The sequence below is a fragment of the Bradyrhizobium viridifuturi genome (assembly GCF_001238275.1).
In the GTDB taxonomy this organism is placed as follows: domain Bacteria; phylum Pseudomonadota; class Alphaproteobacteria; order Rhizobiales; family Xanthobacteraceae; genus Bradyrhizobium; species Bradyrhizobium viridifuturi.
Genome location: NZ_LGTB01000037.1, coordinates 1 through 57,671, shown reverse-complemented (window position 1 = coordinate 57,671; position 57,671 = coordinate 1). Strand labels below are relative to the sequence as shown.

Annotated in this window: 47 protein-coding genes and 4 pseudogenes (1 of these 51 running past the window's edge); 13 read left to right on the top strand and 38 right to left on the bottom strand. The window is 65.0% G+C overall.

The window, feature by feature from the left end; all coding sequences use genetic code 11:
• The 4 genes in view from ALC15_RS29370 to ALC15_RS29355 are tightly spaced (at most 13 nt apart) and all read left to right on the top strand, a layout consistent with a single transcriptional unit that may run on beyond the window.
• Positions 1-870, top strand: partial view of a formate dehydrogenase beta subunit gene (locus ALC15_RS29370; protein WP_050630304.1) — the 3' portion only. 687 nt of this gene lie to the left of the window's left edge; only the last 870 of its 1,557 coding nucleotides appear in the window; its start codon lies off the left edge, out of view; it ends in the stop codon at positions 868-870.
• Positions 871-883: 13 nt separating this feature from the next.
• On the top strand, positions 884-3,760 hold the full coding sequence (gene fdhF, locus ALC15_RS29365) for a formate dehydrogenase subunit alpha (RefSeq protein ID WP_050630303.1): 2,877 nt from the start codon (positions 884-886) through the stop codon (positions 3,758-3,760).
• Between the two features lie 2 nt (positions 3,761-3,762).
• Complete coding sequence (fdhD, locus tag ALC15_RS29360) at positions 3,763-4,599, top strand: formate dehydrogenase accessory sulfurtransferase FdhD (RefSeq protein WP_050630302.1); 837 nt, start codon at positions 3,763-3,765, stop codon at positions 4,597-4,599.
• Positions 4,583-4,804: a formate dehydrogenase subunit delta gene (locus ALC15_RS29355; RefSeq protein WP_050630301.1), complete on the top strand. Its 222-nt coding sequence runs from the start codon at positions 4,583-4,585 to the stop codon at positions 4,802-4,804. The genes fdhD and ALC15_RS29355 overlap by 17 nt, the downstream gene beginning before the upstream one ends.
• 222 nt (positions 4,805-5,026) lie before the next feature.
• On the opposite strand, the gene ALC15_RS29350 is transcribed toward ALC15_RS29355, so the two are convergent.
• The 14 genes and pseudogenes from ALC15_RS29350 to ALC15_RS29285 form a co-directional block, all read right to left on the bottom strand.
• Positions 5,027-7,984 carry a bifunctional [glutamine synthetase] adenylyltransferase/[glutamine synthetase]-adenylyl-L-tyrosine phosphorylase gene (locus tag ALC15_RS29350; RefSeq protein WP_050630300.1) on the bottom strand — a complete coding sequence of 986 codons (2,958 nt, stop codon included), beginning with the start codon at positions 7,982-7,984 and terminating at the stop codon, positions 5,027-5,029.
• The gene (locus tag ALC15_RS29345; protein WP_050630299.1) at positions 7,981-9,435 is read right to left on the bottom strand and encodes a sensor histidine kinase; all 1,455 of its coding nucleotides are present in this window, start codon (positions 9,433-9,435) and stop codon (positions 7,981-7,983) included. The genes ALC15_RS29350 and ALC15_RS29345 overlap by 4 nt, the downstream gene beginning before the upstream one ends.
• Entirely contained in the window at positions 9,419-10,099 is a 681-nt protein-coding gene (locus tag ALC15_RS29340) for a response regulator transcription factor (protein WP_029878846.1), read from the bottom strand. Before ALC15_RS29340 ends, ALC15_RS29345 begins: the two co-directional genes overlap by 17 nt.
• 318 nt (positions 10,100-10,417) lie before the next feature.
• Positions 10,418-12,003 (bottom strand): annotated as a pseudogene (locus ALC15_RS29335) (Do family serine endopeptidase).
• Between the two features lie 170 nt (positions 12,004-12,173).
• Entirely contained in the window at positions 12,174-12,680 is a 507-nt protein-coding gene (locus tag ALC15_RS29330) for a cytochrome c-type biogenesis protein (RefSeq protein WP_050630298.1), read from the bottom strand.
• Positions 12,680-14,665 carry a heme lyase CcmF/NrfE family subunit gene (locus ALC15_RS29325; RefSeq protein WP_050630297.1) on the bottom strand — a complete coding sequence of 662 codons (1,986 nt, stop codon included), beginning with the start codon at positions 14,663-14,665 and terminating at the stop codon, positions 12,680-12,682. Before ALC15_RS29325 ends, ALC15_RS29330 begins: the two co-directional genes overlap by 1 nt.
• Positions 14,662-15,170 (bottom strand): annotated as a pseudogene (gene ccmE / locus ALC15_RS29320) (cytochrome c maturation protein CcmE). Before ccmE ends, ALC15_RS29325 begins: the two are co-directional and overlap by 4 nt.
• A 59-nt stretch (positions 15,171-15,229) precedes the next feature.
• Entirely contained in the window at positions 15,230-16,378 is a 1,149-nt protein-coding gene (gene ccmI / locus ALC15_RS29315) for a c-type cytochrome biogenesis protein CcmI (protein ID WP_050630296.1), read from the bottom strand.
• Between the two features lie 354 nt (positions 16,379-16,732).
• Positions 16,733-18,127 carry a serine/threonine-protein kinase gene (locus tag ALC15_RS29310; protein ID WP_050630295.1) on the bottom strand — a complete coding sequence of 465 codons (1,395 nt, stop codon included), beginning with the start codon at positions 18,125-18,127 and terminating at the stop codon, positions 16,733-16,735.
• Between the two features lie 204 nt (positions 18,128-18,331).
• Positions 18,332-18,964, bottom strand: a complete 633-nt coding sequence (locus ALC15_RS29305; protein WP_050630294.1) for a hypothetical protein — start codon at positions 18,962-18,964, stop codon at positions 18,332-18,334.
• Positions 18,965-18,972: 8 nt separating this feature from the next.
• Positions 18,973-21,222: a xanthine dehydrogenase family protein molybdopterin-binding subunit gene (locus tag ALC15_RS29300; RefSeq protein WP_050630293.1), complete on the bottom strand. Its 2,250-nt coding sequence runs from the start codon at positions 21,220-21,222 to the stop codon at positions 18,973-18,975.
• Position 21,223: 1 nt separating this feature from the next.
• Positions 21,224-21,688 (bottom strand): (2Fe-2S)-binding protein, encoded by a 465-nt coding sequence (locus ALC15_RS29295; RefSeq protein ID WP_167350174.1) that lies wholly within the window; start codon positions 21,686-21,688, stop codon positions 21,224-21,226.
• A gap of 155 nt (positions 21,689-21,843) precedes the next feature.
• Positions 21,844-23,220 carry a sensor histidine kinase gene (locus ALC15_RS29290; RefSeq protein ID WP_050630292.1) on the bottom strand — a complete coding sequence of 459 codons (1,377 nt, stop codon included), beginning with the start codon at positions 23,218-23,220 and terminating at the stop codon, positions 21,844-21,846.
• 219 nt (positions 23,221-23,439) lie between these two features.
• Positions 23,440-24,100 (bottom strand): annotated as a pseudogene (locus ALC15_RS29285) (response regulator transcription factor).
• Between the two features lie 371 nt (positions 24,101-24,471).
• Between ALC15_RS29285 and ALC15_RS29280 the strand changes: the two are divergent.
• Complete coding sequence (locus ALC15_RS29280; RefSeq protein ID WP_050630291.1) at positions 24,472-24,861, top strand: hypothetical protein; 390 nt, start codon at positions 24,472-24,474, stop codon at positions 24,859-24,861.
• Here ALC15_RS29280 and ALC15_RS29275 read toward each other — a convergent pair.
• Complete coding sequence (locus tag ALC15_RS29275) at positions 24,858-25,091, bottom strand: hypothetical protein (RefSeq protein WP_244486317.1); 234 nt, start codon at positions 25,089-25,091, stop codon at positions 24,858-24,860. The genes ALC15_RS29280 and ALC15_RS29275 overlap by 4 nt on opposite strands.
• Entirely contained in the window at positions 25,088-26,245 is a 1,158-nt protein-coding gene (locus ALC15_RS29270; RefSeq protein WP_063781890.1) for a hypothetical protein, read from the bottom strand. Before ALC15_RS29270 ends, ALC15_RS29275 begins: the two co-directional genes overlap by 4 nt.
• Before the next feature lie 126 nt (positions 26,246-26,371).
• Between ALC15_RS29270 and ALC15_RS29265 the strand changes: the two genes are divergently transcribed.
• Positions 26,372-27,922, top strand: a complete 1,551-nt coding sequence (locus ALC15_RS29265) for a hypothetical protein (RefSeq protein WP_050630289.1) — start codon at positions 26,372-26,374, stop codon at positions 27,920-27,922.
• Positions 27,923-27,957: 35 nt separating this feature from the next.
• On the top strand, positions 27,958-28,944 hold the full coding sequence (locus tag ALC15_RS29260; RefSeq protein WP_244486316.1) for a UbiA family prenyltransferase: 987 nt from the start codon (positions 27,958-27,960) through the stop codon (positions 28,942-28,944).
• A 10-nt stretch (positions 28,945-28,954) separates the two neighbouring features.
• Here ALC15_RS29260 and galE read toward each other — a convergent pair whose 3' ends face one another.
• From galE to ALC15_RS47690, 6 genes are all read right to left on the bottom strand, one after another.
• Positions 28,955-29,950 carry a UDP-glucose 4-epimerase GalE gene (galE, locus tag ALC15_RS29255; protein WP_050630288.1) on the bottom strand — a complete coding sequence of 332 codons (996 nt, stop codon included), beginning with the start codon at positions 29,948-29,950 and terminating at the stop codon, positions 28,955-28,957.
• Positions 29,951-30,088: 138 nt separating this feature from the next.
• A complete protein-coding gene (locus tag ALC15_RS29250; RefSeq protein WP_050630287.1) occupies positions 30,089-30,346 on the bottom strand; it encodes a hypothetical protein in 258 nt (85 codons plus the stop codon).
• Positions 30,347-30,492: 146 nt separating this feature from the next.
• The gene (locus ALC15_RS29245) at positions 30,493-31,122 is read right to left on the bottom strand and encodes a transglutaminase-like cysteine peptidase (RefSeq protein WP_050630286.1); all 630 of its coding nucleotides are present in this window, start codon (positions 31,120-31,122) and stop codon (positions 30,493-30,495) included.
• Positions 31,123-31,449: 327 nt separating this feature from the next.
• On the bottom strand, positions 31,450-32,112 hold the full coding sequence (locus ALC15_RS29240; RefSeq protein WP_050630285.1) for a ParA family protein: 663 nt from the start codon (positions 32,110-32,112) through the stop codon (positions 31,450-31,452).
• Between the two features lie 15 nt (positions 32,113-32,127).
• Positions 32,128-33,024, bottom strand: a complete 897-nt coding sequence (locus ALC15_RS29235) for a glycosyltransferase (RefSeq protein ID WP_347336328.1) — start codon at positions 33,022-33,024, stop codon at positions 32,128-32,130.
• A complete protein-coding gene (locus ALC15_RS47690) occupies positions 32,955-33,449 on the bottom strand; it encodes a glycosyltransferase family protein (protein WP_347336326.1) in 495 nt (164 codons plus the stop codon). Before ALC15_RS47690 ends, ALC15_RS29235 begins: the two co-directional genes overlap by 70 nt.
• Positions 33,450-33,559: 110 nt before the next feature.
• Here ALC15_RS47690 and ALC15_RS29230 point away from each other — a divergent pair, with 110 nt between their 5' ends.
• On the top strand, positions 33,560-34,483 hold the full coding sequence (locus ALC15_RS29230) for a hypothetical protein (RefSeq protein WP_050630284.1): 924 nt from the start codon (positions 33,560-33,562) through the stop codon (positions 34,481-34,483).
• Here ALC15_RS29230 and ALC15_RS46635 read toward each other — a convergent pair.
• The gene (locus ALC15_RS46635) at positions 34,467-34,904 is read right to left on the bottom strand and encodes a hypothetical protein (protein ID WP_244486322.1); all 438 of its coding nucleotides are present in this window, start codon (positions 34,902-34,904) and stop codon (positions 34,467-34,469) included. The genes ALC15_RS29230 and ALC15_RS46635 overlap by 17 nt on opposite strands.
• Here ALC15_RS46635 and ALC15_RS29225 point away from each other — a divergent pair.
• The gene (locus ALC15_RS29225; protein WP_347336327.1) at positions 34,785-37,070 is read left to right on the top strand and encodes a glycosyltransferase family 2 protein; all 2,286 of its coding nucleotides are present in this window, start codon (positions 34,785-34,787) and stop codon (positions 37,068-37,070) included. The two genes, ALC15_RS46635 and ALC15_RS29225, sit on opposite strands and share 120 nt — an antisense overlap.
• Here the strand turns inward: ALC15_RS29225 and ALC15_RS46630 are convergent.
• From ALC15_RS46630 to ALC15_RS46620, 3 genes are read right to left on the bottom strand one after another with little or no spacing between them, the layout of a single operon-like run.
• Positions 37,011-37,763 (bottom strand): hypothetical protein, encoded by a 753-nt coding sequence (locus ALC15_RS46630; protein WP_244486315.1) that lies wholly within the window; start codon positions 37,761-37,763, stop codon positions 37,011-37,013. The genes ALC15_RS29225 and ALC15_RS46630 overlap by 60 nt on opposite strands.
• Positions 37,721-38,752: a glycosyltransferase family 2 protein gene (locus ALC15_RS46625; RefSeq protein WP_244486314.1), complete on the bottom strand. Its 1,032-nt coding sequence runs from the start codon at positions 38,750-38,752 to the stop codon at positions 37,721-37,723. The genes ALC15_RS46630 and ALC15_RS46625 overlap by 43 nt, the downstream gene beginning before the upstream one ends.
• Positions 38,749-39,348 (bottom strand): hypothetical protein, encoded by a 600-nt coding sequence (locus ALC15_RS46620; protein ID WP_244486313.1) that lies wholly within the window; start codon positions 39,346-39,348, stop codon positions 38,749-38,751. The genes ALC15_RS46625 and ALC15_RS46620 overlap by 4 nt, the downstream gene beginning before the upstream one ends.
• Before the next feature lie 227 nt (positions 39,349-39,575).
• Here ALC15_RS46620 and ALC15_RS29215 point away from each other — a divergent pair, with 227 nt between their 5' ends.
• Positions 39,576-40,883 (top strand): UDP-glucose dehydrogenase family protein, encoded by a 1,308-nt coding sequence (locus tag ALC15_RS29215; protein WP_050630282.1) that lies wholly within the window; start codon positions 39,576-39,578, stop codon positions 40,881-40,883.
• Between the two features lie 115 nt (positions 40,884-40,998).
• Here the strand turns inward: ALC15_RS29215 and rfbD are convergent, their stop codons facing one another.
• Together rfbD and rfbC are read right to left on the bottom strand one after the other, a co-directional pair.
• Entirely contained in the window at positions 40,999-41,910 is a 912-nt protein-coding gene (rfbD, locus tag ALC15_RS29210; RefSeq protein ID WP_050630281.1) for a dTDP-4-dehydrorhamnose reductase, read from the bottom strand.
• Entirely contained in the window at positions 41,910-42,464 is a 555-nt protein-coding gene (gene rfbC, locus ALC15_RS29205; protein WP_050630280.1) for a dTDP-4-dehydrorhamnose 3,5-epimerase, read from the bottom strand. The genes rfbD and rfbC overlap by 1 nt, the downstream gene beginning before the upstream one ends.
• A gap of 109 nt (positions 42,465-42,573) precedes the next feature.
• Here rfbC and rfbA point away from each other — a divergent pair, with 109 nt between their 5' ends.
• From rfbA to ALC15_RS42270, 3 genes are all read left to right on the top strand, one after another.
• On the top strand, positions 42,574-43,485 hold the full coding sequence (rfbA, locus tag ALC15_RS29200) for a glucose-1-phosphate thymidylyltransferase RfbA (RefSeq protein ID WP_050630279.1): 912 nt from the start codon (positions 42,574-42,576) through the stop codon (positions 43,483-43,485).
• Positions 43,475-44,542 carry a dTDP-glucose 4,6-dehydratase gene (gene rfbB / locus ALC15_RS29195; RefSeq protein ID WP_050630278.1) on the top strand — a complete coding sequence of 356 codons (1,068 nt, stop codon included), beginning with the start codon at positions 43,475-43,477 and terminating at the stop codon, positions 44,540-44,542. The genes rfbA and rfbB overlap by 11 nt, the downstream gene beginning before the upstream one ends.
• A gap of 163 nt (positions 44,543-44,705) precedes the next feature.
• A complete protein-coding gene (locus tag ALC15_RS42270; protein WP_244486312.1) occupies positions 44,706-45,383 on the top strand; it encodes a hypothetical protein in 678 nt (225 codons plus the stop codon).
• 21 nt (positions 45,384-45,404) lie between these two features.
• Here the strand turns inward: ALC15_RS42270 and ALC15_RS29180 are convergent, their stop codons facing one another.
• The 10 genes and pseudogenes from ALC15_RS29180 to ALC15_RS46610 all read right to left on the bottom strand — a co-directional run bounded on the left by ALC15_RS29180 (position 45,405) and on the right by ALC15_RS46610 (position 57,575).
• Positions 45,405-46,634 (bottom strand): glycosyltransferase family 92 protein, encoded by a 1,230-nt coding sequence (locus ALC15_RS29180; protein ID WP_244486311.1) that lies wholly within the window; start codon positions 46,632-46,634, stop codon positions 45,405-45,407.
• A gap of 344 nt (positions 46,635-46,978) precedes the next feature.
• Positions 46,979-47,902, bottom strand: coding sequence for a glycosyltransferase family 2 protein (locus ALC15_RS29175; RefSeq protein WP_050630274.1), 924 nt, complete (start codon positions 47,900-47,902; stop codon positions 46,979-46,981).
• 11 nt (positions 47,903-47,913) lie between these two features.
• A complete protein-coding gene (locus tag ALC15_RS29170; RefSeq protein WP_050630273.1) occupies positions 47,914-50,121 on the bottom strand; it encodes a glycosyltransferase WbsX family protein in 2,208 nt (735 codons plus the stop codon).
• Positions 50,118-50,249: a hypothetical protein gene (locus ALC15_RS47325; RefSeq protein ID WP_283806307.1), complete on the bottom strand. Its 132-nt coding sequence runs from the start codon at positions 50,247-50,249 to the stop codon at positions 50,118-50,120. The genes ALC15_RS29170 and ALC15_RS47325 overlap by 4 nt, the downstream gene beginning before the upstream one ends.
• A gap of 202 nt (positions 50,250-50,451) precedes the next feature.
• Positions 50,452-52,488 carry an SEL1-like repeat protein gene (locus ALC15_RS29165; protein WP_050630272.1) on the bottom strand — a complete coding sequence of 679 codons (2,037 nt, stop codon included), beginning with the start codon at positions 52,486-52,488 and terminating at the stop codon, positions 50,452-50,454.
• A pseudogene (locus tag ALC15_RS29160) lies at positions 52,485-53,830 on the bottom strand (HlyD family type I secretion periplasmic adaptor subunit). The gene ALC15_RS29165 and the pseudogene ALC15_RS29160 overlap by 4 nt, the downstream one beginning before the upstream one ends.
• Positions 53,820-56,054, bottom strand: a complete 2,235-nt coding sequence (locus ALC15_RS29155) for a peptidase domain-containing ABC transporter (RefSeq protein ID WP_050630271.1) — start codon at positions 56,052-56,054, stop codon at positions 53,820-53,822. Before ALC15_RS29155 ends, ALC15_RS29160 begins: the two are co-directional and overlap by 11 nt.
• Positions 56,055-56,237: 183 nt before the next feature.
• On the bottom strand, positions 56,238-56,879 hold the full coding sequence (locus tag ALC15_RS29150) for a class I SAM-dependent methyltransferase (RefSeq protein WP_347336325.1): 642 nt from the start codon (positions 56,877-56,879) through the stop codon (positions 56,238-56,240).
• Positions 56,880-57,189: 310 nt separating this feature from the next.
• Positions 57,190-57,432: a hypothetical protein gene (locus ALC15_RS46615; RefSeq protein ID WP_050630270.1), complete on the bottom strand. Its 243-nt coding sequence runs from the start codon at positions 57,430-57,432 to the stop codon at positions 57,190-57,192.
• Positions 57,339-57,575, bottom strand: a complete 237-nt coding sequence (locus ALC15_RS46610; RefSeq protein WP_244486319.1) for a hypothetical protein — start codon at positions 57,573-57,575, stop codon at positions 57,339-57,341. Before ALC15_RS46610 ends, ALC15_RS46615 begins: the two co-directional genes overlap by 94 nt.
• Positions 57,576-57,671 lie beyond the last annotated feature (96 nt).

The following is a 57,671-nucleotide window of genomic DNA, read 5'->3' as shown; positions in this document are numbered from 1 at the left end:
GCGGCGATGAACGCGGCGATCGCCGGCGCACGTCGCGCCGGCCTGCTCGGCAAGCGAATCGGCGGCTCCGCGCACGAGTTCGATCTCGAGGTGCGGGTCGGCGCCGGCGCCTATGTCTGCGGCGAAGAGACCTCGCTCTTGGAGAGCCTCGAGGGCCGCCGCGGCATCGTCCGCGCCAAGCCGCCGCTGCCCGCGCACAAGGGCCTGTTCGGCCGCCCGAGCGTGATCAACAACGTGCTGTCGTTCGCCGCGATCCCCTTCATCCTCGACAACGGCGCCAAGGCCTACGCCGATTTCGGCATGGGCCGCTCGCGCGGCACGATGCCGATCCAGCTCGCCGGCAATATCAAATACGGCGGTCTGTTCGAGACCGCGTTCGGCGTCACGCTCGGCGAGCTCGTCGACGAGATCGGCGGCGGCACCCTCACCGGGCGCGAGGTGCGTGCGGTGCAGGTCGGCGGACCGCTCGGGGCCTATTTCCCGCGCGCGCTGTTCGACACGCCGTTCGACTATGAGGCGTTCGCGGCGCGCGACGGCCTGATCGGCCATGGCGGCGTGGTTGTGTTCGACGACACCGTCGACATGGTCAAGCAGGCACGCTTCGCGATGGAGTTCTGCGCCATCGAATCCTGCGGCAAATGCACGCCGTGCCGGATCGGCTCGACCCGCGGCGTCGAAACCATCAACAAGATCATCAATGGCGAGCGCGTGGCGGAAAATCTCGCGGTGATCGAAGACCTCTGCAACACCATGAAGTTCGGCTCGCTCTGCGCGCTCGGCGGCTTCACGCCCTACCCCGTGATGAGCGCACTGAAACACTTCCGGGAAGACTTTGGTCCCGCACCGGCCCGGCTGCAGGCCGCGGAATAGCAAGGAAATCACGATGTCGCTGATCCAGGAAACCGACTTCGGCACGCCCAAATCCAAATCCGAGACGATGGTCACGCTGACCATCGACGGCAATCAGATCACCGTGCCCGAGGGCACCTCGATCATGCGCGCGGCGATGGAAGCCGGCACCCAGATCCCAAAGCTCTGCGCGACCGACATGGTCGACGCCTTCGGTTCCTGCCGGCTCTGCCTCGTCGAGATCGAGGGCCGCGCCGGCACGCCGGCCTCCTGCACCACACCGGTCATGCCCGGCCTCGTGGTGCACACCCAGAGCGACCGGCTGAAGAAGCTGCGCAAGGGCGTGATGGAGCTCTACATCTCCGACCATCCGCTGGACTGTCTGACCTGCGCCGCGAACGGCGACTGCGAGTTGCAGGACATGGCGGGCGCCGTCGGCCTGCGCGACGTGCGCTACGGCTATGAGGGCGAGAACCATGTGTTCGCCAAATCGCACGGCTGCGAAAACGACAACTGGATGCCGAAGGACGAGTCCAATCCGTACTTCACCTACGATCCCTCGAAGTGCATCGTCTGCTCGCGCTGCGTCCGCGCTTGCGAGGAGGTGCAAGGCACCTTCGCGCTGACGATCTCCGGCCGCGGCTTCGACAGCCGCGTCTCGCCCGGCATGAACGAAAGCTTCCTCGGCTCGGAATGCGTGTCCTGCGGCGCCTGCGTGCAGGCCTGCCCGACCGCGACGCTGACCGAGAAATCCGTGATCGAGATCGGCCAGCCCGAGCATTCGGTCGTCACCACCTGCGCCTATTGCGGCGTCGGCTGCGCCTTCAAGGCCGAAATGCGCGGCGAGGAAGTGGTGCGCATGGTGCCATGGAAGGACGGCAAGGCCAATCGCGGCCATTCCTGCGTCAAGGGCCGCTTCGCCTGGGGCTACACCACCCACAAGGAGCGCATCCTGAAGCCGATGATCCGCGAACGGATCGAGGATCCCTGGCAGGAGGTGTCGTGGGACGAGGCGATGAACTTCGCCGCCGCGAAGTTCAAGGGCATCCAGCAGAAGTACGGCCGCGACGCGGTCGGCGGCATCACCTCATCGCGCTGCACCAACGAAGAGACCTACCTGGTGCAGAAGCTGATCCGCGCCGGCTTCGGCAACAACAATGTCGATACCTGCGCCCGCGTCTGCCACTCGCCGACCGGCTACGGCCTGTCGCAGACCTACGGCACCTCGGCCGGCACCCAGGATTTCGACTCGGTGGAGGACACCGACGTCGTGCTGGTCATCGGCGCCAATCCGGCCTCGGCCCATCCGGTGTTCGCCTCGCGGCTGAAGAAGCGGCTGCGCCAGGGCGCGAAGCTGATCGTGATCGATCCGCGCCGAACCGAGATGGTGGAAGCGCCGCATGTGAAGGCGCTGCATCTGCCGCTGATGCCCGGCACCAACGTCGCGGTGCTGACGGCACTCGCCCATGTCATCGTCACCGAAGGGCTCGCCGACGAGGCCTTCGTGCGCGAACGCTGCGACTGGAGCGAGTTCGAGGACTGGGCCGCCTTCGTTGCCCAAGACAAGCACAGCCCCGAAGCCACCGCGATCATGACCGGCGTCGATCCCAGCGATCTGCGCGAGGCGGCGCGGATCTATGCGACCGGCGGCAACGGCGCGATCTATTACGGGCTCGGCGTCACCGAGCACAGCCAGGGCTCGACCACCGTGATCGCGATCGCAAACCTCGCGATGGCCACCGGCAATATCGGCCGGCCCGGCGTCGGCGTGAACCCGCTGCGCGGCCAGAACAACGTGCAGGGCTCTTGCGACATGGGCTCGTTCCCGCACGAGCTGCCGGGCTACCGCCATATCGCGGGCGATGCGGTGCGCGAACAGTTCGAGGCGATGTGGAACGTCAAGCTCAACAACGAGCCCGGCCTGCGCATCCCCAACATGTTCGATGCCGCGATCGAGGGCTCCTTCATGGGGCTCTACGTGCAGGGGGAGGACATCCTGCAGTCCGACCCGAACACCAAGCACGTGGTGGCGGCGCTGTCGGCGATGGAATGCATCATCGTCCACGACCTGTTCCTGAACGAGACCGCGAACTACGCCCACGTGTTCCTGCCCGGCTCGACCTTCCTCGAGAAAGACGGTACCTTCACCAATGCCGAGCGCCGCATCCAGCGCGTCCGCAAGGTGATGACGCCGCTCAACGGCTATGCCGACTGGGAAGTGACGATCATGCTTGGCAAGGCGATGGGCTTTACGATGAACTACTCTCATCCGTCCGAGATCATGGACGAGATCGCCGCGTTGACGCCGACCTTCGCCGGCGTCTCCTACGCCAAGCTCGACGAGCTCGGCTCGGTGCAGTGGCCGTGCAACGAGAAGGCGCCGGAAGGCACGCCGGTGATGCATATCGGCGGCTTCGTGCGCGGCAGGGGCAAGTTCATCCTCACCGAATATATCGCGACCGACGAACGCACCGGCCCGCGCTATCCGCTGCTGCTCACGACGGGGCGTATCCTCAGCCAGTACAATGTCGGCGCACAGACCCGCCGCACCGAGAACGTGGTGTGGCACGCCGAGGACCGGCTCGAGATCCATCCGCACGACGCCGAGCAGCGCGGCGTGCGCGACGGCGACTGGGTGCGGCTGGCAAGCCGCGCCGGCGAGACCACGCTGCGCGCTGAAATCACCGACCGCGTGGCGCCGGGCGTGGTCTACACCACGTTCCATCATCCGGACACCCAGGCCAACGTCATCACGACCGACTTCTCGGACTGGGCGACCAACTGTCCGGAGTACAAGGTCACCGCCGTGCAGATCTCGCCGTCGAACGGTCCGTCCGACTGGCAGAAGGCCTACGACGAACAGGCACGCAACTCCCGCCGCATCGCGCCTGTCGTGGAAGCCGCGGAGTAGCGATGCGCGAGCCGGTCCACAAGGCGATCCGGAAGGTCTGGCGCGACGGCGTCTTCAGCGACGGCGCGCGCCTGATCCCGGAGGAGACGCCGCTCGCGCTGACCTATAATGGCGGCACCTATGCCGTGATGATGGGCTCGCCCGAGGATCTCGGCGACTTCGCCGTTGGATTCAGCCTGAGCGAAGGCATCGTGCAATCGGCCGAGGAGATCGAGACCCTCGACATCGTCGAGCTCGACGACGGCATCGAGCTGCGGATGTGGCTGAAGCCTGACAAGGCCGAGCGGATCGCCGAGCGGCGCCGCAACATCGCCGGCCCGACCGGCTGCGGCCTGTGTGGCCTCGATTCGATCAGCGAGGCGGTGCGACCGGCCGCGGTGGTGCCGGCGGGCCGCGTGTTCTCGCCGCGCGAAATCATGGCCGCGGTGGCAGCGGTGGCGCCGCTGCAGGAGATCAACCACCAGACCCGCGCCGTGCACGCCGCCGCGTTCTGGACCGCCGCGCGCGGCATCGTCGCACTGCGCGAGGATGTCGGCCGCCACAACGCGGTCGACAAGCTCGCCGGCGCGCTGGCCCGCGACAAGGTGGTCGCGAGCGATGGCATCGTGCTGCTGACCAGCCGCGTCTCGGTCGAGATGGTGCAGAAGACCGCCGCGATCGGCGCGCCTCTGATTGCTGCCGTGTCGGCGCCGACAGCGCTCGCGGTGCGGATGGCGGATGCCGCCGGCATCACGCTCGCCGCGATCGCCCGCGCCGATGGATTTGAGATCTTTACGCATCCGGAACGCGTCACAGGCGCGGTGCCCGGCAAGGAGTCCGCTTATGTCGTCGTCGCCTGACAAACTGGTCTATATGGCGAACCAGATCGGGAAATTCTTCCACAGCCAGGGGCACGACCGCGCCGTGCAGGGCATTTCCGAGCACATCTGGAAGTTCTGGGATCCGCGGATGCGCAAGCAGATCTTCGCCCACCTCGATGCCGGCGGCTCTGGCCTCGAGCCCGACGTCCGCGATGCGCTGCTCAAGCTGAGGCAGCAGGCGTAGCGAATAACGCGCGCGACCTTCCCTCACGTCACCCCCGCGCAAAGGCTGCGCCTTTGCGCTGGAGGAGGCCGCGACGCGGCCGTCTCGAAGGATCGACGGCCCGGCTGGTGGCCGTGCATCCTTCCAGGCTCGCCCAGCGGCGCAATTGCGCCGCAAGGCTCGCACCAGCGACAAAGGCAAAGCCTTTGCGCGGGATGACGGGATTCAGGTCGGGGACTATCGCTAACCCACAATCGTGTTGAACACGCGGCGCACTTCGCTCTGGGTCTCGCGCAGGCGCGCCTCCAGCGCGGAGAAATCCGGCGCATCGCCGGCACGCGCCATGACGCGCCGCAGATCCTCGCCCGCGGTCTCCGGATTGAACTTGCCGGTCACGCACAGCCGCAGGATCTGCGTCAGATCGTGATAAAGCCGCGCCGCCGAGCGCAGGATCTCGGCTTCGGACTGGCCGAGCAGGCCGAGCTTGGCGGCATTGTCGAGCACTTGGAGCGTCGAGACGCTGAGAATCTCCGGCTTCGCTGAAGCGTGCGCGAGCTGGAGATATTGCGCGATGAAATCGATGTCGACGAGCCCGCCGGCGGCGAGCTTGAGGTCCCAGACATCGTCCTCGCCCTTCTCCAGCGCGATGGCGCGCCGCATGTCGGCAACGTCGGCCGCGGTCGACGCCGCATCGCGCGGCCGGGTCAGCACGCCGCGGATGATCGCCTCGATCCTCTGGCGGAATTCCGCCGACGACGAGATCACACGCGCGCGCGTCAGCGCCATGTGCTCCCAGGTCCAGGCCTCGCGCTCCTGATAGTCGGCGAACGCATCGATCCGTGAGGCGACCGGGCCGGCGCGGCCGGACGGGCGCAGCCGCATGTCGACCTCGTAGAGCACGCCGTAATTGGTCCGGGTCGTGAAGGCGCTGATCAGGCGCTGGGTGAAACGGGCAAAGTACTGCGCGCCGTGCAGCGAGCGCTCGCCGTCGGAATCCGGCGCCTCGCTGTCGAAATCGTAGAGCGTGATCAGATCGAGGTCGGAGGACGCCGTCATCTCGCGGCTGCCGAGCCGGCCCATCGCGATGATCGCGGTCTCCTGCCCCTTGATCCGGCCATATTGCGCGGCGAACTGGTCGGTGACGAGGCCGTGCACGGTGTGCACGATGCCCTCGGCGACGTCGGCAAAGGCGGTGCTGGCATGCTGCGCCGACACCGTGCCGGACAGGATCCGCGTGCCGATAAGGAACAGGCTCTCCTGGCCGAACAATCTCAGACGATCGAGGAAATCCTCGTAGGACGACGCATCCTGCAGCGTGGTCGCGAGCCGCGCGGACAGCTCCTTCTTGTCCGGCATCGCGCCGAAGAAGCGCGGATCGACCAGGCCGTCCATGATCTGCGGCTGCCGCGCCAGCATGTCGCCGAGCCGCGGCGCCGCGCCGAGGATCAAGGCGACCAGCGCCACGAAATCGCGGTTCTGGCTCAGCAGCGAGATCAGCCGTCCGCCCCGCTGCAGCGCGCCGAGGAAACGGTCGAATGCCGCCACCGCATCGTCCGGCTCCTCGGCATGGGCGAGGCCGTCGATCAGGCCGGGAATGAATTCGAGGAACGCCGCCCGCGTCGCCTCGACGCGCAGCGCGCGATAGTCGCCCGCGATCCATTGCTGCACGGTGCCGGCCACCGCGACGGGCTTCTTGAAGCCGAGTTGGGCGAGATGTTCGATCAGGCGGCCATCTTCGGGCCCGGCGCCATAGTCGACATCCGGCAGCTTCGCGGTGCCGGTCGGATCGTCGCCCTCGAACAGCTTGCTGTAGTGGTTCTGCACGATCTTGAGCTGACCGAGCAAGTCCTTGGCAAAAGCCTCGCGGTTCTCGTAGCCGAAGAAATGCGCGAAACGCTCGACATCCTCCGGCGCTTCCGGCAGCGAATGGGTTTGCTCGTCGGCGATCATCTGAAGCCGGTGCTCGACCCGGCGCAGGAATTCGTAGGCCGTCGTGAGCTCGTCGCGCGCCTCGAAGGTGATCCAGTTGCTGTTGGCGAGCACGTTGAGCGCCTCCAGCGTCGGCCGCACCCGCAGCTCGGGATGGCGGCCGCCGGCGATCAGCTGCTGGGTCTGGGCGAAGAACTCGATCTCGCGGATGCCGCCGCGGCCGACCTTGACGTTGTGGCCCTCGACCGAGATCTCGCTCTGGCCGCGGTAGGTCTGCATCTGCCGCTTCATGTCGTGGACGTCGGCGAGCGCGGCAAAATCCAGATGCTTGCGCCAGACGAACGGCGCGAGCTCGCCGATCAGCGCCTCGCCGGCCCTGGGATCGCCGGCGCAGGGCCGCGCCTTGATCATCGCGGCGCGCTCCCAGGTCCGTCCCTCGCGCTCGTAATAGTGCAAGGCCGCGTCGGTCGAGATCGCGACCTGGGTCGAGGCGGGGTCCGGGCGCAGCCTGAGATCGACCCGGAACACATAGCCCTCGCCCGAGCGTTGCTGCAGCATCCGCGCCATCGCCTGGGTAACGCGGACGAAGAACGGCTGCGGCTCGATGTCCTCGGCGAGCGAGGTCGCCGTGCGATCGAAGAACACGATCAGGTCGATGTCGCTGGAATAGTTCAGCTCGCCCGCGCCCATCTTGCCCATCGCAAGCACGATCAGGCCCGAGCCGACTTCCGGATGCTCGGGATCGACGGCGGTCATCCGGCCGCGGGCGACTTCCTGCCGGAACAAATATCGAAGCGCCGACTGCACCGAATTCACCGCGATGTCGGTCAGCGCCGCCGTCACCCGCATCACCGGCCAGACGCCGCCGATGTCGCACAGCGCGATCATCAGCGCGGCCTCCGCCTTCATGCGGCGAAGCAGCACCATCACGTCGGCCTCGCTGCCGGCGGCGAGCACGTCGCGCGAGGTGGTCTCGATCAGGCCAGCCAGATGCGACTCCGGGTCGCATGACAGGATCCGGATCAGCCTCCCGGCATCGGCGCGCGCGAGCTCGAACAGATAGGGCGAGAACTCGGCGATGCCGCGCAGGATGTCCCGTGCGAACGGCTGCTCGAGCAAGGCTGCAAGCGCGGCCGATTGCGCCGGCTCGAGCTCGGCGAACCAGTCAGTCAGGCGCTGATCGGCGGATTCGGGCGCGGCGACACGCGGTCCATCCGCGAACCGCGCGGCCAGACAGTGTCGATCCGCGTTTCCCGGCGCGGCGGCATTCATGCCGCCTTCTGTGGCACATCCTGCGTTTGAGCCGCAAGCCTGTCACTGCCGCCCGCCCGCGCCGGCAGCACCAGGGTGGCCACCAGCCCGGGATGGGCATCGCCGAGCCTGAGCTCGCCGCCATGGAGCGTGGCGACCGCCGAAGCCAGGCTGAGGCCGAGACCGGAACCGGGTAAGGTGCGGCTCGCCTCGAGCCGGACGAAGCGCTCCACCGCGTGCTTGCGATCGCCCTCGGGGATGCCCGGACCGTGGTCGGTGACGCTGAGCAGGACTTGGTCGCCCTCGCGCCGCGCCTCGATCAGGATCTCCCGCGCATCCGCCTTCATCGGCTCCACGCCGGCGTCGGGCTTGCCATATTTGATGGCGTTCTCGACCAGGTTGGCGACCGCCTGGCTGATCAATTCGCGGTTGCCGTGAACAGGCGAAGGCGCGGTCTTCACCTGCAGCGTCATGCCGTCGTCCTCGGCCAGCGGCTCGTACAATTCGTGGATACCGTTGGCGACGTCGGCCCCGTCGAAATCGTCCATGTTGCCGCGCGCCTGGCCGGACTCGGCGCGTGCGATCATCAGCAGCGCGTTGAAGGTGCGGATCAGCCCGTCGGATTCCTCGATCGTCCGCTCCAGCGCCGCGCGATAGTCGGCCTCGCTGCCCGACCGCGCCAGCGCCTCCTCGGCGCGGTTGCGCAGCCGCGTCAGCGGTGTCTTGAGGTCGTGGGCGATGTTGTCGGAGACCTCCTTCAGCCCCGTCATCAGCGCCTCGATGCGTTCCAGCATGGCGTTGAGATTTTCCGCGAGGCGGTCGAGCTCGTCGCCGCTGCGGCCGACCGGGAGCCGGCCGGACAGATCGCCCGCCATGATGCGCCTCGTGGTGCCGGTCATGGCGTCGATCCGGTGCAGCACGCGGCGGGCGACGAAGATGCCGCCGCCGATGCCGAGCACGACCACGACGAGGATCGACCATTGCGCGGCCTTGGCGACGATGCCGAACAACCGCCGCCGCTCCTCGAGGTCACGCCCGACCAGGAGGCGGAAGCCGTTGTCCATCTCGGCGACCCGCACCAGCGCGCGGTGATCGGTCTTGTCCTGGTCGTCGATCCGGCGGTAGGCGGTCTCGCTCCAGCCCTGGACGCTCATCACGCCCGGCGCCAGCGAGCCGACATTGCCGGCCAGCGCCTGCCCGTTCGGTGCGGTCAGAAGATAGAGGTTAGCGCCCGGCCGCAGCGCGCGATTGCCCATGGTGGTCAGCAGGCCGTGCAGGCCGCGGCGGTTATAGATGGATGTGATCTCGCCGATCTCGACGTTGACGGTCGTCGTGATCTGCTCGGTGATCAGCCGCCGCGTATTCCAGGCGAAGTAAGCCAGCAGCGAGGCGGCAAACAGCGCGAACAGGAACAGATAGACCAGCGTCAGCCGAAACGCCGTGGTCCGGATCAGTTTACCGAATGCCGTCACGGATCATATACCCCGCGCCGCGGATGGTATGCAGCAGCGGCCGCTCAAAACCCTTGTCGATCTTGGAGCGCAGCCGCGAGATGTGCACGTCGATGACGTTGGTCTGCGGATCGAAATGATAGTCCCAGACATTCTCGAGCAGCATCGTGCGCGTCACCACCTGGCCCGCATGCTTCATCAGATATTCGAGCAGGCGGAATTCGCGCGGCTGCAGGGTCAGCTCATCCTTGCCGCGGGCGACGCGATGCGACAGCCGATCGAGCTCGAGGTCGCCGACCTTGTAGGTGGTTTCCTCGGCCGGCCCGACATTGCGCCGCGACAGCACCTCGACGCGCGCAAGCAGCTCGGCGAAGGAATAGGGTTTCGGCAGGTAGTCGTCGCCGCCAGCGCGCAGGCCCTTGATGCGGTCATCGACCTGGCCGAGCGCCGAGAGGATCAAGACCGGCGTCCGGTTGCCCTTGTCGCGCAGGCTGCCGATCAGCGACAGGCCGTCACGCTTCGGCAGCATGCGATCCACAACCAGCACGTCGTAATCGCCGGTTTCGGCCATCGACAGGCCTTCCTCGCCGTCGGAAGCGAGATCAGCGATGTAGCCGACTTCACGGAATGCCTTGACCAGATAGTCGGCTGACTCGCGGTCGTCTTCGATGATCAGGATGCGCATTTGCGGAGCAGTTGCGGTCACGGGAATGGGCCCTCTGTCAGCATGGCGCGGCCGGCCTGCACATGCAAGACGACCGCGCATATTCCGGAACTCTTGTGGGCGCATGATCTGACCGGAAAACCGGTATCCACTTTTCCGAATCATGCGCGGGAAAAGTGGGCGGTGAAGCTGGGGGACTCCACCGCCCTGAGACCTTCCGACGGAGGGGGGCATATTCCATCGAAAGGCAACATAGGGAGCGAGCAAGGGGCCCGCCCCCCGGAACGCGCCGTCGGCGGGGGCGACTGATGCCGGCGACGCGTTCCAACTCATAGATAGTTATCCCTTGGCCAGCGGCACTGCCACGAAGCGCGACGAACCGCCGCTCTTCACGCGCATGAGAACGCTGTTCTTGTTGTCATTGCGCGCCGCGGTGATCGCATCACGCACCTCACCGGCGGTGCCGACGGACTTACCGGCGACCTCGAGGATCACGTCGCCTTCCTTGAAGCCCCGCTCAGCGGCAGCACTCTTGGGATCGACTTCGGTCACTACCACGCCTTCCTTGCCGGCGCCGCCACGCTGTTGGCGGGAGCTACGGTGAGGCCGAGCTTCGGCACGTCGGTGCCACGGGACGAGTTGCCCTTGTCGCCGTCGTTGTTGGTGTCAGCCTTGGCTTCGAGGCTGTTCGGCAACTGGCCGAGCGTCAGGTTGACGGTCTTGTCCTGCCCCTTGTGCAGCACGTTCAGCTTCACGGCATTGCCGGGCGCGAGGCCGCCGATGGTACGGGCGAGTTCGCGCGCATCCTTCACCGGCTCGCCATTGACGGCGGTGATGACGTCGCCGGACTCGATTCCGGCCTTGGCCGCGGGGCCGTTGGCCTGCGGTTCGGCAACCAGCGCGCCTTCGGCCTTCTTCATGCCGAGGCTGTCGGCGATGTCTGATGTCACCGGCTGAATCTGAACACCGATCCAGCCGCGGCTGACCGAACCCTTGTCCTTCAGCTGGGCGACGACGCTCTTGACGGTCTGGGCCGGGATCGAGAACGCGATGCCGACGCTGCCGCCGGACGGCGAGTAGATCGCGGTGTTGACGCCCATCACCTCGCCGGACACGTCGAACGCCGGGCCACCCGAATTGCCCTTGTTCACGGGCGCATCGATCTGGATGAAGTCGTCATACGGACCATTGCCGATGTCACGGCCGGAGGCCGAGACGATGCCCGCGGTCACGGTGCCGCCGAGGCCGAACGGATTGCCGACCGCCAGCACCCAGTCGCCGATGCGCGGCTTGCTATCGGAGAGCTTGGCAAACTGGAAGTTGGAGCCGCCCTCGACCTTGATCAGCGCGAGGTCGGTGCGCGGATCGGTGCCGATCACCTTGGCGGAATAGGTCTTGCCGTCATCGGTCGTGACTTCGACCTTGTCGGCGCCGTCGACGACGTGGTTGTTGGTCACGGCATAGCCGTCAGCCGAGATGAAGAAGCCGGAGCCCTGGCCCGTCACCACGCCACCGCCACGCGGTCCACCGCGCAGGCCCGGCGGCAAGCCATCCGGGCCGCCGAAGCGGCGGAAGAAGCGCTCCATCGGCGAACCCGGCTGGAACGGCGAATCGTCATTGTTGCCGTCATCCTTCGCGACCTTCTCGCGAATGTTGACCTTGACCGAGATCACCGACGGCTTCACGCGCTCGACGATGTCGGCAAATCCGACCGGCTGCTGGACCTTCTTGACCTCGTTATTGACCTGCGCATGCGCAGGCGTGGTGAACAGGTCGGCCGGGTTGTGAGTCGGGCTGAGGCCATAGGTGGCGGCACCGAGGCCGGCCACGACCGAGGCCATCAGCGCGAGTTTGCGGGCAGAGAACAGCGAGCGCCTCGGCGCCTTGTAGGACGGAAGGGACGAGAGGTCGGGACGGTCGGTCATGTGTTGAAATCTCCAAGGCCAGAATCACCGGTGCGGGGGCGGGCACCTGATGGACCTGAACATGGGGTCATCAGCCTTACGGCGCGCTGGCTGCGGAATTAAACTTTTGTAATCGAGCGAGCTCGCGCTGCGGCAGAATAGCGCAGCCGAATTAAGGGCTTAGAAAGGAACTAAAGCGGCTTGTCCGGCGCGGATTCCGTCGCCAGCAGCCGTTCGAGGCGGGCCTGCTCGTCGGACGTCAATCCGGGGCTGGAATCGTCCCCAGATGCAGTCGGATTGCCCTTGCGCCGGCCAAGGCGCCAGAGCGCAAAACCGCCCAGCAGAAGTGCCAGCGGCGGCGTCAGCCACAGCACCAGCGTGTGCTCGTTGAGGCGCGGCTTGAGCAGCACGAATTCGCCGTAGCGAGCGACCAGGAAATCGATCACCTGGCGGTCACTGTCTCCGGCCGAAATGCGTTCGCGCACCAGCAAACGGAGGTCGCGCGCCAGCGGCGCCTCCGAATCGTCGATCGACTGGTTCTGGCAGACCATGCAGCGCAGCTCTTTGGAGAGCTCGCGCGCCCTCGCCTCCTTGGCCGGGTCCGTCATGATCTCGTCGGGCAGCACCGCCCGGGCGGGCATCGCGCCGAGCGTCAGGCTCAGCGCGAGCACGGCAGCTGCAAGCGCGCGCGACCGCATCACTCGGCCGCCTGCAATGCGCGCGCGGCCGCCTTCGCCGGCTTCGGCGCGCCGACCCGCAAGCGGCGGTCGGAAAGCGACAGCAGGCCGCCGAACGCCATCAGCACCGGTCCCCACCAGATCATCAGCACCAGCGGCTTGTGATAAATGCGCACCGCGATCGCGCCGTCGGCCGAGACATCACCCAACGATATGTAGAGCTGGCTTGCGCCGCGCGTCAGCAGTGCGGCCTCCGTCGTCGAGGCGCCGCGGGTGGTGAAGTTGCGCTTCGACGGCGTCATCACGCTGACCTTCTCACCGTCGCGCGTCACGGTGAATTGCGCGATCATCTCGCGGAAGTTCGGGCCCTGCCGCGGGTTCAGGCCGTCGAGCCGCAGCTCGTAGCCGGCGACGCGGGCGACGTCGTCCGGCTTCATGGAGCCGATATATTCGCTGTTCCAGGTGGTCTCGCAGACGATCCCGATCAGCGCGATGCCGAGACCAGCATGCGCGAAGGCGGTGCCCCAGGTCGCACGCGGCAGGCCACGCGCCCGGCGCAGCGAGAGCGACAACGGAATCCGGAACAGCGCGATGCGTTCGGCGAGGTCGCACAGCGCACCGACGATGACGAAGGCCGCAAGCCCGATCGCGAGCGGCGCCAGCGTCGCGCCGCCATAGGTCCACGCAAGCACCAGGGCCATCGCCACCAGCGCAGCGATGCCGGCGACCATCAGCCGCTGCGCTGCGCCGAGCAGGTCGCCGCGTTTCCAAGCCAGCAGCGGACCGAACGGCACCGCGAGCAACAGCGGCACGAACAGCGGCGCGAAGGTGAAGTTGAAGAACGGCGCGCCGACCGAGATCTTCTCGCCGGTCAGGACCTCGAGCGCCAGCGGATACAGCGTGCCGATGAACACGGTCGCGCAAGCGGTGGTGAGCAGGAGGTTGTTGAGCACCAGCGCGCCTTCGCGCGAGATCGGCGCGAACAGCCCGCCCTGCTTCAGCGCCGGCGCGCGCCAGGCATAGAGCGACAGGCTGCCGCCGATGAAGACGAACAGGATCAGCAGGATGAACACGCCGCGGGTCGGATCGGTCGCGAAGGCGTGAACCGATGTCAGCACGCCGGAGCGGACCAGGAAAGTGCCGAGCAGCGACAGCGAGAAGGTCAGGATCGACAGCAGCACGGTCCAGACCTTCAGCGCGTTGCGCTTCTCCATCACCAGCGCCGAATGCAGCAGCGCGGTGCCGGCCAGCCACGGCATCAGCGAAGCGTTCTCGACCGGATCCCAGAACCACCAGCCGCCCCAGCCGAGCTCGTAATAGGCCCAGTAGGAGCCCATCGCGATGCCGAGCGTGAGGAAGATCCACGCCATCAACGTCCACGGCCGCACCCAGCGCGCCCAGGCGGCGTCGATCCGCCCCTCCAGCAGCGCCGCCACCGCGAACGAGAACGAGATCGAGAAGCCGACATAGCCGAGATAGAGCATCGGCGGATGCACCGCGAGGCCGATGTCCTGCAGCACCGGATTGAGGTCGCGGCCCTCGATCGGCGGGTTGGCGATGCGCAGGAACGGGTTTGAGGTGATCAGGATGAACAAATAGAACGCGCTGGCGACCCAGGCCTGCACCGCCAGCACATGCGCGCGCAGCGACAGCGGCAGGTTGTTGCCGAAGGCCGCGACGAGACCACCGAACAGCGCGAGGATCGACACCCACAGCAGCATCGAGCCTTCATGGTTTCCCCACACGCCGGTGATCTTGTAGAGCAGCGGCTTCAGCGAATGCGAATTCTCATAGACGTTGGCGACCGAGAAATCCGAGGTGACATGCAAGGTCACCAGCGCCGCGAACGATGCCGCGACGAACAGCAATTGGGCGAGCGCGGTCGAGCGCGCGACGTTCATCAGCGCCGCATCGCGCCAGCGTGCGCCGATGATCGGCACGATCGACTGGATCAGCGCGAGCCCAAGCGCGAGCACCAGGGCATAATGTCCACTTTCAGCGATCACCGCATGGCTCCCTGGGTCGGCGCCGCGGAGGCGCTCGGCATTGCACCCGGCTTGTTGTCCGGCTTGGCGCCGTAATCGTCCTTCCAGTGGCCCTGCTTCTTCAGGCGTCGGCGACGTCCTTCGGCATATAGGTCTCGTCATGCTTGGCGAGCACGGTGTCGGCGCGGAACACGCCCGACGCATCGAGCGCGCCTTCGGCAACGACGCCCTGCCCCTCGCGGAACAGGTCCGGCAGGATGCCCTTGTAGGCGACAGGCAGCGTCGCGCTGCCGTCGGCGACGGTGAAATTCACGGCAAGGTTGTCGCCGCGCTGGAGCGAGCCAGGCTGCACCAGACCGCCAAGGCGGAACCGCTTGCCCGGGCCGAGATGCTTTTCGGCGACCATCGACGGCGTCGAGAAGAACACGATGGAATCGCGCAGCGCGTTGAGCACCAGCCCCGCGGCGATCGCGAGCACGACAAGTGCACAGCCGATCAGTGTCAAACGCCGTTGCTTCCTGGTCATGGTCCATCCTTGCGCTCGATGCCGTCCGAAAACCGCCGCGCATTGCTCCGCGTCATGGGTTATCCATCCAGCCCGAGATTCTTCAGTCCTTCATTGAGCTGACGCAACCGGTCGGCATCCTTGGCCACCGCCTGACGGGCATCCGCGAGCGCGCTCATCGCCTTGTCGCGCTCGCCCATCACGAGATAGGCGCGCACCAGCCGCAGCCAACCCTCGACGTCGTCGCCATTGGTCTTCAACCGCGTCGCCAGCCGGTCGACCATGCCCTTGATCATGGCGCCGCGATCGGCCTCGCTCATGTCCTTGGCCGCCGCGACCGCACCGTCAGGCAGCGCGGGTGCGCTAACGCCACCGGGTGCGCCGACGCCCGGGGCGACGTCCGGCACTGTGCCGCCGACCCGCACCAGCGCGGCCTGCACCAGCGGCCGCCACGGCGCATCGGATGGCCCCTTCGCCAGCATCTTCTGCCAGAGCGCAGCCGCATCGGCCTTGCGGCCGTCCTGCTCGGCGGCGAGACCGAGGAAATAGTTCGCCTTGGCATCGTCGCCGTTCAGCGCGACCGCGCGCTCGAACTCCGCCTTGGCGTCCGCGGTGACGACGCCGCCGGCGCTGCCCATCAGCGCCTCGCCGAGATCGGCGCGGCGATCGGCGCTGTCGCCGGCATAGGTGATGGCGTTGCGATAGGCGCGGACCGCATCATCGTAGCGGCCAAGCCGCGACAGCACCGGCGCCAGCACCGTCCAGCCGCGGCCGTCGGTCGGGTTCTTCTCCAGATGGGCCTCGACCTGCGCGACCAGATTGGCGAGCGGCTGGTTGGCATCGGCCACCTTGCTGCGCTCGGCGAGCGGGAAGTCGCCGAGCCGCGGCGAGCCGAGTGCGAGATAGAAGCCCGAAGCGATCACCGGCAGCCCGACCAGGGCCACGAGTGCCGCCGCGCGCCGCAGCCTGAGGCTGCCCTGCACCGGCGTGTTCTGTCCGCTCTGGTCGGCGGCGGCCAGCAGCCGGCGGCTGATCTCGATCCGCGCGGCATCGGCCTCGGCGGCGCCGATGATCCCTGCGGCCATGTCGCGGTCGATTTCGGCGAGCTGGTCGCGGTAGACCACGACCTCGCTGCCGCCAGAGTCCGCCCGCCCGCGCCGGCTGAGCGGCCATAACACGGCAAAGATCGCCGCGACCGTCATCAGCGCGAACACAAACCACAGCGTCATCAAGCGGTTCCCGGATGGAACGGCGGCTTCCGGCAAGCCACCTTAGAATCGCTTTACACCACCGGCGGCGAGCCCGGCAATTGACAATTGCTGGATCGACCGAAGGTCGAAATCAGGTGGTTTTCCGGTGCCGTTCCATCGGTCCAGCAACGGCGTTTTCGGGCCGAGGCACGCGCTGGCAAAAATATCGAAAACAACCCCATGCAAAGGTGCCGGCGGGCGGCTCCCGGCGCTCGAATGCCGACTTGACACGTCGGGCAAATCAGCACCACACTTCCATTATTCCGAAATTTGAGCCGTCTGTCGTTCCGCCATGGTGGGCTCGTCGGCATGCGCGCGAACGACGTGGTACCACTACCCCGCGCGCGTCGACTTCCGCTCGCCGGTCACCGCGTTCTCAGCCGCGCGGTTCATCAGCGAGGCGTAGTCGTGGCCGAACAGCACTTCGCAGAAGCGGATCGCGGCCTTGACCTGCTGCTGGCGGAAGGAACGGACCCGGGCGTCGCCGCCGCGCAGCGACTGCACCAGTCCCTCGGTCGACTGCTCGACATAATGCTGCAGGTCGGAGAAGGTCCGCAGCGTCACCTCGTTGATCGCGAGCTCGCTGGCATAGGTGCGACACACCGCGACGAAATCGATCAGGGCGGCGGCGTCCTCGACCTCGGACTGATCGATCTTGGCGCCGGCCGTGATGTCCTTGTCGGCGCGCTGGCGCAGGATGCGGCGGACCCGGCCCGGCACGCTGTCGATCTCCGATTGCAGCGCGTTGGAGGTGTCGGCGCGAACCGACGTGAGCTGGCGGCCCCAATTGGAATCATTGCGCAGGTCGAGCTCGGTGCGCAGGCCGCGGACGCCGTCATGCAGGGTCTTGAGCTGCTCGCCGACATAATCGAAATGCCCGCGCTTGATGTCGGTGCGCAGGCAGGCCGCGACGAACGACAGGTCATGCAGCGCGATGGTGACGGCGATGCCGTACGGCGTCGCCGCGACCCGCAGCTCGTCGTCGGAAGCCGCCATCTTGATGGCGAGCCGGACGATCTGCCACGGCGCGGCGAGCCGCTGCGCGATCAATGACAGCGCGAACGGCAGCAGCTGCGGCGTCTGCAGCGACGGCAGCTTCAGCGCGTCGGTCGCGGAGGCGATCTGGGAATCGGCGAACACGCGGATCTGGCTCGGCAGCCGGCTGCCCAGGGTTTCCAGCGCTTCGCGGGCCTGCAACACCAGGCCGATCGGCAGCAGGTCCTCGACCACGCTCGGCGGGCCGACCCGCGCCAGCGCGCGCTGGCGGTCTTCCTGGCTCGGCCCCGCGATCTTGATGATGGCTTCCGCAGCCGCCAGCTGGAACTTGCGCGCGGCGACCTCCATCGGACCGCTTTCGGTCGCCGCCGCCAGCGCCGCCTCGAATTCGCGGGCCGCCTCGGGGGCCCCCTCGCGGGCCAGCCACTGCCAGATCGGCAGCAGCGAGGCGCGCCGAAGCTGGCCGGGCCGGGTCGGGAAATTGGTCTCGGCGAGGAACGGTTCGAGCGGCCGGAACAAGAGCCGCGCCGGATCGTCGCTGCGCGGCTCGATCCGCTCGTCCTCCTCGGCCCCGCGCACGATCTTGCGCAGCTGTTCCAGCACCAGATTGGCGACGGTGACGTCGTCGCCGCGTTCGACCGCGCGCTCCAGCTCCCGCATCAGCAGCGCCTGCGATTGCGGCGGAAGCTGCGCGAGATAATCCCTCAGCCGCTCGGTCGATTTCTGGCTCATGCGCCCGGTCGTGAAAGCTTGGTGCCCGGCAAACGCCGCAGCCCGTCCGCCCGCAATGATAGAGGCCGCCGCGTTAAGAAGCCGTTATCTGAAAAATACGACGGATCAATAGCTTAGAGTTCCTGACGCGTCGAAGGCCCAATTGAAATGATTGAGGAAAATCGCAAGCTGCCTCATGCGATCCGCCGCCGTCCGATCTCGGCGTCACTCCGGACATGGCTGTCCGGCGGCGCCCCACATAGCCATGTCCTTGACGTGATCCTCAAACGTCCCCGGCGGGGTCGTACGGCCTTGCCCGGGTGCCCATCCGCGCGGGATGAAGCCGTTGAGCGATGCATCGTGCCTCAAATGCTCCAGCAAGCCGACGGCGTCGCGGCCGCCGTTGCGTTTGGGGTCCCTGAGCTGCGCGCAGATCTCTGCGCCGCTCTTGCCGAACCAGATGAATTCGACGGGCGCGAGCTGCCAGTCGATGCCGGCGCGCGGCGGTGACGGTGCCGGCTCGTTGGCTTGCGTCGACGTCATGTGACAGGTCGAGCAGGTGAGCTTCTCGGCACCAATGCGGCTATCGCCGCCGTGGATGTTCATGCCATGGACCCGAGGCCTGGATTCACCTGCCGGCGTCCAGATCGGGATGGCCTTGGCATCGACGTGACAATTCGCGCATCGCGGATGCGTCACGACGGCCTCGATGCGCTTCCAGGCCTCCAGCCCCTCGGCGCGGCTGACGCTGCCCGCCGGCAGGACGTCCTTGTTGGCTTCGTCCTTGGCTGCAACGAGTCCGGTCAGGACGGCCGTTGCCGAGGCGGCAAGAGCGAGCATCATCAGATATCTCTTCATGGCCCGCCTCAGACGAAATCGATGAACTTGTTGAACGGCATTTCGCGGATGCGCTGTCCGGTCGCCGCGAAGATCGCGTTCGCGAGCGCGGGTGCGGCCGGCGGGACCGGCGGTTCTCCGACCCCCCTCACCTTCGGATCGTTCTCGAGCCCGCGGACTTCGATCACCGGACATTGGTAGATGCGCATAGCTTCGTGGTGATTGTAATTGGTCTGCTGTGCCGCGCCTTTTGCATAAGTGATTTCGCAATTGATGGCATGGCCGAGCCCCCAGACGACGCCGCCCTGCACCTGGTTCTCGAAATTGACGGGATCGACGACCTTGCCGACATCGACGGCGACCCAGACCTTGTCGATCCTGATGCCCCTGTCCGTCTTCGTCACTTCGACGACCTCCGCAACCGGCGTGCCGAACGCCTCGACGAAGGCGACGCCGCGGCCACGGCCGTTTCCGAGCGGTCCCTTCCAATCCGACATCTCCGCGACCGTCTCCAGCACCTTCCGGTAGGTCGGCACATTGCACATCGCGATGCGCGCCTTCATGGGATCGAGGCCCGCGGCGTGGATCAGTTCGTCGATGAAGCTCTCGGTGAAGAAGCCCGCGGTTGACGCACCGACCGATCGCCATGTGGTGCTCGGCGACAATCCCTGCGCCTCGTAGCTTGTGCCCCGGAAATTGGGGATGTCGTAGTAGACGTTCCACAGACCCGCGGCCAGTTGCCCGTCGGGATCCTTCGATGGGATGCCCGAGCGCTCGAGCAATCCCTTGAGCGGAGTCGTCGAGGCCAGTTGCAGATCGACGGCCACGATCTTGCCGTTGTCGACGCTGCCCTTGTGCCTGGCGATGGCAATCTGGCGCGGAATGTCCTGGAGGAAATCCTCTTCGCGCGAGAACACGAGCTTGATCGGCGTACCGCGCATCTGGTTTGCGATTTCCGCCAGGACGCGAACGTTCTCATATTCGAGACGGTGCCCGAAGCTTCCACCCGTCCATTGATTGTGGAAGGTGACCTGTTCCGGCTTCAGGCCGATCGCCGCCGCCGCGATATTCTGCACGAATTGCGGGCTCTGATGGCCGACCCAGATCTCCATGCCCTTGTCGGTTACCAGTCCCATTCCGTTGAGAGGCTCAAGCGGCTGATGCGCCAGATAGGGCGCGCGATATTCGGCTTCGACGCGCGTGCCAACCTTCAACCCGGCCTCGATATCGCCGATCTTGCGCCACTCCTTGCCGAGGAATTCGGGCTTGAACGACGTTTCCAGCACCTTCCAGTGATCAGCCTGCTCGGCCGGATACACTGACGGCGCCCACTCGCAATCGATCGCGGCGACCGCCTTCATCGCGTACCAGCTGTTGGTGGCAACCACCGCAACGCCATTCTTGATTTCGAGGATCTTCTTGACCCCCGGCATCGTGCGGGCCTTGGTCGCGTCATATGACTTCAGCGGCTGCCCCTTGCTGGGGTTCAGCTTGACGGAGGCGTAGAGCATGCCGTCCATTTTCATATCGATGCCGAACTTCAATTCGCCCATCACCTTCGGGCGAATATCGAGACGCGTCATCGGCTTGCCCAGCAACCGCCATTGTGACGGATCGCGCGGCTTCGCATCGAGCACGGGCGCTATCTTGGCGGCATCTGCCGCGAGTTCGAGATAGGCAATCTTCTTCCCGTCCGGGAGGATCACATGGCCGGATTGCGTGCGGAGGTCGGCGACAGCAACTCCCGCACGCTTGGCCGCGACGGCCTTCAGCGTCTCGCGTGCGACCGCGCCGGCGACCCGCAGCTTCTGGTAGGTGTCCGGAATCGTGCTCGAGCCGCCGGTCATCTGCAGACCGGTCTTTCTGAGATATTCGAGCGAGGCGGCGCGCGCTTCTTCGGCGGCCGGGCTTTGGTCCGCGGCCACGAACGGCGCGAATTCATCCGCAAAACCAGTGTTGAAGTAGGCGGGACTGGGGCCGGCGAACCTGATCTCGAACTGCCCGGGATCCAGATCCATCTCTTCGGCGATCAGGATCGGCTGCACCGAGCCGACGCCCTGGCCGATGTCGGCATGCTGCGCAATGAGCGTGATTTTCTCCGGGCTGATTTCGACCCAGGGGTTGAAGGTGACGGAATTCGGCCCGAGGCTGGCGCTCAACGGATTGTCACTTGCCGTCGCGGCCTGCACAGCATCGCCGTACAAGCCGAAGGCGATGCCGCCTGCTACCGCTGCGGAGCCAAAAACGAATGCGCGGCGCGAATAGGTCTGAGGTGCCATCTCACTTCTCCGCCATCTTCTTCGCGGCCGCCGCGTGGATAGCCGCCCGAATGCGCGGATAGGTGCCGCAACGACAGAGATTGCCGGACATCACCTCGTTGATGTCTTCGTCGGTCGGCTGCGCGATCAGATCGAGCAGCGAGATGGCCTGCATGATCTGGCCGGTCTGACAGTAACCGCATTGCGGGACCTGATGTTCGATCCAGGCCTGCAGAACCGGATGCTGGTCCCGCTTTTCCAACCCTTCGAGGGTGACGACCGATTTGCCGGCAATCTCGCCGATATGCGCCTGGCAGGATCGGACCGCCATTCCATCGATCTGCACGGTGCAGGCGCCGCATTGCGCAACTCCGCAGCCATATTTGGGGCTTGTGATTCCGAGTTCGTCGCGCAGCACCCACAGCAAAGGCATCTCGGGGACAACGTCGACTTGGTGCTTGGTCCCATTGACCGTGAGCTCAATCATGGAGTCCTCGCAGGTCTTGGCCTGACTTACGGTCAGGCGATGGCGAAACGGTAACCGACGCTTGTTACACTGCCAAGTACACTGATTAGGCAGGTGTGTGCGGTGACGTTGCGGCCAGCAACGCCATCGGCTCGCTGCTGCGCGGGCACCAACGACTAGACCGCCGGCAACACCAGCTCGGCCCGCAGGCCGCCGATCGGCGCATCGCTCAGGATGAGCTTGCCGCCATAGAGGCCGGCGAGATCGGTCACGATCGACAGGCCGAGCCCCGAGCCGGGCTTCGACTCATCGAGCCGCTGGCCGCGGCGGGACACCTGGGCGCGCTCCGCTTCCGACAGGCCGCGTCCATCGTCGTCGACCACGATGCGCAGCCTGGGACCGGCGCCCGATGCTTCCGGCGGGACCACGGAGACCTCGATGAACACCTGCGAAGCCGCCCATTTGCAGGCGTTGTCGACGAGATTGCCGACCATCTCCTCCAGGTCCTGCCGCTCGCCGCGAAACCGCGCCGCCGGGTCGGCCTTCGCCTCGATCGAGAGGTCGCGGTCGCGATGGATCTTCTCCATGGTCCGGCGCAGCGCCTCGATGGCCGGCGCGACGTCGGTGATGGTCGAGACGATGGTGGCACGGGCGGCAATCCGGGCGCGCTCGAGATGGTGCGCGACCTGGTCACGCATCACATCGGCCTGCTCCAGCACCTTGCTGGCAAAGGGATCGGCGGCATGCGCGGCCGCCTCGTTCACGATCACCGACAGCGGCGTCTTGATCGCATGGGCGAGATTGCCGACATGGGTGCGCGAGCGCTCGACGATCTCCCGGTTGGCATCGATCAGCGCATTGGTCTCGCGCGCCAGCGGCGCGATCTCGACCGGGAACCGGCCCTCCAGCCGTTCGGCGCGGCCGGAGCGGATATCGGCGATCGCATCCGAGATGCGCTTGAGCGGCGCCAGGCCGTAACGCACCTGGAAGATCGTGGTCAGCAGCAGCACGATGCCCAGGGCCGCGAAGGTGCCGAACAGATAATAGTCGAAGCTGCGGGTCTCATCGAAGATCTCGGTGGCGTCGCCGGCGACGCTGACCAGGAACTTGCCGTCGGCGCCGAGATCGACCGGCCGCTCCACCACCCGCAGGCTCTGGCCCTCCGGTCCATCGACATAGCCGAGGCGGACGCCGGCGGCGGTCAGCTCGGCGCCGTGCTCCTCGAGCTTGGGCAGCTTCTTGTCCCACAGCGAGCGCGAGGCGCGGGTCTCACCCTTTTCGGTGTCGGTGCGGGTGATCTGCCAGTACCAGCCCGACAGCGGCAGGTCGAACAGCGGCTCGCCGAGCGACTGGAACTGGCGGTCGGCCGGCTCGTCCGGCGTCGCCACCTCGGCGATCAGGGTGCGCAGATAGAGATTGAGCCTTCGGTCGAAGGCGCGCTCGGTCGCGTCGCGATAGACCGACGACAGGATGACGCCCGTGATCGCCAGGATCACCACCACCCAGGCGGTCGCCGAGACGAACAGGCGGGTCGCGAGCGAACTGCCCCCCATCAGGGCACGCGCTCGAACAGCGTGTCAGTGGCAACAGACATCAGGGATTCAGACATCAGCGAATCCAGTCCTCCCGGCGCGGATCATGACAATGCCCGTGTACGCCGATCAAGCACTCCAAGAGCATGATCCGATTGTAAAGGATATGCCCTCATCCTTTTGTTTGATCGCGTTTTCTTCGCGCGAGCGACCGCGGTATCCACGTCGCTCGAAAACGCTTTAAGTCGGCGCCGACAGCATGTAGCCGAGGCCGCGAACCGTCTGGATGATATCGACTTCCAGCTTCTTGCGGATGCGGCCGACGAACACCTCGATGGTGTTGGAGTCGCGGTCGAAGTCCTGGTCGTAGAGGTGCTCGACCAGCTCAGTGCGCGAGACCACCCGCCCGGTGTGATGCATCAGATAGTCGAGCAGGTTGTACTCGTGCGAGGTCAGCTTGATCGGGTTGCCGTTGACGGTGACGCGCTTGGTGCGGGTGTTGAGCGCCACCGGCCCGCAGATCAGCTCGACCTGGGCATGCCCGGTCGCCCGTCGCAGCAACGCACGGATCCGCGCCAGCACCTCTTCGAGGTGGAAGGGCTTGGCGACATAATCGTCGGCGCCGGCGTCGAAGCCTGAACCTTGTCGCTCCAGCGGTCGCGCGCGGTGAGGATCAGCACCGGCATCACCCGCTTGTTCCGCCGCCAGGCTCGAGCACCGAGATACCGTCCATCTTGGGCAGGCCGATATCCAGCACGACGGCGTCATAGGGCTCGCTGTCGCCGAGGAAATGCCCCTCCTCGCCGTCGAACGCGCGATCGACCACATAGCCGGCGTCCGTCAGCGCGGTGGTGAGCTGGCGGTTCAGATCCGGGTCATCCTCAACGACGAGCAGACGCACTTTGGCCTCCGAGAGTGAGCATTGCGATAGTTCGGCATCAAATGAGGCTTCGCGCCGTGAACGGCCTATGAATGGATCCGCGCCGCAAAGCTAATTTTTTCGTCAGGTGCACCATCCCGGGAACCCGCGCAAGCGCCCCCGGTTCCATTGATCCGATGCGGATGGAATCGCGGCGGGTTTCAGTTTATGGTATTTAGATACCAAGTACTTGGATGCGCACCGGCTCACCCAATATCGTGTTGCCAACGTGCCGGCGCCGTGCGCCAAGTCACCGACGGCAGCGGGTTAACCTTCGGCGGGCATTTAATTGTCGCTGATATCGGCGATGCGCTAAGCCAGCCCGGCTAGGTGCAGGGATCGGGAATACTTTTTTGCTTGTTTCGAAGATCAGGACGTTTGCTGTGGTCGCCGGCTGGCTAGCGCTGGCCTTCATCGCATTTGTCACACTGTCGCCAATCCAGGACCGTCCGTCATTCCTGCATCCGCAGGCCGAGCGCTTCGCCGCCTATGCCGTGATGGGACTGGCCTTTGTGCTGGGCTACCCGCGGCGCACCGCACTGATTGTGCTGTTTGTCGTGTTCAGCGCCTTCACGCTGGAAGCGATGCAATTGCTGACGCCGGACCGCCACGGCCGGCTGCTCGACGCGGTCGTGAAGGTCGCGGGAGGTTTTGCCGGCATCGGCGCGGGTCACTTCATCCTGCTGGTGCTGCGCAGCCAGTTCGGCCGGCTGAGGTCCCGGGCGGAGCATTCGCCGAGCTAATCGCGCTTCGGCGCTTCCGCTGACATCGTGCCCTCCTGCGCCATGCATTGCTGAAAGAAATGCAGCCGGTCGCCGTTCATCGGCACGGCGCCCGGCCGCTTGTACGGATAGACCATATAGGCCGCGCGCAGGCACCGTTTCGCCGTCTCCGCATCGGGCGCGGCGATCGCGGCATTCGACGACAGCAACAGCGCCAGCACCGCGCTGAGCCGAATGCGCGCACAGCTCACGGCTTCTCGCATTCCGAGTAGAACACGCCGTTCGCGGCCGCCAGCCGCTGCAGGCAATGCCGCTTGTCGGTCACCGCGCCCTCGACCGTGAAATCGTAGGCCTGGGCCTTCAGGATCAGCGCGTAGCGTCCCGGCGACAGCGGCGCGTCGTCGCGCGGCTGAATCTCGAACATCTGCGGATCCTCGCTGAGCGGCGCGGCGCGGAACGGGATCGAGATGTTGCGGATCACCCAGGTGTCGTCGCCCGGCGAGACCACCGGCTTGCCGGTCGCATCGAACGTGGTCTGCTGGGTCACGCGCGCGATCAGGCGCACGTCGATCGGATCGGAGGCACCGCCAGCGCCGTCGCGCCGGAACACGATGAAGCGCAGATGCCCGTCTGGCAGCGAGGTCTCGCTCGGCCTGGTGATGGCAGCCGAAATCGCAATGCGCGGATCCGGCGCGCGCCCTTGGATCAATTGCAGCTCGTACAGCTTGCCGCCGCTCTCGGCGTAGACGCCGTAAGCCGTCGGCAGCGGCCGGTTCGGCACCGCCGGGGCGGGCATGGCCGGCGGCGCGGGCACGGCGGCAATCACCGCCGGCCTCTGGGGTTGCGCCGGCGACGGTGCGAACGACCCCGCGATGATCGCGCGCGCCGCGGCCAAAGACACGCCGTGTTGCTGCAGCAGGACGACGGCCGCGATCAATGCGAAGAAACCCAGCATCACAACATAACGCAGCGGCGCCGACGACGACCATCGCGGATGGCGCGACAGCCCGGCCGGCGCTGCCTGCTCGAGCGTCGTGACGAAGGCCTCCTCGGCATCAGTCCGCTGCGGCCCCTCGATTCGGCGCGCTGCGCCCGCCGCCTCCAGGAACGCGGGCAGCGGCCGCGCCGGCGGCACCGAAAACCTTTCGAGCACATTGTTCGCGGTGTGCGCCTCGACGCCTTCGATCGCCGCTTCCAGCGCCTGCATCAGGCGCACCTTTTCGCCTGGATCCTCATGCGCGAGCTGCCGCAGCTTCTGCCGCGCCAGCTCGTAGACCGCGCTGCGCAGCTGCTGCGGGTCGGAACTGACGGAGTCGATGGTCCGCGCCAGCACCAGCGCGAACTCCACCTCGGGGTGCGCAGGGCTGATGTCCCTGACCGTCCTCTGGGCCGGCGTCGACGTCATAAATGTTAGTCTGGTTCGCCCTTAATGTTACAACATTCTAGGCGGCTTTTAATGTTAACACAAATGGCGAAACACGTGGATCGCGCCGCGGTTTGACCATACCGATCCGAGCAGCAGCAGGTTTCCTTGAGCCGTTTTCTGCACATCCTGGACGACCGGTTCTTCGCGCCGAAGCGGGACCGCCCGTCCTGGCCGGATCTCCTGCTGTTCGCGGGATGGATCGCGCTGGTCGGCTTCCAGGTCGCCCGTCACGTGATGTGGCGCGACGAAGTCCGCGCGCTCACCATCGCGCTGAACGGCGACGACCTGATCGCCATGCTGAAGGGCCTGCATGGCGAGGGCCACCCTGCCCTCTGGTACCTGCTGCTGCGCGGCGCGCATGCGATGTTCGGCCGGGTCGAAGTGCTGCCCGGCGTCGCCTTCGTGGTCGGGCTCCTCACGGTCGCGCTGCTGATCTTCCGCTCGCCGTTCCCACGGCCGTTGGTGCTGCTGCTGGTCACGAGCCATGCGCTGCTGTTCGAATATGTCGTGATGGCGCGGAACTACGGCATCTCGGCGCTGTTCCTGTTCGCGATCGCGGCCTGTTATCCGGCGCACCGTGGTCGCGGCGTCCTGCTCGGCGTGCTGCTGTTCCTGCTCGCCAACACCAATGTCGTCGGCGCGATCATGGTCGGCGCGTTCCTGCTGTTCTGGCTGCTCGACCTGCTCGAGACCCATGGCTGGCGCTGGTCGCCCCAACTCAGCAATTTCGCGATCAACGCGATCGTCGCGACGATCGGCGTCGTGATCTGCGCGGCGACGATGCTGCCGACCTATAATGACGCGGCGGCCCGCGACTGGTCGCAGGATTCACCGCTGACGGCTGCGATGCTTTCCCTGGTGAATCCCGGTGCGACATCGCTGGGCGCGCTGTTCGCCAATCTGCTGCCGGGGATCGCAGGCTCGGTGCTGCTGTTCGCCGCAACGCTCGGGCTGCTGCCGCGGCGTCCGGCCTTTCTGGCCGCCATCGCCGCCTTGCTGCTGAGCTCGCTGTTCTTCGCCGTCGCCGCCAACGGTGCCTACCGCCACGCCGCGGTCTGGCTCTGCTTCCTGATCACGCTTTACTGGATCGGCTGGAACAATGTCGCTACCGCATCCGACGGACTGCTGCCGGCAATCGGACGCATATCGCTCCTGCTGTTGCTCGCCATCCAGACCGCCGCAGGCATGAACGATTTGAGCAACGCGGCAACCGGCGTTGTCGCGAGCCGCAGCGCCGATCTCGGCCGCCTGATCGCCTCGCGCGCCGATCTCGCCAATGCTGCGATCCTCAGCGAGCCGGAATGGCTGGTCGAGGCGCTGCCCTACTATGTCAAGAACCCGCTGTATCTCGCACGCGACCACAAGTTCGGCAGCGTCGTGATCTTCACGCGCAAGGGCCGGATGGACAGTAATCTCGGCGAGACGCTGCGCCTCGCACGCGAGCTCCGCGAGACCTCGGGCGCCCCCGTCCTCATCCTGCTGGCCTACCGGCTCGATGAGATCACGCCCGACCGGATCTATGACGAGGGCAAGAACTGGCGGACGTTCCGCGCCTCGGCCGCTGAGATCAGCGACTTCCGCGCAGCGACCACGCTGATCCACCGCTTCGACCCCGCCAAGACCGACGAGAGCTTCGACGTCTATCTGCTCAGATAGGCGGTCGATCGAGGACACCAGGAAAGGACCGTGCGATGGCGCTGATGGACAGCAAGCTCGAAGCCCGCAAGCCGCCGGCCGCTCGTGTCCGGCAGTACCTCGCTATCCTGCGGCTCGATCACAGCACCAAGCACATCTTCATCGTTCCCGGGATCATCCTCGCCTGGCTGCTGCGCGGCGCGAGGAGCGAGCATCTCGCCGCCGACATCCTGCTTGGCCTCGTCGCCGCGATCTGCATCGCGTCGGCCAACTATGTGATCAACGAATGGTTCGACCGCGATTTCGACCGGCATCACCCGACCAAGTCGCAGCGTTCGGCGGTGCAGAGCGCAATGGACGGCAGGATCATCGGGCTGGAGTGGCTGGGGCTGCTGGCGCTTGGCCTGATCTGCGCGGCTGCCAGCAGCCGCCTGATGCTGCTCGCAAGCAGCATCTTCGCCTTGCAGGGCCTCGTCTACAACGTCCCGCCGCTGCGCAGCAAGGACAAGGCCTATTTCGACGTCATCTCGGAGTCCGTCAACAACCCGCTGCGGCTGTTGATCGGCTGGGCGATGATCGACCCGACCTCGCTGCCGCCGGGTTCGGTGATCCTGTGCTACTGGTTCGGCGGCGCGTTCCTGATGGCGGCCAAGCGGCTGTCCGAATATCGCGAGATTGCCGCGTCCCACGGCAAGGACCTGCTGGCGCGCTACCGCGCGAGCTTCGCCGACTATACCGAGGTGTCGCTGACCGCCTCGTGCCTCAGCTACTCGCTGTTCTCGGTGTTCTTCCTCTCGGTGTTCCTGGTGAAGTACCGCATCGAGTACATCCTCGCGATGCCGCTGGTGGTGATGCTGTTTACCACCTATTTTTCGATGTCGACATCCCCTGGGTCGTCGGCGCAGAAGCCCGAGAAGCTCTATGGCGAGCGCGGCCTGATGCTGATCGTGCTGGCGCTGGTCGCCGTCTTCCTGGTGGCGAGCTTCGTCGACATGCCGTTCCTCGCCCGGCTGGCCGAGCAGCATTACATCACGCTGGACTGAAGCGGATGAGTTAACGCCGGCGCGGATGCGCCTTCTGGTGCCACGCCCAGGCCGAGCGAATGATATGGCTGAGATCGGACCGGCTTGCCTTGAAGCCGAGGCCGCTCTCCGACTTGGAGGGATCGGCGACCAGGATCGGCGGATCGCCGGCCCGCCGCTCGCGCACCACGCTCGGCACCGCTTCGCCGGTCTCGGCGCGGATCGCGTCCAGCACCTCGCGCACCGAATAGCCGGTGCCGGTGCCGAGGTTGAACACGCCGCCGGCGTCGCCCTTCAGCAGTAGCTCGAGCGCCGCGATATGGGCGCTGGCGAGATCGTCGACATGGATATAGTCGCGCACCGCGGTGCCGTCGGGCGTCTCGTAGTCCTCGCCGAAGATCGCGAAATCGGGCACGTGCCCGAGCAGCGCCATCAGCGCGCGTGGAATGAGGTGCGTCTCGGGATCGCGCAGTTCGCCGATGGTGCCGGAGGCATCGGCGCCGCAGGCGTTGAAATAGCGCAGGCAGACCGAGTTGAACTGATAGGCCGCGCGATAATCGGCCAGGATCTGCTCGATCATGAATTTGGAGCGGCCGTAGGGATTGACGGTCGGACCCGCGGCGCTCTCCGGAATGGGATCGCGCCCGGCATTGCCGTAGACGGCGCCGGTCGAGGAGAACACCAGGCGGTCGCAGCCGGCTGCCCGCATGCCGCGCAGCAGGCCGAGCGTGCCGACGACGTTGTTGGTGAAGTATTTCTGCGGATCCGCGACGGACTCGCCGACCGCGCTGAACGCAGCGAAGTGCATCACGGCGAGCGCAGTGTGTTCGCGGATGGTGGCCGCGATCCTGTCGTGATCGGCGACGTCGCCGATGACGAGCGGGCCCCATTGCACGAAGCTGCGGTGGCCGGTGGTCAAATTGTCATAGACGACCGGAACAAAGCCGGCCTCGGCAACGGCCTTGGCGCAATGGGAGCCGATGTATCCCGCGCCGCCCGTGATGAGGATCGAACCCCTGCTCGCCATTGAAGATGCCGTCCCTGCGCAGGCCAATCCCGCGCCTCAACACATGCAAAGACAGATGGGTACGACATTCCGTCCGGCGCGGCAAAACCGCGATGCGAATAGCGTTAAGACCGAACGGATTTGCTTCAGCGGTGACGGTTAACGCGAGCCCAGCGGAACGTTGGTCTGTTGCCCGACCGGCGGCGCGTGTCGTGACCGCGTCCCATGAGGGTAGACCGGTGTTGCCGGCGGGACCGGCCGGGTCGCCTGCGGCCGCGAGGTCGGAACGCCGCCGCCCGGTCCATCGATCGAATAGCGCTGCGCGCCCTGCGTGGTCTGCCCGGTGCCCTGTGCGAGCGCGGGAGCCGCGGCGGCGACGACCAGTGCCGCTGTTGTGACAAGGCCGGCCAGCTTCATGTCGATGCCTCGAGGGATGTGATCGGGATCAACCGGTCAAGCCGGCAATCGTTCCGGATGCGGGCTGTCACATGCATCAAACGAAAGTGGCGCGGCGAAATGTCTCGCCGCGCCACGGTCAATCGATGGGACCTGCTTGAGGAAATTCAGGCGCCGGCCTGCGCGATCGCGGCCCAGTGATCGGGATTCGCCGGGGTCTGCATCCTGACCCAGCGATAGCGCGCCTGTGACCAGGTGCGGATCTGCGCATTCAGATTGTCGAGCACGACGTCGCCGCCCTCAACGCGGACCACCAGCACGAGATGATGCTCCCCCCACGACGTCACCACCTCGCTCAGCAGCAAATTGCGCATCGGCCAGCCACGCGCCAGCAGCTCGTGACGCTTGCTGACGGCGTAATCGTTGCAATCGCCGCGCGCCGGATTGATCAGCCATTCCTCGCCGGCGAGGCCGCGTTCGTTGCGCTGCGGCGCGATGCTGCGATTGACCGAGGCGTTGACCTCGATCAGGTCGGTGATGCGTTGCTTGGTGAGGCGCGTGGCGCCGCCGCGGAATACTGTATGCACGCGCGGCTTCGGCTTGCATTCGTCGGCATAGCGCATGCAGAACATGGTGTAGGCCATCGGCGCCAGCGTCGGCTCGCTGAAGCGGATCTTCTCGACCACACCGCGCAGCGGCAGCAGGAATCCGATCATTCCGGCCTGGGTATCCCGCGCGCTGGTCCCGAGCGCGACGATGGCCACAAGCAAGGCCATCACTCTCTTGACGCTGTACATTCCTCACTCCCCAAAGTGACGGGAAGCATCTACGGGAAATGTCTTGAGCTTCGGCTCAAGCGCGCGGCGGCATTTGCTTCAAATGCCGCGATGCGCGCGGGTAGTCCGTTAACCAAGCAAGGGTCCCGCGCCGGCAAGGTTTCGGCCGCCGAATGATAACGCGCGTGCCGGCCAACGGATCGCAAGCTTGATCGGGTTTTTGAGGCCCTTTCCGGCGATTTCTGCGGGACGCCGCCGTCAGCTAGCGCGGCCGCGGCGGCACCGGGCGGCCGGTTCCCATGCGAGCATGGTTGGCCTGATGTGAAGCAGCCGGCGAATTTTGTTAAGCTAGACCGTCACGCGCTGCCGGGGCGCGATGCCGCACCAGCTCATCACGAGATCGGCGAGCATCTTGATCTCGATGTCCGCGGGCGTGCCGCCGGCGAAATCGGCGACCGATTGTCCGAGCGCGACGGCGCGCACATAGGCCGAGCGGCTTCCGATCGTCGGGCCGATCTCCTCGTCGAGCGTATCCAGCTCCTCGATCAGTTGCTGGCCTTCGAGCGTGCGCTGGTCGACGCGGTTCGGCACGATCATGGCGCGGAGCGCCGTCCGCCGCGCCGCACGCACCTCGCGCACGATATCGAGCGTCCGCGCGGTGGCCTCGATGTCGAGGCCGGACGGCGTGCACGGCATCAGTACGATGTTGGCAACCGCGAGCACCGCGCCCAGCACCCGGTCGTTGGGCGCGGAGTCCACCACGATGATCTGATGCGGAATCTGGCGCATCAGCTTGGCCCATTCGGCGACCGGGCGGGTTTCCGGATCAAGCTGATAGACCGGGAAGGTCAAATTGCCGGGCTCGGCCCAGTGACAGGCGGACGCCTGGGAGTCGGCGTCGACCAGTCCGACCACGCCCGTGCGCCGGTCCAGTTCTGCGGCAAGCAGAACCGCAAGCGTCGTCTTTCCGACCCCGCCCTTGCGCTGGGCAACCGAGATGACAAGCGGCATCGCAAGCTCCTGGCGTTATCCCCCGTGCGTGCGCGGGAGGACACCTTCATCAACGAGCGTCAGCATCCGGGGCAGACAGACCCGCTTCGCGTCGTAATTGTCCCGCACGAAGCTCCGTGCCTTCATCCGCATCTTCTTGAAGGCCTTGGGTCGTGACAGCACCGAGATTACCTGATGCGACAACGCATCAATATCAAAAAACGGCGTCAGCAGGCCGTTGCCATCCGAGATGATGTCGCGCAGCGGCGCCGTGTCGGACGCGACCACCGCACATCCCGCGCTCATCGCCTCCAGCAGCGACCATGACAGCACGAAGGGATAGGTCAGGTAGACGTGCACCGAGGAGATCTGCAGCAGCTCGAGATACGGTTCCCGCGGAATTCGGCCGAGGAAATGCACGCGGCGAAGATCGATATCCGACCTGACTTCGCCGAGGAACATCGACTTCCAGCTCGAACCCTCCGGCGGGTTCGCGCCGTAGGACGTCCCGCTGCCGCCGACGATCACCACCTGCGCATTGGGCCGCGCGGCAAGAATCCGCGGCAGCGAGCGCATGAAGACATGGAATCCGCGCACCGGCTCCAGGTTGCGCGAGACGTAGGTGATCACTTCATCGTCGGCCGAGAGTGTCGTGCCGTTCGGAAGCTGAAACCGCGCGACGGGGTTGGGCTTCACCTCGTCGGTGTCGACGCCCTCGTGGATGACCTCGATCTTGCTCTGAAACTCGCGGGGAAAGGTCGACCTCTGCCATGGCGTCGGCGAGACGCCCGTATCGCACTCGGTGAGCGCCAGCAGCGTGGTGGCATTCTTCAGATGGAGCGCGACATTGCCGTCGAGGCCGGTCATGGGAAATTCGGGATCGAAGCCGACGTCCCTGCCCTCGGCGCCGTAGTAGAACTCGCAATAGAGGATGATGCGCGCCTCGGAAACATCGTGCGCAGCGGCAGCGTCTCACCCCAGCCGGGATGCGCGAAGATCAGGTCGGGCACGAAGCCCTGCCCCGACAGCGACGACAGCGCATACAGGACCTCCTCGGCACGCCTCGCCTCGACGTCGAAGCGGCGCGCAAAGGGATGCACCATCGCGGAGTCCGACTTGGTGGTCGAATATTTGAGCAGCCGGATATCCCGCGTCGTGCTCGCGGTCGATGAGCCGACCGCGACGACCTTGTTTCCGGGCCGCTCCGCAAGCGCACGCGCAATGTGGCGATACTGGGCTGGAAAGTTGTTGTGGACGAACAGGACGTTCATTGGCGGGCGGGCGCGCCCCCCGGCCGCGCGGTCTTCGATTGGGGTCAGGGTCGATACCGTGACCGGCAGGGTGTCTTCGATATGCACGTGCGAAACTATCTCACCGGATTAACATTAAGCCCCCTTCTATCACACAGATTTTTGGGGCACACTGTGTGAGAGACATATCGACCCATCCGTTAGGCTCGCAGGCGACGATGAACGAACAGATTCAGCAGAAAACCATTGACCTGGCACGGGGTCTTTTCCTGGTTCGCTATAATGGCGCCGAAGACAAGACATCACCTCCGGTGGTGCGGGTCTATGCGGATCGCGCCAGTGTTAACAATTGTAATATCATCAGCGGGCCGGACGCGGCCAATGGAACCCTGTTCGCGCCCGAGAGCGCGCTGGTCGTGTCGGTCGCCCGGCCAAGCCGCCTGATCGTCGAGGTCACGGCAGGACGCGCCGGCGGGTCGACCGCCGCCAATATCAAGATTGAGCCGCTGACCCAGGGACAGCCGGCCGCGCAGCCCGCCGGCCAGCCATTCGATACGTACGAGCCCGAGGCCGGCCCTGACGAGCTGAGCGATCTCAAGGTGCTGGCGCATGTCGCGGGCCTGGGCGACGTCACAGTCGGCCCGAACACCTGGATTGCCGGACCGGCCGCGCCGGCCCGGATCGAGGGCATTTCCCTCGATTGGCCGAACAAGCCCTATGATCTCAACCTGCAATATGCGGTCAAGTTCGCGAGGCCGCAGCGCGGCGACAACCAGTTCGTTCCGCTTGGAACCTTTGCCGGAACCCGGGGTCGCGCTCTAGCGATCACGGGGTTCTCGCTGGAAGCCACCGGCCCCGCCGCGGACCGCTACGCCATCGCGGCCGAGACCATTTTCCTCGGCGCTCCGGCGCTGCGGGTGACCGGGAACCGGATCGTGGTGTCCGGCCCTTCGGGCCGGGAACCGCTGGTCGGCCTCAAGCTCAGCGTCGAAGAGCACCGCGTGCAGGCAGCGCCCCTCGCGCCCCGGCAGCCGATGCGCACCGAGCCCGTCGCCCCGATGCCGCGCCAGGAAGCGCCGCGCCTCGATGGACGGGTGCGCGTGTTCCGGAGCCGGCAGAGCGCCGTCAAGACGGCGGGCTGACCATGCCGGCAGACAAGGGCGACATTTGACCGCCGACGCGCGCAACATCGCCTTTACGTCCAAAACGCTCCACCACGTCGATCTCGAGCGCGCCGCTGTCCGGGCGCTCGAGGCGCGTGATTTCCGGCGCGCATTCGCGCTCGCCGACCGCCGCTGCCGGATCCTGCCGCATCCGGGCGCCCGCGCCCATCTGCTGCGCGCGGAGGCGCTGTTTCGCCTCGATCTGAGGGATGCGGCCGTCGCGGGCGTCGCCCGGGCGCTCGAGCTCGAACCTGATGATCTTGCCGCCGCGCGGCGAATGATGGCCTGGGGCGACGGTCTTCCGCAGCTCGAAGCCGCACGAAGCATCGCGCGGCGCGACGACGATCCGGATTCGGTCAGGAGCGCGCTGCTGCTGCTGCTCGAGCAGCGCGGCCAGCACAGCTGCGCCCGTGTCGACTTCCTCGATGAGGAGGTGAAGGGATGGGTGACGTGGCGAGGCACCGACGACCCAAAGCTTTCACTGACCCAAGCCGATCAATCCAGCACGGTCCAGCTTCCCGCCGATCCCCGTCACAGATTTGCGCTCAACGGGCGACGCGCTGCGAGCTTCCGCCTGATGCGGCCGCCGTCCGCGACCTCGCAACGCCTCGAGATCGCACAGGCGGACCACGTCATCGCCAGCATTCAGCTGCCGGCCAACCGCGCGCCGGATCGCCGCAACGCGCCACAGTGGCCGCCCCGCGCGCGCAACGGCGAAACGCCCCCGCTCACGATCATCATCCCGGTTTACCGGGATCTCGCCGCAACGCGTGCCTGCATCGAGAGCGCGTTGACGGCCGTCGCCTGCACGCCCGGCTCGACCATCGTCGTCGTCGACGACGCCTCGCCCGAACCCGCCATCAAGCATCTGCTCGGCGAACTGGCTGCGGAGTTGCGCATCCGGCTGCTGACCAACGCGCACAATCTCGGCTTTGTCGGCGCGGTCAACCGGGCCCTTAGCGAGACCGGTGCCGGCGACGTCGTGCTGCTGAACTCGGACACGATCGTGCCGAAATATGCGCTGCAACGCCTGAGAAGCGCCGTGCGATCGACGCCGCGCGTGGGCACCGCGACCCCGCTCTCGAACAACGGCGAATACACCAGCTTTCCGGTCCCGAACCGCTCCAATCCCCTGCCCTCGCCCGGTGAACTGGACTTGCTCGACGAACTGGCCGGCACAGCCAATTCCGGGATGGCCATCGACATCCCCAACGGCATCGGGTTCTGCCTCTACATCACCCGCGAATGCCTCGACGCCGTACAAGAACTCTCCGACGATTTCTATCGCGGCTATCTCGAAGACGTCGACTTCTGCCTGCGCGCCGCGGAGGCCGGCTTCCGCAACGTGTGCATCCCGTCGGTCTTTGTCGGCCACGAGGGTTCGCGCTCGTTTCTCGGCGAGAAGCGCTCCCTGGTGCTGCGCAATCTTCGCGTCCTCGAGCACCGATACCGGCGCTATGCGACGGAGTGCGCGGCGTTCCTGCTCGCCGATCCGCTGCGCGATTGCCGCGCGGCGCTCGAGCTCAAGCTGCTCTCCAGCGAACGGCCCGCCGCCGAGCTGCACGTCATCGTCTGCGGCTCCTCGATTGGCCGCGAGATCGCCGTCGGGCGGTGCGAGCAATTGGCGGCGGAAGACCAGCGCGGTCTGGTCGTTCACTTCCGCGCCGAGGGAGGGCGCCAACTGGCGTCGATCTTCGACCCGGATGGCGGAGCTCCGCAGTCGATCGCACTCGACGTTGCGACGCCCGAGGGCCGCGAAGCCCTTCTGACATGCCTCACCAATCTCCGGATCGGCGCGCTCGAGATTGCGGAGGCCGACCGCATCCCCGGCGCATGTCTGGCGCAACTCACGCAAAATTTCGCTTACGACCTCCTGGTCACCGACACCAGACTTGCAATGCGCGCCGCGGCCGGATCGGGCGTGCATCCGGACTGGACAGGTCTTGTCGAACGGGCCCGATGCGTGACGGTGATCGGCGAAGATGGCGCCGCGTTCTCCGAAGCGGTTCTCGGCCTGCAAGTGACCAGGCTGAGCGCCCCGCTGGTACCGCGAGCGCCGCCGCGCGCCGTGAGCGGCCCGGCCCGTCTCGGCCTGCTCGCCCTGCACGCCAGCGCGGCGGAGTTTCGTTTCGCGAGAGCGCTGAGCGATCAACTGGCCGAAGCCGACGACGATGACGTCGCGATCATCGTGCTGGGCACCACCCTCGACGATCTCAAGCTGATGCAGCGCCCGCATGTCGCGGTCACCGGTGAAATCGGCGTCGCGGACGTCGCGACGTTGATCGAAGCGCACGGCATCACGAAACTGGTTCTCGACATCGGCGAACCGGCATTCGGGCATCCGCTGGTGGACGCGCTGCTGGCAACCGGATTGCCGGCCGCAACGACCGAATGGACCCCGGCATCAGCGGCGCGCGGCCGAACAGCCGACCTGAAGCTGCAACCGGGCCTCGATGCCGACGAAGCGGTTGCAGCCATAAGCGACTGGGCAGTCGAAGACGTGCTGCTACATCCCGATCGGAGGCACGGTCGGTTGAGGCGGGAGGTTGGCGCGCGGCTTCCATGACCGCGGCGGCCATGCGAGCGACGAAAACGGCGTCGAATCCAGCCCCAGCAGCGGGCTGTAATAGGGATCGTCCAGCAGCACCTCGCCCCACTTCGCACGCAGCATCGCCAGTTCGTGCCCGAAGCGCGCCTTGCGATCCGGCGCGGAATCGCGGCCCCGGCTGGCCGATTCCAGATGCACGAGCTTTGCGTCCGGCGTGAACACGATCCGCTTCCCGAGCTGGCGCAGCTTCAGGCACAGATCGATATCGTTGAAGCTGATCGGAAAGCGGATCTCGTCCATGCCGCCGACGGCCAGGAAATCGCGCTTGCGCATCAAGAGGCACGCGGCCGTCAACGCCGAACATTCGTGCGCGACCTGGAGCAGATCGCCGTAGCCGGGATCACCATCCATCCGATCGTTGAAGGCGTGCGCAGCCGAAAAATTGGCGCCGAGCACCACCCCGCCATGCTGCACGACGCTGCTCGGCCAGAGCAGCTTGGCGCCGACAGCTCCGACGTCGGGAGCGGCGAGCCGCCACAGCATCTCCGCCAGCCAGCCGTCATCGAGCGCCTCGATGTCGTTGTTGAGGAAGCAGATGTTCTCCGTATCGACGCAATCGACGGCGGCGTTGTTGATGGCCGCGAAGTTGAACGGTCCATCGACCGAAATCACGTCGATCTCGTCGTCGGACAGGCCCTCCAGATAATCCAACGCGTCAGGCTCGCTGGAGTTGTTGTCGACGACGAGGATGCGGGCGTGGTCTCATGTGCGGCCGGCAGGACGGTTTCGATGCATCGCTTGAGAAGCTCGGCGCGATTCCTGGTCGGGATGATGATGGTGGTGCGCTCATTCCAGTCGACGGCACGCTTGACCCGCACGGCGGGAAGCAGACCCGCCGGCCGCGGCTCGACATGCGCCTCGACGCCGGCCCTCGCGAAATACGCCTCGCTCGCGGCGGCAAGCTCGGCGGTCGCGACCGACGCATCAATTCCCGGCAGCGCCGCAACCGATCCCGGCAGATGATAGGTTCGCTCCCGCTCCGCGCAGGACAGGAAGGTGTCGTAGAGCGACGCCGCCGATCGCAGCGCCTCCACGGCGCGTTCGCGGCGTACCGCAAAGCAATACGCCCCATAGCCCTGCTCGAGCGCACGTTCGAGATCGAATGCCGAAAACGCCAGCGGCCAGACGGCTCCGGCACCCGCGGCGACTTCGACGTCGCCATAGACGAGATCGCAGCCGGGTTCGGAAGCAAGCACTTCGGCGAAGCGCTGCAAGGCATCTTCAGCGAGGATCGTCCCGCTCAGGCAGAACACGAAGAATGCGCTGTTGGCTGCATCGCCGTCGATAAACTCGAGCGCAGCCGTCGGATCGAACCGGCTGAACCCGCGCGTCGGCAGGCACACCGCCGACCAGGCCGCATGCCGCTGCGCTTCGAGGCTCTCGATGCTTTCGTCCACCCTGGCCTCGCCGATCAGGACGACCGCGGCCTCGGATTGAACGTCAGACTCCATCGCCGGCGCGAAGCGTTCCTTCCAGCTGCGATAGGTGTGAAACGGTACCGAAGCCGGCAGCATCTGATCGAACAATTGTCCGCGCAACCGCTCGCTGTCCCAGCGCCCGAGCTCCGCGATGGTCTGCTCCAATCCGCGCTCGAACGCGACGAATGCGATCGGCTCCGAGCCCACGCTCCGTCCGGTCACCGTCCGTGCCGACAGCCCGCGCACGCGCCGTCGGCAAAATGCTCGGGCAGATGAAAATCGATCCGGCGGCCGACGCCGAACTCGCCGCCCCGCGCGACGTTGGTCCACCCGGTCGGCTTCACGGTCATCACCGGGCGCTCCGCGATCAGGATTTCGATGTCTTCGTCGAGGTCCTGCGCAAGCCAGCCCTCGAAGCGCAGGCCACCGGCCCATTTGATCTCGCCGATCCGGTGCCACTGCGCGTCCGGTGCTGCGACATCGCAGCGAATCGGAGCACCGACGACACCTCCGATATTGGCCAGCCGCGCCTCGATGATCGCGGCACTCGCGCCGACCTCATCCTGCACGTTGAAGGTAAATCCAAATCGTCCATCGCCGATTCCGGCGTCGGCGAGCTCTGTTACAAACTCGTCACACAATGATGACATGTATGGCTCGCCGTCGACGAGCAGCTCGACGGTGTAGCGCCGGCCGAGATCGGCGCGGTCGTAAACAAATCCAGAAAACGTCGTGCGATCGTATCTGGAGAATTGCGTTTGCAACGACGCGTAGTCAGCTCCTGAGGGCCCCTGCTTGCCAATCGTCTTCGTGCTCATGTCCACCCCTCAAACGGCGGCTCGATTGTCGGTCGATTTCAAGTTGAGAATGTGTCCATGGCGCGTCCAAGGTGACTAGCGCGCACTCAACTGCACTGAGGCAATCACCGTTTGCACAAAAAGCCGCCGAGCTCCAACACAAACTATGCGTTATAAAACTTGGCGTTAGCGGCGCCAATTGTGCTAGTGCTAACTCCTCCTCTCCACACTGATCGACGAGCGGATTCATGAAGATTGCAATGGTTGGAACGGGATATGTAGGTCTCGTATCCGGAGCGTGTTTTGCCGACTTCGGCCATCAGGTCGTTTGCGTCGACAAGGACGCCGGCAAGATCGAAGCCCTGAAGCGCGGCAAGATCCCGATCTACGAAACTGACCTCGATAAGCTCGTCGAGACCAACGCCGCCGCCGGACGGCTGACCTTCACGACGGAGCTCGCCGGAGCCGTGGGTGACGCCGATGCCGTGTTCATCGCGGTTGGAACGCCGTCGCGGCGCGGCGACGGCCATGCAGATCTGAGCTACGTCTATGCAGCCGCCAAGGAGATCGGCGCCGCGCTCAAGAAGTTCACCGTGGTGGTGACGAAGTCGACCGTGCCGGTGGGCACCGGCGACGAGGTCGAACGCCTGATCCGCGAGACCAGTCCGAACGCCGATTTCGCGGTTGCGTCGAACCCCGAATTCCTGCGCGAAGGCGCCGCGATCCAGGACTTCCGCCATCCCGACCGGATCGTCGTCGGCACCGAGGACGACCGCGCCAAGAAGGTGATGGGCGAAGTCTATCGTCCGCTGTACCTGAACCAGGCGCCGATCCTCTATACCGCGCGGCGCACGGCGGAACTGATCAAATACGCCGCAAATGCCTTCCTTGCCACCAAGATCACCTTCATCAACGAGATCGCCGATCTCTCCGAAAAGGTCGGGGCCAACGTGCAGGAGGTCGCGCGCGGCATCGGGCTCGACAACCGGATCGGCACCAAGTTCCTGCATGCCGGCGCCGGCTATGGCGGCTCCTGCTTCCCGAAGGACACCCGCGCCTTGTTCAAGACGGCGCTCGATCACGACGTGCAGCTGAAAATCGTCGAAGCGACGCTGACCGCCAACGACAACCGCAAGCGCGCGATGGCGCGCAAGGTCGCCAACGTGCTCGGCGGCGAGCTGCGCGGCAAGACGATCGGCGTGCTTGGCCTGACCTTCAAGCCCGATACCGACGACATGCGCGAAGCGCCCTCGATCCCGCTGATCAACGGCCTGATCGACTTCGGGGCCAAAGTTCGGGCCTACGACCCCATCGGCATGGAGCAGGCGCGCAAGGAATTGCCGGAGATCGAGTACAGCGCGGACGCCTATGAATGCGCGCGCCAGGCGGATGCGCTGGTCATCGTGACCGAGTGGCGCCAGTTCCGCGCGCTCGATCTCAAGCGCATCAAGCAGGAGATGAAGCACCCGGTCGTCGTCGACCTGCGCAACATCTACCGTCCGGACGAGATGGCCGCGCACGGCTTCACCTACGAGAGCATCGGCCGGCCGCGCTGAGCGGCGATCGCCACAGCTCGATCCCGGAGCCCCGTTCCGATTCAATCGGAACGGGGCTCTTTTTTGTCTGATGCGGTCTCCTTGCGAACCGCTATCCAGTTCGCCCGAGGATGCGCTAGGCGTGGGCGGGTGCGCCGAGCTGGACATAGGCGTCGAGCTCGCGCGCAAGCGCCTCCTGCCAGGTCGGCATCGCGACCCCGAACTGCGCCTTCAGCCGCGTCAGATCCAGCCGCGAATTGCCAGGGCGCACCGCCTTGGTCGGGAAATCGGCCGTTGCGATCGGAACGATGTTGTCGACGGCGAGCGTTACGCCCCGCGACCGCAGCCCGCCGACGATGGCGGTGGCAAAGCCATGCCAGCTGGTTTCGCCGGCGCAAACGAGATTGACGACGCCGCCCCTGCGCATGAGCTGATCGTGCAGCGTGGTGATGTTCGGCAACACGATGCCGGCGACGGCACTGGCGATCGCTTGCGCCGTTGTCGGCGCGCCGATCTGATCGGCCACGATCCGCAGCTCCTTACGCTCGCCGGCAAGCCGCGCGATGGTGCGCAAGAAATTGGTGCCCTTTGCGGCATAGACCCATGAGGTGCGCGCGATGAGATGCGCCCCGCCCGCCGCCTGGATCGCGACATCGCCGGCAAGCTTGCTCGCGCCGTAGGCCGACAACGGTTCGGTCAGACTGTCCTCGCGCCACGACCGGTCGCCCGAACCATTGAAGACGTAGTCGGTGGAGAAATGCACCAGGGGCACACGATTTGCTGCAGCCCATTTCGCGAGCGCTTCGGGCCCCCTGGCGTTGATCAGGAAGGCCAGCTCGCGCTCGTCCTCGGCACGGTCGACCGCCGTGTACGCAGCCGGATTGATGATGAGATCGGGCTTCAGCCTTTCAAGCTCGGCCGTCACCATCTCCGGCTTCGACAGATCGAACTCCGCGGTCGGCGGCGCAATGATGGTGCCGTGGCTTTCCAGCAGCGGCTTGAGTGCACTGCCAACCTGGCCGCGCGTTCCCGTCAACAAGATCCGCATCAGATTTGTCCATAGCTGGGAAGGTTGCTGGCGTCGGCGAGCAACGGCGCATCCGCGTCCTTAGCCGACAGCTGTGGCTTGTCGACGCCCCATTTGATCCCGATCGCGGGATCGTTCCAGCGGATCGAGAGCTCGTCCTTGGGGCTGTAGAAGTCGTCGCATTTGTAGAAGAAGTCGGCGGTTTCCGAGAGCACCACGAAGCCGTGGGCGAAGCCGCGCGGCACCCATAATTGCCGGCGGTTGTCCTCGCTCAGTTCGACCGCGACATGCTTGCCGAAGTTCGGGCTGCCGACACGCACGTCGACGGCAACGTCCAGCACCTTGCCGCGCAACACGGTCACGAGCTTGCCCTGGGTCAGCGGGTTCTGCAGATGCAGGCCGCGCAGCACGCCATAGGCCGAGCGGGACATGTTGTCCTGCACGAAGGGGCGCGTGATGCCGTGCTCGACATAACGCGGCGCCTGGTAGGTCTCGAGGAAGAAGCCGCGCTGGTCGCCGAACAGCTTCGGCTCGACGATCAGGACTTCAGGAAGCTCGGTCTTGATGACGTTCATTTAACATTTGTTCCAGTTTGCTGTGCCAGAAATGTTAATTTCCCCCTCATAACAAACTTGTGCGGCGCACGCTATATGTTATGTTTTGATAGTCAAATTGTGAGGGACCATGAAAGGCATTATCCTTGCCGGTGGCACCGGCTCGCGCCTCTACCCCGTGACCACCGTCGTCTCCAAGCAGCTGCTGCCTGTCTTCGACAAGCCGATGATCTACTATCCGCTGTCGACGCTGATGCTCGGCGGAATCCGCGATATTCTGATCATCTCGACGCCGCAGGACAAGCCGCTGTTCCAGCGGCTGCTCGGCGACGGCAGCGAGATGGGTGTCCGGTTCGCCTATGCCACGCAGGAGACTCCGCGGGGTCTTGCCGACGCCTTCATCGTCGGCCGCGAGTTCATCGGTGATGACTCCGTCGCCCTTGTGTTAGGTGATAACATTTTCTACGGCCACGGCCTGCCGAGCATGCTGTCGGCCGCCTCGGTCCGCAAGAAGGGCGCCACGGTGTTCGGCTACGTCGTGAACGCGCCGGAGCAGTATGGCGTGATCGAGCTCGACGGCACCGGCCGGGCGCTGTCGATCGAGGAGAAGCCGAAGCGGCCGAAGTCCAACGTCGCCGTCACCGGCCTCTATTTCTACGACAACGACGTGGTCGACATCGCCGCCGGCATCAAGCCGTCGCCGCGCGGCGAGATCGAGATCACCGACGTCAACAAGGCCTATCTCGAGCGCGGCGACCTCTATGTCGAGGTGCTCGGCCGCGGCTTCGCCTGGCTCGACACCGGCACCCACTCCTCGCTGGTCGAGGCCAGCCATTTCGTCCAGATCCTGGAGCAGCGCCAGGGCCTGCGCATCGCCTGCCCCGAGGAGATCGCGCTGCGCCAGGGCTACATCTCGCTCGAAGCCTTCGCGCGGGTGGCGCAGAAGACCGCAAAGAGCAGCTACGGCGAGTATCTGCTGTCGGTGTACCGTTCGTTCCAGGGTCAGCCCCGCACAGCCGAGGTATTCAAACATGCGGTTTAAGGGATCGACGATCTTCGTCACCGGCGGCGCCGGCTTCATCGGCTCCGCCGTGGTCCGTCACCTGCTGCGCGACACCCACGCCCGCGTCGTCAACATCGACAAGCTGACCTATGCGGCGAACCTCGCCTCCCTGCCCGGCTCGAGCGAGAGCCTGAACTACACCTTCGAGAAGGCCTGCATCTGCGAGGGACAGGTGCTGCGCCGGCTGTTCGAGAAATACCAGCCCGATGCGGTGATGAATCTTGCCGCGGAAAGCCACGTCGACCGCTCGATCGACGGCCCCGGCGAATTCATCCAGACCAACATCGTCGGCACTTTCACCATCCTGCAGGAGACGCTGCGGCACTGGCGAACGCTGTCGCCCGAGAAGCGCGACGCGTTCCGCTTCCTGCATATCTCGACCGACGAGGTGTTCGGTTCGCTCGGCGACGAGGGCCTGTTCACCGAGACCACCGCCTATGCGCCGAACTCGCCCTATTCGGCCAGCAAGGCGTCGTCGGATCATCTGGTGCGCGCCTGGCGCGAGACCTACGAGTTGCCGACCCTGGTGACCAACTGCTCCAACAATTACGGCCCCTATCATTTCCCGGAGAAACTGATCCCGCACATGATCATCAAGGGGCTCGCCGGCGAGCCGCTGCCGGTCTATGGCGACGGCCAGAACATCCGCGACTGGCTGTTCGTCGAGGATCACGCCAAGGCGCTGACCCTGGTGCTGGAGCGCGGCGAGGTCGGCGAAACCTACAATGTCGGCGGCCGCAACGAGCGCACCAATCTGCACGTCGTGGAAAGCATCTGCGACCTGCTCGACGAGGTCGTGCCCGCTGCGGCGGGCCCGCGGCGCCAGCTGATCAACTTCGTCGCCGACCGTCCCGGCCACGACCGCCGCTACGCGATCGACGCGACCAAGCTCGAAACCGAGCTCGGCTGGCGCGCCGAGGAGAATTTCGAAACCGGCATCGCCAAGACGGTGCGCTGGTATGTCGACGAGCAACCCTGGTGGCGCGCGATCCTGGAGCGCGGCTACAAGGTCGAGCGCGTCGGCCTGAACCAGTAGCCGCCGTCTCCAAGCCACCGGCGTGGACAGCCCGCAGGAAGCCGAGAGGCGCGATGATGATTCAACCGGATCTCATCGCGACTTGACCAGCCGCGACCGCCTGCCGCCGGTGGATTGGCAGCCATCCAACAGACAACAAATCGAGAAACCACGGGGTCCCGCCATGAAAATCGCAATGGACGGTCAGGAACTGACACTGTTCAAAAGCTTCGTGGATCTCTCGCAGCGCTACCTGGAATTCGGCTCGGGAGGTAGCACCTGGCTCGCCTGTCAAACCAGGAAGGAGTGGGTCATCTCGATCGATTCCTCCCTGGAATGGCTCAACAATGTCGGCGACGCCACGCGCGATGCGAGCACCAGGCCGCTGCTGCTGCACGTCGATATCGGCAAGCTGCGCGAGTGGGGTTATCCGGTGGAGAAGGAGAAGGAAGGCTCCTGGCCCGAATATCACGAGCGTGTCTGGGAGCGTCCGGAAAGCAAGACGCCGATCTCTATTTCATCGACGGCCGGTTTCGCGTGGCAAGCTTCGTGCAGTGCGTGCTGCACGGCGCTCCTGGAGCCTTCATCGCGATCCACGACTTCGAGAACCGCCCCCACTACCATTCAGTGCGGACCGTCGCGCGGGAAATCGCGCGCGCCAACAACATGTCGATCTTCCAGAGACCAGCCAGGATCGACGTCGATGCCGCACAGGCCCTGCTTGCGAAATACCGGCTGGAGCCGTTGTAGCCGGCCGGCGCCGCCAGAGGCCTCTGCCGTCTATCGCCGCTGCGGTCAGCAATCACGCAAGCTGCGTGATTGCTCGATCGGGCGCGCCGCCTGGCCCGCCCTGCCTCGGTGAGGAAATCGCTGCCCGCCGGGCTCAGCCCTGGATCAGCTTTTTCAGCTCCGGAAGAAACCGCTGGATCGTTGCGTCTTCGACATCGTTGCGATCCCGCAACGTGAAGAACTCCATCGCGCGGATCTTCTCAGGATCGCCGTCGGCGAGCGGCCGGCCGCGCTCACGCTTCTTCAGCAATTGCTCACGGGACTTCGTATAGTAGTGATTGATGACGAGCTTGCTTCGCTTGGGCGCCGTGCAACGCCCGCCGATCGGGAATACCGGCGTGCCGTCTTCCTGGACGTAGCAGCCCAGCACAAGCGATTGATGAGGATGCAGGTAGGACACGATGGTGTCCGGCCGCACGATCGACTTCATGATGAAGTGATCCGGGAAGTCGTCCGGAGCGCGGCGCGTGAAGGACTCGATGCACAGGCCGGCCGGCCGCGCCTCGTGACCGTTCGAGCCGAAGTTCAACCAATGCACCGCCACCGCCGGCGCCGTGCCGAGTTCGGCCAGCACGTCCTTGATGTTGCCGGCCTGCGTCGGAAACAGATACTCGTCGGCATCGATGAAGGCGCACCATTCCGCACAATTGCGATAGGTGTCGATCGCATGCGAGAAGGCGCGCATCTGGCCGAATTCGCCCTCCACGAAATGATAGGTGATCATTTCGGGCCACGGGAAGGACTCGATCACGGCGCGCGTATTGTCGGTGCTGCCGTTGTCGTAGAGGTAGAAGTGATCAAAGCCGACCAGTCTGTGGAAGTGCAGCCATTCCAACAGATCGTCGCCTTCATTCTTGATGGCGCACACCGCGGCCAGGCCGTGCTTCTTCCGATCGATCCCGACATAGAGCTTCTTCGCCTCCATCACGCGCAGGAGGCCGGCGAACTCTCGCCGCAGGTTCTCACTTTTCGGCGCCGCCGCGAGCGCGGACAAATAGACGTCCTGCGCTTCATGGGCCGCGCCCATGTTGAGATCCGCGATCGCAAGACGATGCAACACCCGCGAGTCGGACGGCATCTGCTTGACGAGGTCGAGAAGGATTGCACGCGCTCCGGCGAAATCACAGGCCTGCACAAGCGCTGCCGCCTTTGCAAACTGGAATTCCTTGTAGCGGCCGTATTGCTGCTCCAACTGCTCGACCGACTGGATGAGTTCGTCGGGCTTCGGATTTGCGATCCGCCCGGAAAAGAAATCTCGAAGCCTTGTCTCGATCTCACTTGCTGGAAGCGTATCGAGATTCACGCCTGAGCTGAAACTAGACAATGCAGGAATTTCCATGTCCAACCTGAGCCGCTCCCCACGAGATCAACAAGCAATTACCATTGGTTCGCACCACGAATTCCCTATTAGCGCACTTATCCTACAAGAATAAGGCTATAACACGCAGTGCTCACATTTAACTGTTGTAAGGTTATTTCGAGGAAAATCAATACAATAGAGCAGACGGGCTCGCCGTCATTTGCACGAAACCGTCGCACAGGACGGGAACGACCTTTGCTGCTTTCGCGCGCGACGTGTTCCGGCGCAAGGGAGCTGCGCCGGAAACCTCGATCAAGCCCCGGTTCCGATATTCTCAAAACGGAGCAGGCAAGCCCTGCCCGCCGGGATCAGCGCCAACGGATCGGCCTGGTGCGATCGTTCGATTCCACCGTCCGGTGTTCGACATGATAGGGCGCGTAGATCTGCTTCACCCAATAATTGAAGTTCGGGTGCAGCTTCACGAAGTCATAGAATGAATCGCCGAAATTCGACGGGCTGAGACAGGTCTTGTTTTGCGGTCGCCTCGAGATGGCATTCAGGCAATACGACACCATGCACGCCTTCGTTTCGCTCTCCGCCACCTTGCTCAGGCTCCGGAAGCTGTTGGTGGAGTGCAGCCGGTAAAGATAGCGGTCGGCCTCCAGATAGGTCGGCTCGACCTTGGTGACGGCGCGCAGCGCGAAGTCCCAGTCATGGCAGTATTTGAGGTCGGCGAGCCAGCCCACCTGCCGCAGCAATTCGCGGCTGAACACGAAGTTTCCGGTCGACGCCGCGATCTGCGAGTCCAGGAATGTCCACGACAGCGGCGCGCCGGCAATCTGCGCCCGGTCGATCGCGTAGCGCAGGCGCGTCGGAAACTGGTAGTTGCCGATCGACTTTCCATATTCGTCGATCGGCTCGACGGCAGAAAAGCCGAAGAACAACCGTTCATGGCCATGCTTGTCGGCGAACAATTGAACCCGGTCCCTTGAGAAGGCATCGTCCGAGTTCAAGAGGAAGATCATGTCGCCCGTCGTCAACGACAACGCCCTGTTCCAGGTATAGTGCGCGCCGAGATTCTGCGGATTCTTGAGCAGCTTGCACGACACGAAGCGCTTTCCGAACGAACGCTTCTTGATGACCTTCTGCGCGACGTCAAAGCTCTTGTCCGGCGAATGATCGTCGACAATGACGAGCTCGATATCGGCAAACGTCTGCTGATAGACGGTCTCGAGGCATTCCTCGAGATACTGTTCGTGCTTGTAGCACGCGATGACGACACTTGCGAGCATCGGCGGCGACCTCAACGTCTCACGATGATCGAATGGCGCGACCGCACCAGGGCGCTGGCGCCGTCGCCGACCTCGAGCACCGCGAGCTGATATTCGCCATCCGGCAGGTCTCGAATCGAGAACGACAGCTGGAAGCCGAAATAGCAATCCTTGCTCTCGGCCTTCATGTATTCCTTCACGTCCACGCGCTCGTGCCAGTCGACGATCAGGCAGTAGCCGCCGTTGATTGCGCCTTGCGCGGCAAGCCCCGACAGCACCAGGAATCCCGTTCTCTGTCTGCTTGCCTCGAAGGCGTTGCCCGCGCAAATCCAGCCCCGCACCAGGATCTCAAAGCGCGGATCAACGATCACCCGCTCGCCGGTCTGGGAATTGATGTTCTCGATGACCAGCAACGAACCGGCCGGATTGTCGGACGCGCCTTCCGCCTCGACCGGCGTGCCGCTTCTCAGGCGCTGCACCCCCGAATGAGTGAGGCCCGACCGATGCAGGCTCGCGAGCACCTCGACATGCGTCGAGGCTTCCTTCACCGCCCACTCGAGCTCCTGCCTGCTCAGGCAATCCAGCAGATCCGGGCTGTTTCTGATCTGCGCCGAAATCGGCTCGGCGGACGCGACCCTGCGCACAACCTCGAGGAATGCGCGTCCATGACGGGAATCCGGCTCGAGATGAGCGCCCTCCGCCCACTCGTTCCAGGAATTGATGAACACCAGCGACTCGGAGAAGCTGTTGCCCTTGGCCCGCAGGGTGGCGTCGCGAAGCCAGACCTCGAACGCCTCCGGGCTGGACCGCGTGAAGACGTGACCGCGCGGTCCCTTGCGCGGCGTATTGTCCCAACGCGGCATGACCGCAGGAAAGAACGGGAAGTCGTAGGTCTTGCCGATCGACGATCGCATGGCATCGACGTAGTCGTACACCTTGCCGGCGAAGGTCGCCGGAGCATCGACTTCGGTCGGCGGCACTTCCCGCGTCGAAACCGTGTGCGGCGGAAACTCGATGGCCGCATCACAATTGACGTCGCGCGGATCGAACTCGCCGAAAGTCATCGCATTGCAAATGAGAAGCTCGCCAATGCCGAGCTCCCGGGCTCTCTCGCGCCAGATCTCGAACAGGCGCTGCTTGTCCGGCAGCAATGACGGCCGGTAGATGACAATGACCTTTCGACCATCGACCGTGATATAGCGCTCGTCGAGCAGCAGGTCGGCCATATCGTCGATGAAGCGGACATCGTCGTCCAGCGAGTGATTCTGCCCCAGCAGCAGCTCGGCATCCGAGCCGTCCCACCGGCGCGACCAATTCTCGTTGGCCCAGCAAATGCAGAACGGCAGGTTGGGCTCGCCGTCCTCGAGCAGCAGCTGAAGCGGCTTTTCCAGCAGCCTGCGCCCCTGGAACCAATACACGTAGTAGCAGAATCCATCGATGCCGTACTTGCGCGCGAGGTCGCCCTGCTGGCGGCGCGTCTCCGGCAGCCGGACGTCATAGAATCCGAGATCGGCCGGCAGCCACGGCGATTCATGCGACGGAAACTGCGCGCGCATGCGCGCGACATTGGTCCACTCGGTGAACCCTGGTCCCCACCACCGGTCATTTTCTTCAAAGGAATGGAATTGCGGCAGATAGAAACAAATGTAGCGCACCTCCTTGGTGGAGGCGTCCGCCGGTCCCGCAACGCTTAGGTTGTCGGTGCTCGGAAACAGCAGATCGTCGTAGTCTTCGACCGAGAAGCCGAGCGCAACGACCACTTCGCTCGGCGTGAAGTTCTCGAACAGCGGGATCTCGTAATACTCGCCATCGCTCAGGCTGATGCGGAGATAGATCTGCGCCTGCTTGGGCTCGACCAGCGTGTTTCGCAGGGCCCGCGCCAGGCGACGGCGGACGCCCGGCGTCGACAGATCGATCCGGAACCCGGGACGCCCGATCACGCTGCGCGGTCCGATGCGGGCCGGCATGGATCGGCCCGTGCGTCCCTCTTCGACACAGTGGGACGCGATGAAGAGCGCGATCGAAACGGTTGCCGCGGGCGACTGGGCATCGACGATCCAGCCGGAGATCCCTCGCCCCGAATATTCGAGGATCGCGCCGCGCAGCCGCGATCCCGACTGGAGATCGCTGATATCAGGATCCAGGAACAGGCTCTGCGGATGGTCGTCCTGCTGAACCGGGCTGGCAACGGGCAGCATATCCTTCGTATCCCTGACGCTCCGATCGACCATCTTGTTCATTGCCACTCAATCTCCTGCCAACGCTTGACGCCGGCTCCAGTTTCTTTCCCGGTCACGCGGAAGCTCGATCCCGAGATCACGCTGCCTGACACGCCTGTGATCATGACCTCTTGGTTCTTATCGTTCATCTTCACAACCAGAGGTGCAATGAGCATTTATTCCGCGAACCCACATTAACGCAATCTCTCTGTCGTCGATATGAAAGCCATTGTTAGTTCTGCCTCAATTGTCACGCGGAGGTGCACGCTTCTGTACCTTCGCGCCCAAGAACAAGGCCGCGCACGTCTCCGCCGTAGGCTGCGTGCGACGAGATCTCCGCATCCAACAGTCTCAGCCGACGCTCTCGCCCATCGCCTGCAGACGACGTAGCGCACCTTCGTTGTTCTGCTGCGCGGCCTTTCGATACCAACGCACCGCTTGATCGCGATCCTGCGCGACGCCGTTACCGGCACGCAGCGCGTCGCCGATGGCGAGCTGGGCTTCGACCATGCCCTGCTCGGCGGCTGCCGCGAACCATTCGGCCGCCTTCGCCGGATCAGCCTCGCGGCCCTGTCCGCGCCCGAGCATCACCGCAAGGTTGTATTGCGCCGTGGTGTGGCCCTGGCGCGCCGCGGCCTCGTACCACGTGACGCCCCGGGCAAGGTCCTGCTCGACGCCCTGCCCGGTGCAATACATGACGGCAAGCTTGAACTGTGCTGCGGCGTTGCCGCCATCGGCGGCCTTGACGATCCAGCCGGCGGCGGCCTGCGGATCCTTGAGGCCGCTTTTCGGATCGGAATACAGCAGCGCCAACGTGTGCTGCGCCTCGACATGGCCCGCGCTTGCCGCGCGCTTGAACCATTGCGCCGCAGCCGGAAGATCGACGGCCCCGCCGGACCTTCCCATGTGAAGCCCGCCGAGTTGAAATGCCGCCGCGGAATGACCGCCCTCGGCGGCATCGGTCAGCAGCGTACGTGCTTGCGCAAGGCGCGCTTCGGACGGCTCTTCCTGGATCAGAAACACGGCATAGGCGATCTTTGCATCGGCATCGCCGCCATTGGCCGCCTTGCTGAGCCATTCCGCTGCGCGCGCCTGATCGCGCGGCACGCCGTTGCCCGCCGAGTAGAGCCGGCCGAGCTGCACGCCCGCAGCGCTGATGCCTCCCTCGGACGCACGCTCGAACCACTTGATCGCGGTCGCAACATCCCGCGTGACGCCGTTGCCGTTGAGATAGAACACCGCGATGTTGTGGGCCGCGGTCGCGTGACCGCTCTCGGCCGCACGCTCGAACCATTTCGCCGCCTGGCGGATGCTGGGCGGGACGCCGGTGCCGGTGGCATAGAAGCGCCCGGTGAAGAACTGCGCCTGCACGTCGCCGCGCTCGGCCGCCTTCTCGTACCAATATGCTGCCTCGCGCAGATCCGGCTCGGCCGACGTGCCGAGCGCGTAGAACTCAGCCAGTCCCTGGATCGCCGGCAGGTAATCCTTGCGTGCGGCCTTGCGCAACGCGGTCTCGGCCTTGTCGAGATCCTTGGCGACCCCTTTGCCGCTCAGCCGCAACAGCGCGATGTTGTACAGCGCAATGGCATCGTCATGCGCAGCCGCGCTCTGGAATAGCCGTGCGGCTTCCTCGACATTTACGGGAAGCCCGGTGCCCTTGAGACACATGAACGCGAGCGCAACCTGCGCGCGCACATGGCCCTGCTCCGCCGCCTTGTGATACCAGATCGCGGCCTGCGCGAAATCGACGGGAACGCCGCGCCCCTGATAGTGCACGTCGCCGAGCGCGAATTCACCGGCTGCCGCCTTCTGCTCGGCCGCTGCCTCGTACCAGCGCAGGGCAGCAGCGTGATCCTTGGTGCAGCCGTGCCCGTTGGCGTACATGTCGCCGAGGATCGCCTGCGCGTCCGCCTTGCCGGCCTCCGCCGCCACCGACATCCAGAGGAAGGCGGCGTCAAGGTCCCTGGCCACGCCGATTCCGTACGGGAACACGAGATCGTGGAGATTTGTCGCCTTGTCGCCGAGCCGCGCCGCGGTCGACTGCCGCCACATCTCGGGCTTGTTCGGTCCAACGGACGCCTTGACCCCGTGGAAGTAGATCAGGCCGAGCTGGAATTGCGCTTCGGTATGTCCATTCAGGGCGGCGCGTTCATACCATGCGACCGCATCCGGAATGTTGCCGATAACGCCCTCGTTCCGCGCATAGAGCAACCCGATCCGGTAATCCGCCTCCGGATTGCCGGCCCGCGACGCCAGCCTCCAGAAGCGCAATGCCTCCAGATACTGCCGGTTCTCATACGCCTCCAGTCCCCGTTCGAACTGCGTAGCCTCCGAACGGGACGACCCTGGCTTGAGCAGGTCGAGAAGGGATCGCGTCAACACCGTCATGGCTCGCGCATTGCTTCTTTTGCGCTGCGCAGCATGCCGCCGAGCAGATACATCGCGACCGAACGGGTGCCGACATTGACATCGCCTTGCAGCGTCATGCCGGGGATGAGGCGGAAATCTTCGGAACATCCTTGAAGTTGGTCTCGTCGACCGAGCATCGTGCCTTGTAGTAGGCATCGACGGGCTTTCCGTCATCATCGGTGGTGAAGGCGCCTTCGCTGATCCAGCGAATCTTGCCTTGCGCCGTACCGTGCTCGGCCGCGTTGAACGCATCGATCTTCATCGTGCAGGGATCGTTCGGCCGGACGAAGCCGACGTCACGCGACAGGATCTGGATCTCGGCTTCGAGCCGCGTCTTGAGCGGCATCAGCGTGATGAAGGGATCGCCCGGCTTCAGTACCGAGCCGACCGAGAGCTTGGCGAGGGTCAGCACGACCGAGGGTTCGGCCGCGGTCCAGCGGACCAGGTCCTGGTGCTTGATCGCCTTGTCATACTGTGAGCGGGCCGTATCCAGATTGTTGCGCGTCGTGACCAGATCCTGGCTCAACTGCGCATACCATTGCTCGGTGAACGCCTTGCGATCCGCCTTCAGCGAGTCCAGCTGGTGCTGCGCCTCCAGCAGGGTGTTGTGCGTATTGTCGATCTGGCGCAACAGCTCCAGGCGGTTGTCCTGCGACAAATACAGGTTCAGCTTGGATCCACTGCCGCTTTCGGCCAGCGTCGAGCGCATGTCCTCGATCTTGCCGGCGATCTCGGCACGCTGGCTGTAGCGCTCGTCGTCCTTCTTCGACTTCTGGATCGTCGCCTCGGTCTGGCTGATCTTGGAGTCGTAGCTGTTGACCTGTGCGTTGTACTGGGCAACGCGCTGGTCGTAGAGCGCCTTCTGCAAGGCATTGTACCTGGTGACATCCTGATCCGAGGATTGCCCGAACGACAACACCTTTCCGGCCAGTTCGGCCTCGTCCCGCGCGACCTGCGCTTCGAGGCTTGCAATCTGCAGCTTGTACTGCGTCACATCGGCCGCGGTGAAGGTCGAATCAAGCGTCGCAAGCAGTTGCCCGGTCTCGACCTGCTGACCTTCCCGCACATCGATCGTCTTGATGATCGAGGCATCCAGCGCCTGCAGCACGTTGATCTGATCGACCGGGACGATCCTGCCGCCCACGCTCGTGATCACCCGATCGACGCGGGTGAAGCACATGATCGCCACGACGGCTACCATGAACGCCGACAGGACGAACAGCGTCGCGCGGGCCAGCAGCGGCTCGGGCGCCTCGCGGATGGCATCGGTTTCGGACTGGAACTGGCGAACGGTCGCGAGTGAAGCTTGATTAGGAGACAAGGGTCGGACTCCTGAAGTTCTTCTCGGTGCGGCCCGTCGGCACAAGATGCGTATTCTGCTGGAACCAGAGCGAGCTATAGATGTCGTTGCGTTCCAGAAGCTCTTCGTGACGTCCGATATCGTTGACCACGCCGCGATTGAGCACGAGGATCGCATCGGCCTTCGTCAGCGACGACAGACGGTGCGAGATGATGATCAGCGTGCGGCCGTGCGCGATCCGCGAGATGTTCGCGTTGACGATCGTCTCGCTCTCCGCATCGAGCGCGCTGGTCGCCTCGTCCAGGATCAGGATCGGCGGATTGACGATCAGCGCGCGCGCGATCGCGAGGCGCTGACGCTGGCCGCCGGAGAGATTGGTCGATCCCTCGTAGATATAGGTCTCGTAGCCGCGCGGCAGCTTGTCGATGAACTCCTCGGCGCCGGCCAGTCGCGCGGCCCTGACGACATCGTCGAAGGTCGCATCGGGCTTGGCGGCCGCAATATTCTCGCGGATCGTGCCGCTGAACAGGAAGTTCTCCTGCAGCACCACACCCACATTGCGCCGGAGATGGTCGACATCGTATTCGCGAACATCGACACCGTCGACCTTGATCAGACCACCGTAGTCGGAGTGCAGGCGCTGCAACAGCCGCGTGATCGTGGTCTTGCCGGAGCCGCTCTTGCCCATCACGCCGAGCGTCGTGCCGAGCGGAATCTCGAAGGAGATGCTGTTCAGCGCCGGCGACACCGCGCCCTTGTACTTGAACGTGACGCCGGAGAATTCGATATGCCCCTTCAAGGGGACCCGAACGCCATGGCCGGAACGTCCCTCCTCGGGCGGCTGATTGACCAGCCTGCCGACGATCGTGACGGCGGTGCGCGCCTCGTCATACTGGTTGATGAGCTGGGCCATCTGCATCAGCGGGCCGGCAACGCGTTGCGACAGCATCAGAAACGCGAACAGCGCTCCAACGTAGACAGGATCGCCGCTCGACACGGCGAGGTAGACACCGAACGCATAGGGAGCACTCACCGCCAGCCGCTCCAACGGCTTCACCACCGTCTGAATGGCGGTTCCGGTCATGCCTTCCGCAAGGCGAGCCTTGGCGACGCGCGCCACCAGCACATCCCACATGTGGCGCTGCCGCGTGTCCAGCGCCAGCGACTTGATGGTCCGCATGCCGTTCAGACTCTGGATCAGAAACGCTCCCTGCACGCCTTCAGCCGCCAGAGTAGCCGAGGATTTCTTCCGGTAGGCGGGCAGCATCAGGATCAGCCAGGTTACGATCATTCCGGCAAAGGCAAGAACCATCAGCGTCATGATCGGGCTGAAGAAGAACATGACGGGCAGGAAGAAGAATAACGTTGTCGAATCGAGGATGGTCCCGAACAGCTGTCCGGTCAGAAAGCCGCGAATTCGGAACACTTCGCGAATATCCCGCGAAATCAGGCCGACCGGATTCTGCTCGAAGTAATCGATCGGCAGATTGAGCACCTTCTCGAACACATAGGTCGACAGCTTGACGTCGATGCGTGCCGTCAGGCGCTGGACCAGATACTGCCTCAGGAAAGAGAACGCGGCCTCGAACATGATGACCACGAACATCGCAATGCACAGCACGTAGAACGTGTTGTAGGCCTTGTAGAAGATGACCTTGTCCGAGAGCAGCCGCCAGAACATGATCGGCGCGAGGCCCATGAAGCCGAGGATCAGCGCCGCGATCGCGACGTCGCGCAGGATGCGCCGTTCGCGGAACAGCAAGGCAGTGACGAAACCGAAGCTGAACGGCTGAGTCTCGTCCGAGATCTCGTAGTCGCGCTTGGCCATGACGACGTCGCCCGACCAGATGTCCTCGAAGCGCGGCTGATCGATCACGAGCAGCGCATCCTCGCTCGCGTTCGGGTCCTGCAGCACCACCCGGGTGCTGTCTTCATCGCCCTCGAGGCGCAGCAGCACCATGTGGCTGCCGTCGCGCAGGCGGACGATCGCGGGCAGCGCCCGCTTCAAATGGCTGAGCCCCTTCCAGTCCAGCGTGACCGCCTTCGCCGTCATGCCCGAGGAATTCGCGCATTTCAGCAGCTCGGGGAGCGTAACTTCCTGCTCGCCCAGCAGATTGTCCTGGATCAGTTGGGTCGGGGTCAGGTGCAAACCATGCTGTCTTGCGACGATGACGAGACACGCGAGGCCCGAGGGTGGCAGTCCCTCCACCGAAGGTGCGCCGACGAGCGAGAGGTGTTTGGTCATGAATGCCTCGAAGTTTCGACTGCGCAGGATCCGGTCGCTAGCGATATATAACTTATCACTGTTAGTTCGCTAACGCAGCATTTTCGGCACCCGGTTCCGAAAAGATATATGTGCCGGAACAGGCAAGGAGCCGATTCCGGCTGTTGCTGCGGTTGGTTTAGCCACGGAACCTTATAACATTATTTAACATCGACCGTCACGTGGCGGCCGCCGCCGTCTCCCGGAAATCGAAGCCGCAGGCTCGAGCTGCGAATGAATCCGCCTGTCCTCGGCCTCCGGCATCAGCGCCAGCGCGCAGACCTCGAAATTCGCGCTGCGAACGGAGACGGTCGGAAACCCGGCGCTGAGCAGCAGGTTTCCCATCCGGTCGCACGAAAAGCCGGTCTTGTGCGCCATGTGGTGGCGCCCCTGCTCGATCGCGCCGGAGTGCCCGTAGATCATGTCCAGCGGCCGGATCGGACCGGCCGGCGAGACATAGGCGACCGCGCCGAGACCCTGGGTCAGCATGTGCTGGGCCACTGCTTCCAGGTCGGGGGACATGATCAGCGCGAAGCCGTCCGGCTTCAGAACTTCGCGGAACTGGACGAATGTGGGATGTATCTCGTGGGCATACAGATGTTCCATCAGATGCGAACACCAGATCGCGTCGAACGAGGCCGGCCGGCACAATTTGGCGAGATCGGTAATCGAGCCGACGATGTCCGGTTTCACGCTTCCGTCGACGTCGAGCCGAACCTCCTCCCAATCATGCGATGTCAGCAACGGCTGGATCCGCTTGGCAACCGTCGTTCCAGCGCCGGCATTCAGCATTTTCTTCTTGGCCAATTCGAGAGCTCCGCGGTTCGCGCATCATGCGGCAAGTTTCTGCTGCGATCGTTCGTCTTGTCCAAAGGTTGCCTGGGCCGCAGCAAGCCATCACAACGCGTTGTATCAAGCGAGTTACACGCCTTTACAAAAGCTACGTGGTCCGAATGTGACGAACTAACCTCTAACATCTGTCGGGTTGAAGTGGAACTTGTGATGAGGCAGGTCGTTCGACGCGGATCCGGCGGCAAGGTTCCGATCATCACATTCGCGCGCGAGCGGCTCCCGGGGGCTGAGGGGAGACATCTTCGCTTGGGGCCGTCCCGGGGCCCTACAGCCTGATCGATTGATCGTCGTTGAAGATCAGGTACTCGATGTTGCTGACGTGGGTCACCTGGCCGTTGCTGAAGCTGACCTCCAGAAAACCATTGTTGCCGGCGCTGATGCCGGTCAGATCGGCCGATGCGTGATCCAGGAAGGTCAGCGCGTCCTTGTCGCCGCCACGGCCGTCGATCGTGTCACTGCTGTGCGGATTCGACAGGTAGAAGTAGTCCTGACCGGCGCCGCCAACCATCGAGCTGTGCCGGTGGCGGAGCCGATGAACGACGACCCGTCATTGCCGTCGCTCATCAGCCACTGGTGGCCCGAACCGGCGACCAGCGTATCGTTGCCGGCGCCGCCATACAGCGAGTCGTTGCGGGCGCTGCCATAGAGCACGTCGTTGCCGTCATCACCAAAAAGCACGGTCGCGCGCAATGCATCGCTGCCCGCGTAGAGCACGTCGTTGCCGCTGCCGCCGTGCTCGAAATTGGT

What these genes read in the sequence shown, in the direction of transcription:
- ALC15_RS29170 (WP_050630273.1), bottom strand. Translation starts at nt 50,121, where the DNA reads ATGAACAAGATGGTCGATCGGAGCGTCAGGGATACGAAGGATATGCTG.
- ALC15_RS29270 (WP_063781890.1), bottom strand. Translation starts at nt 26,245, where the DNA reads ATGACGTCGACGCCGGCCCAGAGGACGGTCAGGGACATCAGCCCTGCG.
- ALC15_RS46620 (WP_244486313.1), bottom strand. Translation starts at nt 39,348, where the DNA reads ATGAGCACGAAGACGATTGGCAAGCAGGGGCCCTCAGGAGCTGACTAC.
- rfbD (WP_050630281.1), bottom strand. Translation starts at nt 41,910, where the DNA reads ATGCGGATCTTGTTGACGGGAACGCGCGGCCAGGTTGGCAGTGCACTC.
- ALC15_RS29340 (WP_029878846.1), bottom strand. Translation starts at nt 10,099, where the DNA reads ATGCGCATCCTGATCATCGAAGACGACCGCGAGTCAGCCGACTATCTG.
- ALC15_RS29310 (WP_050630295.1), bottom strand. Translation starts at nt 18,127, where the DNA reads ATGAGCCAGAAATCGACCGAGCGGCTGAGGGATTATCTCGCGCAGCTT.
- ccmI (WP_050630296.1), bottom strand. Translation starts at nt 16,378, where the DNA reads ATGACGCTGTGGTTTGTGTTCGCGCTGATGACGGTCGCGGCGATCTTT.
- fdhF (WP_050630303.1), top strand. Translation starts at nt 884, where the DNA reads ATGTCGCTGATCCAGGAAACCGACTTCGGCACGCCCAAATCCAAATCC.
- galE (WP_050630288.1), bottom strand. Translation starts at nt 29,950, where the DNA reads ATGGCGAGCAGGGGTTCGATCCTCATCACGGGCGGCGCGGGATACATC.
- ALC15_RS29295 (WP_167350174.1), bottom strand. Translation starts at nt 21,688, where the DNA reads ATGATTGAGCTCACGGTCAATGGGACCAAGCACCAAGTCGACGTTGTC.
- ALC15_RS29300 (WP_050630293.1), bottom strand. Translation starts at nt 21,222, where the DNA reads ATGGCACCTCAGACCTATTCGCGCCGCGCATTCGTTTTTGGCTCCGCA.
- ALC15_RS47325 (WP_283806307.1), bottom strand. Translation starts at nt 50,249, where the DNA reads ATGAACGATAAGAACCAAGAGGTCATGATCACAGGCGTGTCAGGCAGC.
- ALC15_RS42270 (WP_244486312.1), top strand. Translation starts at nt 44,706, where the DNA reads ATGAAAATCGCAATGGACGGTCAGGAACTGACACTGTTCAAAAGCTTC.
- ALC15_RS29290 (WP_050630292.1), bottom strand. Translation starts at nt 23,220, where the DNA reads ATGGGGGGCAGTTCGCTCGCGACCCGCCTGTTCGTCTCGGCGACCGCC.
- ALC15_RS29225 (WP_347336327.1), top strand. Translation starts at nt 34,785, where the DNA reads ATGGCCTGGGGCGACGGTCTTCCGCAGCTCGAAGCCGCACGAAGCATC.
- ALC15_RS29240 (WP_050630285.1), bottom strand. Translation starts at nt 32,112, where the DNA reads ATGCCGCTTGTCATCTCGGTTGCCCAGCGCAAGGGCGGGGTCGGAAAG.
- ALC15_RS29330 (WP_050630298.1), bottom strand. Translation starts at nt 12,680, where the DNA reads ATGCGGTCGCGCGCGCTTGCAGCTGCCGTGCTCGCGCTGAGCCTGACG.
- ALC15_RS29230 (WP_050630284.1), top strand. Translation starts at nt 33,560, where the DNA reads ATGAACGAACAGATTCAGCAGAAAACCATTGACCTGGCACGGGGTCTT.
- ALC15_RS29245 (WP_050630286.1), bottom strand. Translation starts at nt 31,122, where the DNA reads ATGTACAGCGTCAAGAGAGTGATGGCCTTGCTTGTGGCCATCGTCGCG.
- ALC15_RS29250 (WP_050630287.1), bottom strand. Translation starts at nt 30,346, where the DNA reads ATGAAGCTGGCCGGCCTTGTCACAACAGCGGCACTGGTCGTCGCCGCC.
- ALC15_RS29260 (WP_244486316.1), top strand. Translation starts at nt 27,958, where the DNA reads ATGGCGCTGATGGACAGCAAGCTCGAAGCCCGCAAGCCGCCGGCCGCT.
- ALC15_RS29165 (WP_050630272.1), bottom strand. Translation starts at nt 52,488, where the DNA reads ATGACGGTGTTGACGCGATCCCTTCTCGACCTGCTCAAGCCAGGGTCG.
- rfbA (WP_050630279.1), top strand. Translation starts at nt 42,574, where the DNA reads ATGAAAGGCATTATCCTTGCCGGTGGCACCGGCTCGCGCCTCTACCCC.
- ALC15_RS29175 (WP_050630274.1), bottom strand. Translation starts at nt 47,902, where the DNA reads ATGCTCGCAAGTGTCGTCATCGCGTGCTACAAGCACGAACAGTATCTC.
- ALC15_RS29155 (WP_050630271.1), bottom strand. Translation starts at nt 56,054, where the DNA reads ATGACCAAACACCTCTCGCTCGTCGGCGCACCTTCGGTGGAGGGACTG.
- ALC15_RS29355 (WP_050630301.1), top strand. Translation starts at nt 4,583, where the DNA reads ATGTCGTCGTCGCCTGACAAACTGGTCTATATGGCGAACCAGATCGGG.
- rfbC (WP_050630280.1), bottom strand. Translation starts at nt 42,464, where the DNA reads ATGAACGTCATCAAGACCGAGCTTCCTGAAGTCCTGATCGTCGAGCCG.
- ALC15_RS29350 (WP_050630300.1), bottom strand. Translation starts at nt 7,984, where the DNA reads ATGAATGCCGCCGCGCCGGGAAACGCGGATCGACACTGTCTGGCCGCG.
- ALC15_RS46615 (WP_050630270.1), bottom strand. Translation starts at nt 57,432, where the DNA reads ATGGTTGGCGGCGCCGGTCAGGACTACTTCTACCTGTCGAATCCGCAC.
- ALC15_RS29305 (WP_050630294.1), bottom strand. Translation starts at nt 18,964, where the DNA reads ATGAAGAGATATCTGATGATGCTCGCTCTTGCCGCCTCGGCAACGGCC.
- fdhD (WP_050630302.1), top strand. Translation starts at nt 3,763, where the DNA reads ATGCGCGAGCCGGTCCACAAGGCGATCCGGAAGGTCTGGCGCGACGGC.
- ALC15_RS29215 (WP_050630282.1), top strand. Translation starts at nt 39,576, where the DNA reads ATGAAGATTGCAATGGTTGGAACGGGATATGTAGGTCTCGTATCCGGA.
- rfbB (WP_050630278.1), top strand. Translation starts at nt 43,475, where the DNA reads ATGCGGTTTAAGGGATCGACGATCTTCGTCACCGGCGGCGCCGGCTTC.